Consider the following 40895-nt stretch of genomic DNA (forward strand, 5'->3'; position numbering starts at 1 on the left):
TGACGCAGACCCTCGTAGCAGCCGATCTCGACCTTGCGGCGGATGTCGGCGGCCACCTCGCGGCGGAGGTCACCCTCGACCGTGAAGTTGGCGTCGATGTACTGGCTCAGCTTGACCAGGTCTTCCTCGGCGATGTCGCGAACGCGGACATCCGGGTTGACGCCGGTCTCGGCGAGGGTCTGCTGGGCGCGGGTACGGCCGATGCCGTACACGTAGGTGAGGGCGATCTCGATCCGCTTCTCACGGGGGAGATCAACGCCGGCGAGGCGTGCCATTCAAGGCTCCTGTGGTTCTTCAGAGGTCTTGCGAGCCACCTACTCCGACACCTCACGGTGAGGGAGCCCCGGCCTCTGACCGGGGGCGGCAGTCCGTCCCTGGGACGGATCGGGTGGCCCGCTTATGACGTTTTCGCGTCGCGCGAAGTACTACGAGAAATGCTGGGGAGAGATCAGCCCTGGCGCTGCTTGTGGCGCAGGTTGTCGCAGATCACCATGACCCGGCCGTGACGGCGGATCACCTTGCACTTGTCGCAGATCTTCTTGACGCTCGGCTTGACCTTCATGTTTCAGGTTCTCCGGGTCTAGATCTGACGTTCTTACTTGTAGCGGTAGACGATCCGGCCGCGCGTGAGGTCGTAGGGGCTGAGCTCCACCACGACCCGGTCGTCCGGCAGGATGCGGATGTAGTGCATGCGCATCTTGCCACTGATGTGCGCGAGGACCTTGTGACCGTTCTGCAGCTCGACCTTGAACATCGCGTTCGGAAGAGACTCGATCACGGTGCCCTCGATCTCAATGGCGCCTTGCTTCTTAGCCATGAACTGCGAGATCCACCTTCCGGGACCGGCTACCGTATGCGGAACGCTCGTGCGAACCTGGGTCCACCCCGACCCCGCCGAGGGGGAAGAGGGCGTGCTGGAGCACGCTACGAGTGAGCCGACGGTCCATCCTACGCCAGCGCGCGGGCTGCTCCAAAACGGGGGTACCCGATCAGCGGGCGACCGGAGCGGCCAGCGGCTCGACGTGGGCGGTGCAGGCCGAGCAGCGGCGGGCGGCCTCGGGGATCTCGGTCAGGCACTCCGGGCAGGGGCGCTTCGGGGTCTTCGGCTTCTTCGGCATGTAGCGGGCGGTGGCCTTGGTCACCGGCAGCACGACGCAGAAGTACAGCACGGCCGCGGTCATCAGGAACGCGATCAGCACGTTGAGGAACTGCCCGTACGGGAAGGTCACGCCGGCGATCGTCGCCTTGTAGGAGCTGAAGTCGCCCGCGGCGCCGACCACCACGCCCACCAGCGGGGTGAGGAAGGCGGCGACGAAGCCGGTGACCACCGCGGTGAAGGCGGAGCCGATCACCACACCGACCGCCATGTCGACCACGTTGCCGCGCATCATGAAGTCGCGGAATCCCTTGAGCACTGCTCTCTCCTGCCGCTCGAAGCCACTACCGGCGCATAAAAATAGGACAAAAGCCCTGGAAGTCCAAACCCCCAGGGCCCTGATCCCTTGTCAGCAGCGGAAGTTGGCTGCTCGGAGCGGCTGCGAGGAGCCCTCGGCGCGGAACTACGCCAGCGGGTCCGGCGCGGCCGTCACACCCAGCTTGGCCAGCATCTCCTTGCCGCCGTCGAAGGCGGTCAGCACCACCGGGCCCTGCTCGGTGACGGCCACCGAGTGCTCCCAGTGCGAGGCCCAGGTGCCGTCGTTGGTGACGACGGTCCAGTCGTCCTCCAGCACGGTCGTGTGCGGGGTGCCGAGCGAGACCATCGGCTCGATCGCCAGCACGGTGCCGGGGATCAGCTTGGGGCCCTTGCCGCGGCCGCGCTCGACGTAGTTCAGCACGTGCGGCTCCATGTGCATCGCGGTGCCGATGCCGTGGCCGCCGTAGCCCTCGGTGATGCCCCACTTGCCCTTCGGCGGCAGCGGCTGGCGGCGGATGTAGCCCTCGATCGCCTTGGAGACGTCGACCAGGCGGTTGCCCTTCTTCATCTGGGCGATGCCGGCCCACATCGAGCCCTCGGTGACCCGGCTCAGCATCTCCACCTCGGGGGCGACCTCGCCGACCGCGACGGTGATCGCCGCGTCGCCGTGCCAGCCGTCCAGGATCGCGCCGCAGTCGATCGAGATGAGGTCACCCTCCTGCAGCACCCGGTCGCCCGGGATGCCGTGCACGACCTCGTTGTTCACCGAGGCGCAGATCACGCCCGGGAACCAGAGGCCGCCGTGGTGGGCCCGGAAGTTCGAAGTGGCGCCGTGGTCGGTGATGACCTTGTCGGCGATGTCGTTGAGCTCCTGGGTGGTGATTCCCGGGGCGACCGCCTCACGGCACGCCTTGAGCGCCTCGGCGACGACCAGCCCGGCCGCTCGCATCTTCGCGATCTGCTCGGGGGTCTTGATCTCCACCATCTGGTCACGCCTTCCTTGGATTCCCGCCCGGGCCTTGCCGGGCGGCCGTGCACTCGTTCCACCGTACGACGCCGTACGGCCGCGCTGCCCCGGTGCGGGCAGCGCGGCCGTACGTACGTCGCTGGAAAATCAGCTGTCCTGCTTCAGCGCCTCGATCGCGCGGGCGGTGACCTCGTCGACCTTGCCGAGGGCCGGGATCGTGGCGATCAGGCCCTGCTGGCGGTAGTAGTCGATGATCGGCTCGGTCTCCGTGTGGTAGACCTCCAGCCGGGTCCGCACCTTGTCCTCGGTGTCGTCCGAGCGCTGGTACAGCTCGCCGCCGCACTCGTCGCAGACGCCCTCGGCCTTCGGCGGGTTGTAGTCCACGTGGAAGACGTGGCCGCCGTCGTTGCGGCAGAGCCGCCGGCCGGCGATCCGGCGGACGACCTCGTCCTCGGGGACCTCCAGGTCCAGCACGCCGTCCAGCTTGATGCCCTGCTCGGCGAGGAACTCGTCCAGCGCCTTCGCCTGGCCCAGGTTGCGCGGGAAGCCGTCGAGCAGGAAGCCGTTGGCGGCGTCCTCCTGGAGCATGCGGTCCTTGGCCATCCCAATGGTGACCTCGTCGGGCACCAGGCGGCCCGCGTCCATGTAGCTCTTGGCCTCGACACCCAGCGGGGTGCCCTGGCCGATGTTGGCGCGGAACAGGTCGCCGGTGGAGATGTGGGGGATGGACAGGGTCTTGGCGAGGAGGTGCGCCTGAGTACCCTTCCCGGCCCCGGGGGGTCCGACGAGGACGATACGCATCAGCGGAGGAACCCTTCGTAATTGCGCTGCTGGAGCTGGCTCTCGATCTGCTTCACAGTTTCGAGTCCGACGCCGACGACGATGAGCACGCTGGTGCCGCCGAACGGGAAGTTGGTCTGCTGTCCGAACGCGACCAGGGCGATCATCGGGATCAACGCGATCAGGCCCAGGTAGAGCGAACCCGGCCACGTGATGCGGGTGAGCACGTAGTTCAGGTACTCGGCCGTCGGACGGCCGGCCCGGATACCCGGGATGAACCCACCATACTTCTTCATGTTGTCGGCAACTTCTTCGGGGTTGAAGGAGATGGCGACGTAGAAGAAGGCGAAGAAGACGATCAGCAGGAAGTAGGTGGCCATGTAGATCGGGTGGTCACCGCGCACGAAGTGCTGGTTGATCCACACCGCCCAGCCGGCCTGGCTGTTGGTCAGCTGAACCACGAGGGCCGGGATGTACAGCAGCGACGAGGCGAAGATGACCGGGATGACACCGGCCTGGTTCACCTTGAGCGGGATGTAGGTCGACGTCCCGCCGAAGGCCCGCCGCCCGATCATCCGCTTCGCGTACTGGACCGGGATCCGGCGCTGCGCCTGCTCGACGAAGATGACGAGCATCACAACGATGACGCCGACCGCGATGACCGAGAAGAACTCGACCCAGCCGCCGCCGATGGTGCCGGAGCCCTTGATGGCCCACATCGAGGACGGGAACTGCGCGGCGATCGAGGTGAAGATCAGCAGCGACATGCCGTTGCCGATGCCGCGGTCGGTGATGAGCTCACCGAGCCACATGATCACCGTGGTGCCGGCGGTCATGGTCAGCACCATCACGGCGATCCGGAACACGCCGGTGTCCGGCACGATCTGGTTGGCGTAGACGCAGCCCGAGAACAGCGCGCCGCTGGAGGCCGTCGCCACGATGCCGGTGCCCTGGAGCACCGCCAGCGCGATGGTCAGGTACCGGGTGTACTGGGTGATCTTCGCCTGGCCGGCCTGCCCCTCCTTCTTCAGCGCCTCGAGTCGCGGGATCACGACGGTCAGCAGCTGGAGGATGATGCTCGCCGTGATGTACGGCATGATGCCGAGGGCGAAGATCGTCAGCTGGAGCAGCGCGCCACCACTGAACAGGTTGACGAGCCCGAACAGGCCGTTGTTCTCGTTGTCCTTCAGGCAGGCGTGCACCGCCTGGAAGTCCACCCCGGGGACGGGGACATGTGAGCCCAGCCGGAACAGCACCATGATGCCCAGCGTGAACAGCAGCTTCTTGCGCAGGTCGGGCGTCTGGAACGCCCGCGCGAACGCACTGAGCACGGTGCCTCCTGCGCCTCCCGCGCGTCGTCGGCGGGAGGGTCGGTCCTGAATGGGAGTTTGCGGAACGGGCTCCGTTACAGACGGCACAGGCGAGCCTATGCGCAGCCTACAAGGGAACTCCACGGACTCTAACAGTGCACGGCCGCTCGAAAGAAGCGCGTACCGCCGCTCCCCCACTCACGGGGTACGGGATGCCCGGTTTTGCCACACAAAAGAACGAGGGCCTGATCACCCCCGCGCGGACCGCCCGCACCCGGAGGACCGCGAAAAGCAGCGAGCCCCGCGTCTCCCGGAACGGGAGACGCGGGGCTCGCGGAAAGTCAGCGGGCTCAGACGAGCTCGGTGACCGTACCGCCGGCGGCGGTGATCTTCTCGGCGGCGGAGCCGGAGACGGCGTCCACCGTCACCTGCAGCGCGACCGAGATCTCGCCGGTGCCGAGCACCTTGACGAGGGAGTTCTTGCGAACCGCGCCCTTGGCGACCAGGTCCTCGACCGTGACCTCGCCACCCTGCGGGTAGAGCTCGGCCAGCTTGTCGAGGTTGACGACCTGGAACGTGATCTTGAACGGGTTCTTGAAGCCCTTCAGCTTCGGCAGACGCATGTGGAGCGGCATCTGGCCACCCTCGAAGCGCTGCGGAACCTGGTAGCGGGCCTTGGTGCCCTTGGTACCACGACCGGCGGTCTTACCCTTGGAGCCCTCACCACGACCCACGCGGATCTTGTCGGTCTTGGCACCCGGGGCGGGACGCAGGTTGTGGATCTTGATCGGGTTGTCGCCCATGATCAGTCCACCTCCTCAACCGTCACCAGGTGACGGACCGTGTGGGCCATCCCGCGGATCTCGGGACGGTCCTCCTTCACCACGACGTCGTGCATCCGCTTGAGGCCAAGCGAGCGCAGGGTGTCACGGTGGTTCTGCTTGCTGCCGATGTACGACTTGGTCTGCGTGATCTTCAGGCGAGCCATCAGGCACTCACCCCGGCAGCAGCCCGGGCGCGCAGCAGACCGGCCGGAGCCACGTCCTCGAGCGGCAGACCGCGGCGGGCGGCCACCTCCTCGGGGCGCTGGATCTGCTTGAGCGCGGCAACGGTGGCGTGCACGATGTTGATCGCGTTGTCCGAGCCGAGCGACTTCGACAGGATGTCGTGAACGCCGGCGCACTCCAGGACGGCGCGCACCGGACCACCGGCGATAACACCGGTACCGGGGGCGGCGGGCTTCAGCAGCACGACGCCGGCGGCCTTCTCACCCTGGACGGGGTGAGCGATGGTGCCCTGGATACGGGGGACCTTGAAGAAGTTCTTCTTGGCCTCCTCAACGCCCTTGGCGATGGCGGCCGGAACCTCCTTCGCCTTCCCGTAACCAACACCCACGGTGCCCTCGCCATCGCCCACCACGACCAGCGCGGTGAAGGAGAAGCGACGACCACCCTTGACAACCTTGGCGACACGGTTGATCGCGACGACGCGCTCGACGTAAGCGGTCTTCTCGACGGCGGGGGCGTTGCCCCGGTCGTCACGCTTACGGTCGCGCCGCTCGCCACCGGTGCCGCCGCCGGCGCCGCTACCGCGGCGCTGGGGTCCAGCCATTGGAATTACCTCTCTCGATTACGTCCGCCGACAGAGTCGACGAGCGGCTTAGAAGTCGAGCCCGGCCTCACGGGCCGCGTCCGCCAGGGCGGCGATGCGGCCGGCGTACCGGTTGCCCGCGCGGTCGAAGACGACCGACTCGATGCCGGCAGCCTTGGCGCGCTCGGCGACCAGGCTCCCGACCTTCTTGGCCAGCTCGGTCTTGTCGCCCTCGGCGCCCTTGATGGACACGTCGAGGGTGGACGCCGACGCCAGGGTGTGACCCTTGGCGTCGTCGATGACCTGGGCGACCATGTGGCGGTTCGAGCGCGTCACCACGAGACGCGGACGCACCTCGGTGCCGACGATGCGCTTGCGAACGCGGATCGCGCGGCGCTTGCGAGCGGCGCTCTTGTAGGCGTTGCCCTTGCCGATCTTGACAGAGACACTCATCGCTTACTTACCACTCTTTCCGACCTTGCGGCGGATGACCTCGCCCGCGTACTTGACACCCTTGGCCTTGTACGGGTCCGGCTTGCGCAGCTTGCGGATGTTCGCGGCGATCTCGCCGACCTTCTGCTTGTCGATGCCGTCCACGTGGAACTTGGTGGGCGACTCGACGACGAAGGAGATGCCCTCCGGCGCGGTGACCAGGATCGGGTGGCTGTAGCCGAGCGAGAACTCCATGTCGGAGCCCTTCGCCGCGACACGGTAACCAACACCGCTGATCTCGAGCGACTTGCGGTAGCCCGCGGTCACGCCGGTGATCATGTTCGCCACCAGCGTGCGGGTCAGGCCGTGCAGGGCCTTCGAGCGACGCTCGTCGTTCGGGCGGGTGACGACGACAGTGCCGTCCTCGCCCTTGCCGATCTCGATCGGCTCGGCGACAACGTGGGTGAGCGAGCCCTTCGGGCCCTTCACCGAGACCGCCTGGCCATCGATGGTGACGTCCACACCAGCGGGAACCTGGATGGGCAGCCGTCCAATGCGCGACATTGCTGTACCTCCCTTTCCCGAATTACCAGACGTAGGCGAGAACTTCTCCGCCTACGCCCTTCTTGGCAGCCTGCTTGTCGGTCAGGAGGCCGGACGACGTGGAGATGATCGCCACGCCCAGGCCGCCGAGCACCTTCGGCAGGTTGGTGGACTTTGCGTAAACGCGCAGACCCGGCTTGCTGATGCGCTTGATGCCGGCGATGGAGCGCTCACGGTTGGGGCCGAACTTGAGCTCGATGGTCAGCTTCTTGCCGACCTCGCCCTCAGCGGGCTCCTCAACCTTGTAGGAGGAGATGTAACCCTCCTGCTGCAGGATCTCGGCGACGTGCGCCTTGATCTTGCTGGCCGGCATCGCCACGGAGTCGTGGTACGCCGAGTTCGCGTTACGCAGACGCGTGAGCATGTCTGCGATGGGGTCGGTCATGGTCATGATGGCCTCAGGCCTCTCTCGCCGTGGTTTCTCCGCACCAGGTCCCCCTGTCGCACTCCGGGGAGTTCGACAGGGGCACAAGCACAGGGGACCTGCGACGTAGTAAGACTGGGATGCGAGCCCCTTCCTCGCGGAAGGGTCACAGCCGTCCATGGAGACGCCGTGACAGGGGGCCCGACCCCACAACCTTACGGGATTCCGTACGGCAGCCCAAAAACGGGCGGTGTGGGATCGGGCACCTCTGCCTCGCTGATGTGCCTAGGGCTGCTGGATTACCAGGAGCTCTTGGTCACGCCCGGCAGCTCGCCGCGGTGCGCCATCTCACGGAGGCAGACACGGCACAGGCCGAACTTGCGGTACACCGAGTGCGGACGGCCGCAGCGCTGGCACCGGGTGTAGGCCCGGACGCCGAACTTCGGCTTGCGCTCGGACTTCGCGATGAGGGACTTCTTCGCCATTGGCTCACGCCTCCTTGAACGGGAAGCCCAGAGCGCGCAGGAGCGCCCGGCCCTCGTCGTCGGTCTGAGCGGTGGTCACGACGGTGATGTCCATACCGCGCTGACGGTCGACCTTGTCCTGGTCGATCTCGTGGAACATAACCTGCTCGGTCAGACCGAAGGTGTAGTTGCCACGGCCGTCGAACTGCTTCGGGGAGAGGCCACGGAAGTCACGGATACGCGGCAGGGCCAGCGACACCAGACGGTCCAGGAACTCCCACATGCGGTCACCACGGAGGGTGACGTGCGTGCCGATCGGCTGGCCCTCGCGCAGCTTGAACTGCGCGATGGACTTGCGAGCCTTGGTCACGGCCGGCTTCTGACCGGTGATCGCGGTCAGGTCGCGGATCGCGCCCTCGATCAGCTTGCTGTCACGGGCGGCCTCGCCGACACCCATGTTGACCACGACCTTGACCAGGCCGGGGATCAGCATGACGTTCTCGTACGAGAACTGCTCCTGCAGCTGGCCCTTGATCTCGGAGTTGTAACGCTCCTTGAGGCGGGGGGCCACCTTCTCAACAGTCGTCTCAGACATCAGATGTCCTCACCGGTCCGCTTGGCAACGCGGATCTTGTTGCCCTGGTCGTCGAAGCGGTAGCCGACGCGGGTGACGACCTTCTTGCCGTCCTTCTCCACGACCAGCTGGACGTTGGAGACGTGCACCGGGGCCTCGACGGTCACGATGCCACCCTGGGTACCCGGACCCGGCTTGGTGTGCTTCTTGACCCGGTTGACACCCTCGACCAGGACCTTGTTCTCGGCCGGCAGGGCCTGGATGACCTTGCCCTGCTTGCCCTTGTCCTTGCCGGTGATGACCTGGACCAGGTCACCCTTCTTGATCTTCATGCTGTTCGCCATGGGTTAGAGCACCTCCGGCGCCAGCGAGATGATCTTCATGAACTTCTTGTCGCGCAGCTCGCGGCCCACCGGGCCGAAGATGCGGGTACCGCGGGGGTCACCCTCGGTGTTCTTGAGGACGACGGCGGCGTTCTCGTCGAACCGGATGTAGGAACCGTCCGGACGACGGCGCTCCTTCACGGTGCGGACGACGACGGCCTTGACCACGTCACCCTTCTTCACCGAACCACCGGGGATCGCGTCCTTGACGGTCGCGACGATGACGTCCCCGATGCCGGCGTAGCGGCGACCGGAGCCACCGAGAACACGAATGCAAAGGATCTCCTTCGCACCAGTGTTGTCGGCAACACGCAGTCGCGACTCCTGCTGGATCACAACGTTCTCCTGATCGTCAACGAGAGTCGACGGGCCGGCCGCTGCTCACACCGGCGCCCGCGCGGGGCCCGCTGCACATACGGCCGTACCTCATCGGCTTCGTTACTTGGCCTTCTCGAGGATCTCGACGACGCGCCAGCGCTTCGTCGCGGACAGCGGCCGGGTCTCCATGAGGAGGACACGGTCGCCGACACCGCACGCGTTCTGCTCGTCGTGCGCCTTCAGCTTGTTCGTACGGCGGATGACCTTGCCGTACAGAGCGTGCTTGACGCGGTCCTCGACGGCGACGACGACGGTCTTGTCCATCTTGTCGCTGACGACGAGACCCTCACGGGTCTTGCGGAAACCGCGCGTCTCGTTGGTGTTCTCAGTCATCAGGCGTTCTCCACCGTCTCGATGCCCAGCTCGCGCTCGCGCATCAGGGTGTAGATCCGCGCGATGTCCTTGCGGACGAGCTTGAGCCGTCCGTGGTTGTCGAGCTGCCCGGTCGCCGCCTGGAAGCGGAGGTTGAACAGCTCCTCCTTGGCCTCACGCAGCTTGGCAACGAGAGCCTCGTTGTCCAGCTGGCGGAGGTCAGCAGCCTTGGTAGCGGCCGACATCAGCTCTCACCGTCCTCGCGCCGGACGATCCGGCACTTCATCGGCAGCTTGTGAGCGGCGCGGGTGAGCGCCTCACGAGCAACCTTCTCGTTCGGGTACGACAGCTCGAACATGACCCGACCCGGGTGCACGTTCGCGATCCACCACTCCGGCGAACCCTTACCGGAACCCATGCGGGTCTCGGCCGGCTTCTTGGTCAGCGGGCGGTCCGGGTAGATGTTGATCCAGACCTTGCCGCCACGACGGATGTGACGGGTGATCGCGATACGAGCGGACTCGATCTGACGGTTCGTCACGTAGGCCGGGGTCACGGCCTGGATGCCGAACTGGCCGAACGCCAGCTCGGTGCCACCCTTGGCAGCGCCACGGCGCTTCGGGTGGTGCTGCTTGCGGTGCTTGACCCGACGGGGGATCAGCATTGCGGTCAGGCCTCCGTTCCGGTGTTCTCGGCAGCCGGAGCCTCGGCGGCGACCGGGGCCTGAGCCTCGGCAGCGGCGGGACGACGGCCGCGGCCACCGCGCTCGCCACCACGGCGCTCGCCACCGCGGGCGGGACGACCACCCTCGGGACGGGCCGGGCGGTTGCCCGAGCGGGCAGCGGCGTTCTCAGCGCGGACCTCGGCGATGTTCTTGACGTCGCCCTTGTAGATCCAGACCTTCACGCCGATGCGGCCGAAGGTGGTCTTGGCCTCGAAGAAGCCGTAGTCGACGTTCGCGCGCAGGGTGTGCAGCGGCACACGGCCCTCGCGGTAGAACTCCGAACGGCTCATCTCGGCGCCGCCGAGACGACCGGAGCACTGGACCTTGATGCCCTTGGCGCCGGACTTCATGGTGCCCTGCATCGACTTGCGCATGGCACGACGGAAGGAGACGCGGGAGGACAGCTGCTCCGCGACGCCCTGAGCCACGAGCTGGGCGTCCAGCTCGGGGTTCTTGACCTCGAGGATGTTCAGCTGGACCTGCTTGCCGGTCAGCTTCTCCAGGTCGCCGCGGATGCGGTCGGCCTCGGTGCCACGGCGACCGATGACGATGCCGGGGCGAGCGGTGTGGATGTCGACGCGGACGCGGTCGCGGGTGCGCTCGATCTCGACCTTGGAGATGCCGGCGCGCTCCATGCCCTTCGTCATCATGCGACGAATGGCGACGTCTTCCTTGACGTAGTCCTTGTACAGCTTGTCGGCGTACCAGCGGGACTTGAAGTCCGTGCTGATGCCGAGGCGGAACCCGTGCGGGTTAACCTTCTGGCCCATTACCGGGTCCCTTCCTTGCTGCTGACGACCACGGTGATGTGGCTGGTCCGCTTGCGGATCCGGTAGGCGCGGCCCTGGGCACGCGGACGGAACCGCTTCAGGGTCGGGCCCTCGTCAACGTACGCCTCGGAGATGTAGAGGTCGTCCACGTTGGAGTGGTTGTAGTTGTGCGCGGCGTTGGCAATGGCGCTGTCGAGCACCTTGCCGACCGGCACGGTGGCGGCCTGCGGAGCGAAACGCAGGACGGCCTGGGCCTCCGTGGCATTCATGCCACGGATGAGGTCCACCACGCGGCGGGCCTTCATGGGCGTCACGCGGATGTACCGCGCCTGTGCCCTGGCTTCCATGGTTGTCCCCTTAATGGAGTAAGTCATTGAGTCGGTCTGGCTTTGAAGCTCAGGCGACTAGCGACGCTTCGACTTGCGGTCGTCCTTGACGTGGCCGCGGAAGGTACGGGTCGGAGCGAACTCGCCCAGCTTGTGGCCGACCATCGACTCGGTGACGAACACCGGGACGTGCTTGCGACCATCGTGAACCGCGATCGTGTGGCCGAGCATGCTCGGGGAGATCACGGAGCGACGGGACCAGGTCTTGATGACGTTCTGGGTACCCGCCTCGTTCTGAGCGTCCACCTTCTTGATGAGGTGGCCGTCGATGAAGGGGCCCTTCTTAAGACTGCGCGGCATCTGACCTGCTCCTAGCGCTTCTTGTTGGTCTTGCGGCGGCGCACGATGAGCTTGTCCGACGCCTTGTTCGGGCGACGGGTACGGCCCTCGGGCTTACCCCACGGCGAGACCGGGTGGCGACCACCGGAGGTCTTACCCTCACCACCACCGTGCGGGTGGTCGATCGGGTTCATGGCGACACCACGCACGGTCGGGCGGACGCCCTTCCAGCGCATGCGGCCGGCCTTGCCCCAGTTGATGTTCGACTGCTCGGCGTTGCCGACCTCGCCGACGGTCGCGCGGCAGCGCGCGTCCACCAGGCGGATCTCACCGGAGGGCATGCGCAGGTGCGCCATCTTGCCCTCACGCGCCAGCAGCTGGATGCCGGAACCGGCCGAGCGGGCCAGCTTGGCACCGCCACCGGGACGCAGCTCCACCGCGTGGATGGTGGTACCGACCGGGATGTTGCGCAGCGGCAGGTTGTTGCCCGGCTTGATGTCGGCGCCAGCGCCGTTCTCGATCCGGTCACCCTGCGCGATGCCGCGCGGCGCGATGATGTAGCGCTTCTCGCCGTCCGCGTAGTGCAGGAGCGCGATGCGCGCGGTGCGGTTCGGGTCGTACTCGATGTGCGCGACCTTGGCCGGCACGCCGTCCTTGTCGTGACGACGGAAGTCGATCACACGGTAGGCGCGCTTGTGACCGCCACCCTGGTGGCGAGCGGTGACACGACCGGCGTTGTTACGGCCGCCCTTGCTGTGCAGGGGGCGAACCAGCGACTTCTCCGGCGTGGACCGCGTGATTTCGACGAAGTCGGCCACGCTCGAGCCACGACGGCCCGGCGTAGTCGGCTTGTACTTGCGGATACCCATTTTCGTCCTCGTCTTGATCGACGATCACGGCCTCCGTCAGGAGGTCGGACCACCGAAGATGTCGATGCGGTTGCCCTCGGCCAGCGTCACGATGGCGCGCTTGGTGTCCTTGCGCTTGCCGAAACCCGTCTTGGAGCGCTTGCGCTTGCCCTGACGGTTGATCGTGTTGACAGCCTCGACCTTGACCGAGAAGACCGCCTCGACGGCCTGCTTGATCTGGGTCTTGTTGGCGCCCGGCGACACGATGAACGTGTACTTGTTCTCGTCGAGGAGGCTGTAGCTCTTCTCGGAGATAACCGGCTTCACCAGGACGTCACGGGGGTCCGTGAACGTCTTGCTCGTAACGTCGCTCATCAGGCGGCGCTCCCTTCGAGCTCGCCCTCAGCGGCAACGGCCTTGGCGGACGCGGCCGGACCGGCCACGAAACGCTCGAAGGCGGCCTGGGTGAAGACCACATCGTCGGAGACGAGCACGTCGTAGGTGTTCAGCTGACCGGCGTCCAGGATGTGGACGTTCGGCAGGTTGCGAGCGGACTTCAGGCCCAGCTCGTCCGCACGCTCGACGACCAGGAGGACGTTCTTGCGCTCGGTGATCTTGCCGAACAGGCTCTTGGCGGCCTTGGTCGACGGCGCCTCGGTCGCGGTCACGCCGGTGACGACGTGGATGCGGTTGTGGCGGGCCCGGTCGGTGAGCGCACCACGCAGGGCGGCGGCGATCATCTTCTTCGGGGTCCGCTGCGAGTAGTCGCGCGGCACGGGACCGTGCACGACGCCACCGCCGGCGAACTGCGGCGCACGGGTCGAGCCCTGACGGGCGCGGCCGGTGCCCTTCTGGCGGTACGGCTTCTTGCCGCCGCCGCGGACCTCGCCACGAGTCTTGGTCTTGTGGGTGCCCTGACGGGCCGCAGCGAGCTGCGCCACGACGACCTGGTGCATCAGCGGAACGCTGACCTTCGCGTCGAAGATCTCGGCCGGAAGCTCAACGCTGCCGGTCTTGTCGCCAGCCGGCGACAGGATGTCAATGGTGGTCATTTCCTCACAGCCCCTTCGCCGCGGTGCGGACGAGGACGAGGCCGCCGTTCGGGCCCGGGATCGCGCCCTTGATGAGGAGCAGACCCTTCTCCGCGTCGACCGCGTGAACGGTCAGGTTCTGGGTGGTCACACGCTCGTGGCCCATCCGACCCGCCATCCGCAGGCCCTTGAACACGCGGCCCGGGGTGGCGCAGCCACCGATGGAACCGGGCGAGCGGTGCTTGCGCTGGGTGCCGTGACCGGCGCCGAGACCACGGAAGTTGTGGCGCTTCATGACACCGGCGAAGCCCTTGCCCTTGGAGGTGCCGGTCACGTCGACCTTGACACCCGCCTCGAACACCTCGGCGGTGAGCTCCTGGCCGAGGGTGTACTCGGACGCGTCCGAGGTACGGATCTCGACCAGGTGACGGCGCGGGGTGACACCGGCCTTGGCGAAGTGGCCCGCGAGGGGCTTGTTCACCTTGCGGGGGTCGATCTCGCCGAAGCCGAGCTGGACGGCGTCGTAGCCGGCCGCGCTGTCGGCGGTGTGGACCTGGGTCACGACATTCGGCCCAGCCTTGACGACGGTCACCGGAACGATCCGGTTGTTCTCGTCCCAGACCTGGGTCATGCCGAGCTTCTCGCCCAGGATGCCCTTAATCTGCTTAGCCATCTTCGGTGCGCCTCTCAGAGCTTGATCTCGATGTCGACGCCCGCCGGCAGGTCGAGACGCATGAGCGAGTCAACCGTCTTCGGCGTGGGGTCGAGGATGTCGATCAGACGCTTGTGAGTACGCATCTCGAAGTGCTCGCGCGAGTCCTTGTACTTGTGCGGCGAGCGGATGACGCAGTACACGTTCTTCTCAGTGGGCAGCGGCACCGGGCCCGCGACCTGCGCACCAGTACGGATCACCGTCTCGACGATCTTCTTCGCCGAGGAGTCGATGACCTCGTGGTCGTAGGCCTTGAGCCGGATGCGGATCTTCTGTCCCGCCATGGCTACCTTGTAGTCCTTCTGTCCTAGTCACTGCACGACCCCCGCTCCGACCCCCGCGCTCGGGCGTGTCGCACTCGCGCTTGCAAAAAACCGGCGATCGACTCGTCGGTTTCAAACTTTCGGGGTGGGGGGAGCCGGGCCGAGGCCCCGCACACGCTTCCCGGAAGATTCCCGTACGTCCGCCCCGCAGCTGCCGTGGCGTAACACTCACGCTTGACGGCCATCACGGGAACGACGAGTACATGGGACTCGCTTCCGGTCCTCCCGGCGGGAGGCGCGCAGCATCGGCAACTCAACCGAGCAACTTGGACATACTGCCACAGTCGTGAGCCGGAAAGCCAATCGGGGCCGGTGAGGCGTACCTCACCGGCCCCGGCGGGGCGATCCGGACGGCTACTGCTTCGGGCCGTTGTCCCAGGGGGCGCGGCGGCCGCAGACCTCCTGCCACTCGTCCACCGCGACGCCCGCGCACCAGATGAACTTGTCGGTGTCGGCGACCGGCTCCCAGTCCTTGATGATGATGTCCGAACAGCTCGTCGCCGGCGCGTACTTGGGGCAGCTGCCGTCGGCCTTCTTGATGGTGTGCGCCCGCCAGGCGTCCAGGCCCATCCGGCCGTACTTCTGGTCCTCCGGCATGTAGCGGTTGACCGACCAGGAGGCGCCCATCGTGCCGAACAGGGCGAGCGCGCAGACCAGGCCCGCCGCCAGCTGCCGCAGCATCCGGCCGGACAGCACCTGGGTGCCGGCCGGGGCGTCGTCCTTGCGGAGCACCCGCTCCAGCCAGCCGCTCCCCCGGTGGTAGGCCGCCATCAGCCCGAGCACCGCGAGGATCATCAGGCAGTACAGGATGATCCAGGTGGTCCGCGGGTACAGCGCGACGGCCTGGCTCTGGGCCATCTTGGCGGCGAAGGTGAACCGCATCAGCCAGGCGCCGGCCAGCACGGCGGCCGCCGTGCGCACCGCGAGGTTGCGCAGCCCCAGGCCGATGCCCAGGCCCACCGCCGCGATCAGCAGCACCGCGAACCCGGTCTGCCCGGCCAGCTCACCGCTCGCCGGGAAGTCCTGGTAGTCCAGGTCGCCGGAGCGGTCGGAGGCCCAGCCGAGGACGTAGGTCGGGTCGGTGAAGGTCATGATGTAGCCGTAGCGGTCCGGGATGTCCGCGCCCAGCGTCATGATCTGGTACAGCAGCGGGGCACCGACCAGCCCGGCGCTCACCACCGTGGTTCCCACCAGGGCGAGGCCCCGCAGGACGGCGTCCCGGCCCTTGCGCCAGGGGAAGACGAACAGCGTCAGGACGAAGATGCCCGGCGCCGACCACAGGTACCAGCCCGAGTACCAGAGGAACAGCAGGCCGAAGACCACGCCGAAGCCCAGGCCGCGCAGCACCGCGGAGCGCATCGACAGCTCGGCGGACCGCCGGATCTCGCGCAGCACCGCGGTCAGCAGCGGCACCAGCATGATCATCACGACGTGGCTGTACGGGCGGATCGGGTCGAGGAAGACCACGGCGGCCGGCAGCGCGATCAGCAGCGCCCAGAACGGCCGCAGCAGCAGCCGCCAGGCCAGGTAGCTCATCGGGCCGACCAGCGCGCTGAAGAGGATCTGCAGGTCGTGCAGGGCGAAGCCCTCGCTGCCGACGCCGTCGTAGCGGATCTCGGCCCACTTGGCGATCAGCCAGGGGAAGCCGGGCGGGTAGACGCCGGGCAGGCCCTTGTCGTGCAGCATCCCGGTGGCCATGTGGACCAGGACGCTCGGGTCGCCCTCCTGGCCGCCGAGCGGCCAGGGCGTGCCGTTCAGGGCGACCACGACGCCGCCGGCGATCACGCCGGTCGACAGGCCGGCCAGCGCGGCGCAGACCAGCCGCTGGGTGAGCCGGTGCCGGCGCAGGGTGCCCCGGTAGGCGGTGAAGAGCAGCACCGCGAGCAGCGGCAGCCCCACGATCGCGACGTACTGCTGGATCTTGGCGAGGCCGCTGACCTGCCCGACCCGGTTCATCGGATTGACGTTGATCCGGGTGCAGAGCAGCGTGAACCCGATGGCCGCGATGACACTGACCAGGATCTCGGCCGTTATCTGGGCCCAGCGCCGGGTCATCAGGCCGGGCTTGGCCTCTCCCCCGGCCGGAGCCGCGGCCGGAGGAGCCACCGGTTGCGGCTCCTCGGTACTGCTGACCGGTCCGGCGGCCAGGTTCGTCATCTCAGTCCATTTCCGTCGGATCGGCTGTACTGGTCGTGCGTGCCGCCGGGGCGGCTACCTCTCGGAGCCCACCGAGAGGGCCGGCTCGTCCTCGGCGAAGCGCTCCTTGTTGACCCGCTGGCCGTCGTTGACGGCGACGGTGCGGGCCAGGTCGGTCAGCTTCTTCTCCAGCGAGCGGAAGCGCATGAAGGTGTTCAGCGTCATGAAGGCCATCGCCACCACGAGCAGGTAGAGCACCAGGTCGGTGCCGCGGCCGACGCCCAGCTTGTTGGCGACCCAGGTGACGTCCTGCGGGCGCAGGACGGCGTACACGTTGGCGATCACGAAGGCGAAGAACGCCATCCGCTTCCACGCGCGGGTGTGCGCGGCGTCCCAGCGGCGGATGAACGCGAACACGAGCACGCCCGTGCCGACCATGAGCAGCAGCTGGATCCAGAGGTACTTCACTTGCGGCCACGCTCCCTGAGCGAGATGTCGAAGAGGATGTTGACGCCGTTGATCAGCGACTGGCCCTTGGAGCGGGAGTACTCGGTGTACAGGATGTCCACCGGGACCTCCATGACGCGCAGGTCCGAGGCGGCCAGCGTGGCCACGATCTCGGAGGCGTGAGCCATGCCGTTCATGGTGATGCGGAGCGCGGACGCGGCCTTGCGGTTGATCACCCGCAGGCCGTTGTGCGAGTCCGTGAGGTTGAGCTTGCGCGCGGTGGGGCTGATCGTCGCAGCGGTCCGCAGGACCACCCGCTTGATCCACGGCACCTCGCCGGTCTGCTCGATGAAGCGGGAGCCGAGGACCACGTCGGCCTCGTCGGCCCGGAGCAGGGCGACCATCTTCTCGACGTCGTGCGTCTGGTGCTGGCCGTCCGCGTCGAAGGTGGCGAAGTACTTGGCGCCGGGCTGCTTGAGGGCGTAGTTGAAGCCGGTCTGCAGCGCCGCGCCCTGGCCGAGGTTGACGGGGTGCTGCACCAGGTGCGCACCGGTGGTCATGATGGTCTCGGCCGAGTTGTCGGTCGAACCGTCGTCGATGACGACGATGTTGGGGAAGGTCTTGCGGGCGTTCTCGATCACGTCGGCGATGACGGTTCCCTCGTTGTAGGCGGGGATCACCAGCCACACATCGTCATAGTCGGACATCATGGCTCCATGCCGCATCGTGCGGCCGCGGGTCGCGGCGAAATCGAGTGTGTCGTGGGGGCGTCCGTGGAACCGGTCATACCGAGTCCACCAGAGAGCGCCGGGACGCGCCGGGCACGTCCGCTGCGGCGCCGGGCGGTTCCCGCAGGAAGGTCAGCCAGAGCGCGGCGAGCATGCATCCGACCGCGGCCAGCGAACCCATAGTGTAGGCGAGGCAGACCCGGGTCGCGATCGCGCCCGGGGCGAGGGTGGTGACCAACAGGGCAACAGTTCCGGTCGCCCAGCCGAGCAGTTGGAGGCGGTGGCGGTGCAGGACCAGCAGCGCCTGACCGAGCACCATCGCCAGCATGTAGCAGAGGGTGCCCGCCGACATCAGCAGGAAGTCCAGCGAGCCGAGGACGTCGTCCGCCTTGAAGAGCACCTGGATCAGCCACGGTCCGAGGATCGTGGCGGGGATGCCGCCGGCCACGCCGAGCACGGTGACCACACCGCAGGTGCGCACCAGCAGCTTGGAGAACCCGGCGCGGTCGCCGGCCGCCGCGGTGCTCGACAGCCCGGCCAGCAGCGAGGCCTGCAGCGACCCGAAGACGAACAGCGGCACCCGGGCGAGGACGACCGCGTTCAGCAGGCCGGCCACCAGGGCGGCGTCGTCCGGCGCCAGCAGCCGGGTGGAGACCACGGCGGCGTTGACGACCACCTGCGAGAGCAGGGTGGAGGCGACCAGCGGGGCCAGGCCGCCGGTGAGCGCGCCCCAGCCGACCGCGGGGCCGGCCGAGATGCCGGAACGCAGCGGCCGGACGGTGGCCAGCACGGCCACCAGCGGGGCGACCGCCAGGATCAGGGCGAACACCAGCGGCGAGCGGACGCCGGCCACCGCGCAGCCGACGGCCAGCACGATGCGCAGGGCGCCGTCGATGGCGAGCTGGGCGCCGTACGCGCCGAAGCGGTTGAGGCCGGCCAGCACGCCGCGGCTCACATTGGAGGCCGCCATCGCGACGAAGGAGGCGGCGAGCGCCACCACCATGCTGCGGTGGCCCTCGAAGAAGGTGTCCGCCAGCGGGCGGGCGGCCACCGCCATGCCGCCGGTCAGCACCGCCAGCATCCCGGCGGTGATCAGCAGGATCCGGCGGACGACCGGCGCGGCGCCCTGTCCGCCGACCACCCGGGCGGCCACGATCCGGGTGAGTTCCTGCTCGATCGGGAAGAAGAGTCCCAGGCCGACGGACATCAGGATGGTCCAGAGCAGCGAGACCGAGGCCATCTCCGGCTTGCCGAGCGTGTAGCCGGCCGCCATGAGGTGGACGTACGAGGCGGCGCCGAGCAGCACCGTTCCCCCGATCACCAGCTGGGTGCCCGGGGGAAGAGCGCTGACGACCTTGGCCAGCGGGGAACGGCGCGGCGCCGTGCTGCCCTCGTCGCTCACGACTGCTGCGCGGCCTTCACCTTGAGCGGCTCCCACCAGGCGCGGTTCTCGCGGTACCAGGCGATGGTCGAGGCCAGGCCCTCCTCGAAGGTGACCTGCGGCTCGTAGCCGAGCTCCTCGCGGATCTTGCTGATGTCCAGCGAGTAGCGCAGGTCGTGGCCCTTGCGGTCCTCGACGCGGTCGACCATGTCCCAGCCGCGGCCGGCGGCCTCCAGCAGCAGGCCGGTGAGCTCCTTGTTGGTGAGCTCGACGCCGCCGCCGATGTTGTAGACCTGGCCGGCCCGGCCCTTGCGCAGCGCGAGGTCGATGCCGCGGCAGTGGTCCGAGACGTGCAGCCAGTCGCGGATGTTGCCGCCGTCGCCGTACAGCGGGACGCGCTTGCCGTCGATCAGGTTCGTCGTGAAGAGCGGGATGACCTTCTCGGGGAACTGGTACGGCCCGTAGTTGTTGGAGCAGCGGGTGACCACCACGTCCATGCCGTGGGTGCGGTGGTAGGCCAGGGCGAGGAGGTCGGAGCCGGCCTTCGAGGAGGAGTACGGGGAGTTCGGCGCGAGCGGCCACTCCTCGGTCCAGGAGCCCTCGGTGATCGAGCCGTACACCTCGTCGGTGGAGACGTGCACGAAACGGCCGACCTTGTGCTTGCGCGCGGCGTCCAGCAGCACCTGGGTGCCGACCACGTTGGTCATGACGAACGGGCCGGCGCCGGCGATCGAGCGGTCGACGTGGGACTCGGCGGCGAAGTGGACGACCGCGTCGTGCCCGGGCATCGCCTGGTCGACGGCGTCGACGTCGCAGATGTCGCCGCGGACGAAGGAGTAGCCGGGGTGGTCGGCGACGGGCGCGAGGTTCTCCTCGACGCCGGAGTACGTCAGCTTGTCGAAGACGGTGACGCGCGCCGCGGGGTCCGCCGACAGCAGCGCTCGGACGAACTGGGACCCGATGAATCCGGCGCCGCCGGTGACGAGGATACGCATAGTGCGGCTGAGTATAGTGCGCGCGCGCAGGCCCCCCCGCCGGGGTCCGGACGATGATGCGTGGGCGTCCGAAGGCTGGTTGCGGCCCGGGACGGCAGGCCACGTAAGGTGTGCGCCATGCGCGGCATTCTTCTTGCGGGCGGCACCGGTTCCCGCCTCTGGCCCCTCACCCGGGCAGTCTCGAAGCAGCTCCTTCCGGTCTTCGACAAGCCGATGATCTACTACCCGCTCTCGACGCTGATCATGGCCGGGATCCGCGAGATTCTGATCATCACCACGCCCCAGGACCGGGACCAGTTCGAGCGGCTGCTCGGTGACGGCTCGCAGCTCGGCCTGGAGCTCCAGTACGCCGTCCAGGAGCGCCCCGAGGGCATCGCCCAGGCCTTCGTGCTGGGCGCCGACTTCATCGGTGACGAGCCGGTCGCGCTGATCCTCGGCGACAACATCTTCCACGGCAGCGGCCTCGGCACCCGGCTCGCGCAGCGGACCGACCCCAAGGGCGGCATGGTCTTCGCCTACCCGGTGGCCGACCCGACCGCCTACGGCGTGGTCGAGTTCGACGAGTCCGGCCAGGTCATCTCGATCGAGGAGAAGCCGACCGCGCCGAAGTCCCGCTACGCCGTCCCCGGCCTCTACTTCTACGACAACCGCGTGGTGGAGATCGCCCGCTCGATCACCCCGAGCGCCCGCGGCGAGCTGGAGATCACCGCCGTCAACGACGCCTACCTGCAGCGCGGCGAGCTCCAGGTGACCGTCCTGGACCGCGGCACCGCCTGGCTGGACACCGGCACCTTCGTCTCGATGGTGCAGGCCTCGGAGTTCGTCCGGGTCATCGAGGAGCGCCAGGGCTTCAAGATCGGCTGCGTCGAGGAGGCGGCCTGGCGGGCCGGCTTCCTCACCTCCGAGCAGCTGCGCGAGCTGGCGCAGCCGCTGCTGAAGAGCGGCTACGGCCAGTACCTGGTGAACCTGCTGGACGAGGAGACCGCCCGATGAAGTTCCGCGAGCTGTCCATCGAGGGCGCCTGGGAGATCACCCCGCAGCTGCACGGCGACCCGCGCGGCCTGTTCATGGAGTGGTACCGCTTCGACAAGCTGTCCGAGGTGGTCGGCCACCCGCTGCGGATGGCCCAGGGCAACCTCTCGGTCTCCGCGAAGGACGTCGTGCGCGGCATCCACTTCGCCGACGTCGCGCCCGGCCAGGCCAAGTACGTGAGCTGCGTGCGCGGCGCCGTGCTGGACGTGGTCGTCGACCTGCGGGTCGGCTCGCCGACCTTCGGCCGCTGGGAGTTCGTCCGCCTCGACGACGTCGAGCGCCGCTCGGTGTACATCTCCGAGGGCCTCGGCCACGGCTTCTGCGCGCTGACCGACGACGCCACGCTCTCCTACGTCTGCTCCGAGACGTACAACCCGACCGGCGAGCACGCGGTGCACCCGCTCGACGCGGAGCTGGCCATCGAGTGGCCGGCCGAGGTCCCCCAGCTGTCCGCCCGGGACGCCGCCGCCCCGACGCTGGCCGAGGCCATCGAGACCGGCCTGCTGCCGGACTACGAGGAGTGCCTGCGCTACCGGCGTTCGCTCGGCGGCCAGTAGCCTTCTCGCGTCCCCTCCTACCCGGAAAACACCTGGTGCGCCGTTCATGACAACTCTTGACATCATGCTGCCCTACTACGGCAACGTCGCCCTGATGCAGGCGGCCGTCCGCAGCGTCCTGGCCCAGAGCGACCCGAACTGGCGTCTCACCGTGGTGGACGACGGCAAGGAGCCGGACGTCCCGGGCTGGTTCGCCGAGCTCGGCGACCAGCGGGTCTCGTACCAGCGCAACGAGCAGAACCTCGGTGTCACCGGCAACTACCGCAAGTGCCTGGGCCTGGTGCGCGAGCAGCACTTCGTCATGATGGGCACCGACGACATCATGCTGCCCGACTACGTCGAGACCGCCCGGGCCGTCCTCAAGGACAACCCGGACATCGGCATGGTCCAGCCGGGCGTCCAGGTCATCGACGGCGACGGCACGCCCACCGAGGGGCTGGTGGACCAGGCGAAGAAGCGGATCTACGCGCCCAAGGTCCAGGGCCGCAAGCTGATGAGCGGGGAGGAGCTGGCGATCAGCCTGCTCCGCGGCAACTGGCTGTTCTTCCCCTCCATCTGCTGGCGCACCGAGGCCGTGAAGGCGGTCGGCTTCCGGGACAACCTGGAGGTCACCCAGGACCTGGCGCTGGTCATCGACCTGCTGCAGACCGGCGAGCAGATGATGATCACCGACAAGGTCACCTTCCAGTACCGCCGGCACGCCGTCAGCATCTCCTCCGCGCAGGCCTTCACCGGCGTCCGCTTCGAGGAGGCCAACCGCTTCTTCCGGGACGTCGCCGACCGCCTGGACGCGCACGGCTGGTCCCGGGCCGCCAAGGCCTCCCGGCTGCACCTCTCCTCCCGGATCCACGCGCTCACCATGGTCCCGGGCGCGGTCAAGAACCGGCACGGCGAGGGCACCAAGACCCTGCTGCGGCACGTCGCCGGCACCGACCGCTACTGAGCAACGCCCACCGCCCCACCCGTACCCGACCTACCGGAACCAGAGGCCATGGCCGCTAGCAGCACAGCTCTCCCCCGGGTCGCCGTTCTCGGCGGCACCGGCTTCATCGGGCGCACCATCCTCGCCACCCTCGCGGAGCGGGGCCACCACCTGCTCACCATCGCCCGCAAGGAGCCCGCCGACGCCCTGCCCGGCGACTTCGCCCGGCTGGACCTGACCAACGACCCGCCGGCCGACCTGGCGGCCCTGCTGGCCGAGCACCGGATCGACGTGGTGGTCAACGCGGCCGGCGGGATGTGGGGCCTGACCGACGAGCAGATGGTCGGCGCCAACGTCGGCATGGTCGCCTCGCTGCTGGAGGCGCTGCGGTCGATGACCGCTCCCCCGCGCCTGGTCCACCTCGGCTCGGTGCACGAGTACGGCCTCTGCCCGATCGGCGTCGGCCTGGCCGAGGACTCCGAGCCCCAGCCGTCGATGGTCTACGGGCAGCTCAAGCTCCGGGCCACCGAGCTGATCGCGGACGCCGTGCGCGAGGACGGGCTGGACGCCGTCGTGCTGCGGCTCGGCAACGTCGTCGGCGCGGGCCAGCCCTCGCACAGCCTGCTCGGCGTCATGGCGGGCAAGCTGGCCGCCGCCCGGGCCGCCGGGACCGAGGCCGAGCTGGCCCTTCAGCCGCTCACCGCCCAGCGGGACTTCGTGGACCTGCAGGACACCGTCGACGCCATCGTGGCTGCCCTGCCGACCGCCCCGCAGGCCCCGGCCGTGCTCAACGTCGGCCTGGGCCGGGCCAGTTCGGCGCGCGAGCTGGTCGAGCTGCTGATCGACGTCAGCGGCGTGCCGACCCGGATCACCGAGGTCCCGGCGCCGGACGGCACCGGCCCGGAGACCGAGTGGCAGCAGCTGGACGTCACCGCGATCGGGAAGGCGCTCGGCTGGGCCCCCCGCCGCACGCTGCGCGACGCGGTCCGCACCCTCTGGGAGGACGAGGTGCGGCGCACGCCCGCGCTCGGCTGACCCCCCGGACAGCACGATCGCCCCCGGTCCGCTTCGGCGGGCCGGGGGCGATCGGCGTTCTCCGGGGGACGCAGGTGTCCGGGAGGTTATTTCTCCTTGAACACCCAGATCTTCATCAGCAGGAACCGGACGACGGTGGCCAGGCCGTTGGCGACCACCAGCCCGCCCACCTCGACCACCTTGGAGGCGTCCGGCGCCGCCAGGTCGAGCAGCGCGAGCACGCCGGCGCTCAGGGCGAGGCCGATCAGGAAGGCCACCGCGCCCTGGAGCTGGTGCCGCAGGGCCCCGTCGGAACCGGTGATCCCGAAGGTGAACCGCCGGTTGGCGGCGGTGTTCGCGACGGCGCTGACCGCCAGCGCGATCAGGTTGGCGATCTGCGCGTCGACGAACTGCCGGGCGACCACGTAGAGCCCGAGGTAGAACAGCGTGCTCAGGACCCCGATGATCAGGAAGGACGGGATCTGGCGCTTGGCGGTGGTCGTCCCCGGGCCGCCGTTCGCGGTCTCCGGCGCCACGGCTGGCTCGGCGGTCGGCGGCATCATGGCCCCTCTGGTCTCGTTCATCGGCAGGATGTCAGGTCGGTCAGGTCAGCTCGAACACGGCCACGCGGCCGTTGTCGTACACGGGCTTGGCCAGCTCGCCCAGCCGTCCGGTGTCGGCGCCGGCCTTGCGGTCGGCCACCAGGTAGCGGACGTGGTGCTGGTCCCGCAGCCGGGCGACGTTCTCGGCGCTCGGCCGCTGGAAGGTCTCGTCGTTGAGCTGGAGGAGCGCCGGGTCCCAGAACGCGCCGTCGCCCTTCGCCATGACGCGCGGCGAGTACGCCCAGCCCTCCACCAGCACCGACCGCTCGGAGTAGCCGCTGAGCCAGAAGGACAGCGAGTTGCCGCAGCCGCGGTTGGGGTCGGCGTGGTCGTCCTCGGGCCGGCAGTGGGTGTTCGTGGCCAGGACGTCGTCCGGGTCGCTGTGCTCCCGCACCCAGCGGGCCGCCTGGACCTGGCTGGCCGGCATCGGCCAGGCGCTCTCCCAGACGTGGTCGCGGGTCTGCAGGCCGTCCAGCAGCAGGGTCGGTGCCCCGGCCAGCAGCACGCCGGTGAGCAGCACCACTCCCCCGCGACGGCGCAGCCCGGGCACCGCGCCGCGTCCGAGCGCCCACCAGAGCAGGCCGGCGACCAGCGCGATCCCCGCCAGCGCGGCCGCGGCGGCCGCGGCCGGCAGCAGCGCGTTGTAGCTGTGCCACTCGCCGTAGGAGCCGGTCCGCCGGAGCACGAACTCGGTCCAGTCGCGCGAGTACCGCTGGATGCCCCAGGTGAGCAGGGCGACGAAGAGCACCGCGCCGGCGGCCAGCGCGGCCCCGGCCCGCCGCGACAGCCGGGCCCGCTCGACGCTCTCGGCGAAGCCCCAGGCCGAGAGCAGGATGCCGAACGGCAGGGCGGCCAGGGTGAAGTAGCTCGCGTTGAAGCCGTTGACCACGAAGTAGAGCGCCGGGCCGGCCAGCGCGCCGCCGAGCAGGAACCACTGCACCGGCTGCAGCGCCAGCCGGCGCCGCCAGAGCAGCGGCAGCAGGCCGGCCACCCGCAGCTGGTGGTTGAGCAGGAACGCGCCGACGGTCAGCAGCATCACCCCGGCCTGGACCGGCGCCGAGCGCAGCTGCTCCGGGTCGTCCCAGTAGCCCTTGATGTTGCCGAAGGGCACGACCTCCAGGCCGTAGCTCTCGAACCGGAAGATCACCGCGGTGGTGAACACCTGGGCCGCGCCCAGGACGGCGCCGAGGCCCACGATGTTCCACGGGATCCGCCGCTCGACCAGCAGCACCACCACGCCCGCGAAGGCCAGGCCGGCCAGCGTGACCGGCAGCGAGCTGGCCTTGGCTGCGCTGGACGCCAGGGCGAACAGGGCGGCCAGGACGAAGGCGCCGCGGCCGAACGCCGGGACGGCCTCGGCCTCCTCACGGCCGCGCAGCCGGTCCCCCACCGCGCCGATCAGCGCCAGCAGCAGCGGCAGGCTGTAGGTGAGCGAGAGGCTGGCCCAGGACATCAGCGGCACCGAGAGCGCGCCGAAGATCCAGCTGTTGACGTCCGCCGGGTAGTTGACGGTGAACTCGCCGACCGCGAAGACCAGCGCGGCGGCCACCGGGCCGGTCCACGGCCGGGCGGTGAGCCGCCAGGCGACGACGGCGGCGACCACCATGGCCAGGGCCGAGAGCGCCGGCACCATCAGCCGCATCTGCACCACGGCCAGGTCGATGTCGCCGACCAGGCTGGTCATCGCCATGTGGGCGAAGGTGAACCAGTGGTAGTTCAGCGGCTCGCCCGCCGCCTGCGGGAAGGTCAGCGGGACGTGGTGCTTGGCGTTGCCCGCCAGCGACAGCAGGTACGGCAGGTCGATGTACTGCCGGGTGGTCTCGCTGTCGGGGACGATCGGGTTGGTCCGCAGCGCGACCACGTACAGGTAGAGGCTGGTGAACGCGACCGTCGCCGCCACCGCCCAGGACCACGCGGTGGAGACGGTCCGGTAGCCGGTGGGAAGCCAGTGCCGGCGCAGCGACGGGACGGCCGCGAAGGGCACCACCACGGCGAGCGGCCAGGCCAGGGCCAGCGACTGCAGACCGAGCGAGACCAGCAGCGCCCAGGCCGCCAGCTCCAGCACCAGGCCGACGACGGCGCCGAAGGCGAGGTCCTCGACCAGGGTGTGCGGCCGGCGGCGGAGCGCCCGGAACACCAGGGTCCCCGGCAGCACGACCGCCCAGGCCGCGTAGCCGGTGTACTTCGCGACGTCGAGCGGGGCGGTGCCGGACTTCAGCAGGACCGCCACCAGCACCAGGTAGGCGGCCCCGGCGGGCAGGAAGCGCCCGGCGGCGGGCAGCCGCCGCGCGGCCGGTCCGGCGGCGCCGTCGGCGGACCGCTCCGGACTGCGGAGCGGCGTGGAGGCGGTGCTGTCAGTGGTACCCATCGCTCTTCTCTTCCAGGGGTCGCGCGCCGGCCGCCGGCCGGCTGTGCCCGGGGCCCGTCCCGTGGCGGCGCGCCGCCACGGGACGGTCGGGGGTCACGCCACGTACTCGGAGACCTTCGACGTCCGGGTACGGCCGTCCTCCGCCGAGTCGTACCCGATGAAGTAGGCCGGGCGCGACTGGGCGGCCGAGTAGATCCGGCCGACGTACTCGCCCAGCAGGCCGATGCAGACCAGCTGGACCGCGCCGAGGAAGAGCATGCCGATGAACAGGGACGACCAGCCGGGGACGGTCTCGCCGAGCGCGTACTCGACGGTCGTGTAGACGCCGAGGCCGAAGCAGAGCACGAAGCTCAGCAGGCCGAGCCAGGTGGCGAGCCGCAGCGGGCTGGCGGAGAAGTTGGTGATGCTGTCGATGGCCAGCCGCAGCATCTTGGAGAGCGGGTAGTGGGTGCTGCCCGCGACCCGCTCCTCGCGGACGTAGACGACCTCGCCGCTCGGGAAGCCGAGCCACGGGACCAGCAGGCGGTAGACCGGCTGGTGCTCGGGCAGCGACTTGAGCGCGTCCACGGCGGCCCGGCTGAGCAGGCGGTAGTCACCGGCCTGGTTCGGCATCTTCTTGCCGACCAGCTTGCGCATCAGCCAGTAGTAGGCGCCGGCGGTGCGCCGCTTGAAGAAGGTGTCGGTGCCGCGGTCGCCGCGCACGCCGTAGACGATGTCGAGGTTCTGCTCCCGCGCCAGCGACAGCATCTCCGGGATCTTCTCCGGCGGGTCCTGCAGGTCGGCGTCGATGGAGACGACATAATCGCCGAAGGCGCGGTGGATGCCCGCGGTGAGCGCCGCCTGGTGGCCCGAGTTGCGGGCGAACCGGACGATGCGGAACTCGGGCCAGTCCTGGTGGATCTTCTGCATGATCGCCGGAGTGGCGTCGGTGCTGCCGTCGTCGATGCCGACGACCTCGTAGCTGACGGACAGCCCGTCCAGGATCGGACGGAGCCGCTGCACGGTCAGCGGCAGGGCCTCCTGCTCGTTGTAGATGGGGATGACCACCGACAGCAGCGGGGGGGCCGGGTCGCCGGACCAGGCCGGCGCTACTACTGCATTGTCCATCGTTGTTCGCCTATTCCATGAAGATCTGTGCGGTCGGCCGGGGACCGGCTGGGGGGCCGGTCAGCTCCGGGTGCGCCCGGGCTCGTCGGAGACCTGGCGCAGGGTGAGCATCGAGCGGTCCAGCCCCTTCTTGAGGGCGCCGGAGAGCGGCCGCTCGACCAAGCGATGGATGAGCCACGCGACGGCCAGGATGATCACCAGCGCCACGCCGAGGGCCCCCCGGACCCCGAGGCCCTTCGTCTGCGCGAAGTGGATGATCGTCCAGCCGATTTCCTGGTGGATCAGGTAGACGGGATAGGTGAGCGCACCGGCGACGGTGAGCCACTTCCACGAGGCCCAATTGAACCAGCCCAGGGCGGCGGCGAGCACCAGTGCGAACGCCAGGGTCATCACGCCGGCGATCACGTTCCAGGACAGGTGGTAGCCGAGGACGCTCTCGTAGAGGACCTTGATCGAGTTGATCCGGGAGAGGGCCAGCATCCAGCTGAAGCCGACGATCCCCCACAGCAGCAGGTTCTGGCCGAAGCGGTACATCAGGAACATCGCGATGCCGGCGATGAAGAACGGCGACTGGTCCGGCATCGCCAGGGTGGTCAGCAGCGGTATCTGCGCCGGGACGGAGAGCGCGCCGGCCACCGCCCAGATCCCGCAGAACGCGACCACCCGACGGTAGGTCAGGCCCCTGACCACCACGATGGAGAAGAGCAGGTAGAACTTCATCTCCGCCCAGAGCGTCCAGTAGACGCCGTCGACGTGGCGGATGCCGAAGGGCTCCTGGAGCATGGTCAGGTTGGCCAGCACCCGCGAGGCGTCCAGGCCGTCCGACGCGCCGGAGCGGGCGTACTCGGTGGCGGTCAGCAGGACGACGGTGGTGAGCGCGATGCCGGTCCAGTAGGCCGGGTAGAGCCGGATCACCCGCGAGACGAAGAACTCGCCCGGCCGCTTGCCCCAGCAGCTCATGCAGATCACGAAGCCGCTGATGACGAAGAACAGCTCGACGCCGAGCCAGCCGTAGGACGCGAAGTGGTTGAGCGTGGGCAGGACCTCCCGCGGGGTCTTGCCCGGCCAGACCCCGTCGATCCCGACGTACGCCGTCCAGTGGAACGACACCACGGTGAGCGCGGCGATCAGGCGCATGCCGTCCAGCGCGTAGAGACGCGGCCGGCGCGCACGGACCGCGGACCGCCCTCCGGCGGGGGCGGAGGACGCGGCCTCACTGTGCCCGGGAGGCGACGGCTGCGTCAGGGCAGGGGCATCAGTCATGCGGGAGGCGCTTTCGCGAATGGGGGGCTCGGCCCCGGACCGGTGCTCGTTCGGAGCACGACAGGGCGTCAGTGTAGCCGGGGAGTTGGGGGCCGAACCGGCCGGGTCGCGGCTCAGTCACCGGGGAAACTTCGGTTCCAGGGCTGGACCCACTGGTTGTCCGGAAGGGCCAGGACGGTAGCCGGCAGACCGTCGCCGGAGAGGTCCTTGGTCATCCGGGCGGCCAGCGAACGGTCCGCGACGACGATGGTCAGCGGCCGGCCGAGCTTGCCGATGGCGAGCCGTACGTGCTCCATGGCCTTGCGGTACTCCGGCTCCGGCCCCGGGGCGGCGCCGATGTTGATCCAGTGGGTCTCGTAGAGCGGGAGCATGTCGCCGCCCCGCTCGCGCAGCAGGGCCGCGAGCCAGGTCGACTTGAGGTTCTTGTAGTCGTCGTTCGAGTACAGCGCCATGACCGGGCCCTGGACGTCCTTCAGGTCGTCCAGCACGGTCGCGCCGTCGCGCGGGCCGATGTCGCTCCAGGCGTCCCCTCGGCTCCAGCCCACCAGCGAGTTGGTGTGCCAGGCCACCGGCCCGCCCTTGAAGGAGCGGATGCTCCACTGCATGCCGGCGAAGAGGCTGAGCGCCGTCGCCACGGCGAGGCCGGAGACCAGGCCGTCGACCGCCAGCCGGCGGCCGCGCGAGGAGCGGACGGGGGCGGGGGCCCGCAGCAGGCTGCCGACCGCGCCCAGCGAGATGAGGGCGACCACGATCGCGCAGCCGGCCAGCTTCTCGAAGTAGTAGGAGTACTCGCCGATGGTGCGGACCTGGTACCAGCCGAAGCCGACCACCACCACGCCGGTGCCGAGCACGATGGCGAGGTGAGCGCGGCCCACCGCGGTCCGGCGGCTGACCGGGGCGAAGGTCGCGAAGAGCGCCAGCAGCATGCCGCCGACCAGCAGCGTGCGGTCCGCCTCGACGCTCGGACCGCCCAGGCTCGCGGTGCCGGCGACGTCCAGTTCGGAGAGCACGGACACCAGGCTGGGCAGGCCGGCCAGGCCGAGACCGGCCGCGGCCGCCAGGCCGAACCCGATCAGGCGGCGGGTGTTCCCGGCGAACCTCCGCCGGTGCACCAGCACGGAGAGCAGCACCGCGAGGCCGACCACGGCGCCGAAGAGGTTGTAGACGTAGGTCACGGTGATCAGGCCGGCCAGCGCGGCCAGCGCGTACTCCACCCGGCCGGCCGCCGGGCGGATCAGCACCGCGAGGGTCACCGTCAGCATCAGCAGGCCGATGATCGTCGAGTCGAAACCGTGGATCACCAGGTACGTGTAGTTGCTGGCGAGCATCAGTGCCATGACCGTGCCGCAGACCGCGGCGGTCCGCCAGCCGCGCAGCCGCGGGCCGCCGATCCAGCGTGCGGCCCAGACCAGCGCGGTGGCCAGCAGGGTGTAGGCCACCAGGACGTACAGCAGGTACCGGTTCATCACGCCGAGCACCGCGCCCGAGTCGGCCGACGAGTGGACCAGCGAGTCCACCCAGGCCAGCAGGAAGTGGGTGCCCTGCGGGTAGGTCACCTCGGCCGGGGACATCATGTACGCCCGGGCGGCCTCCTGGTGGAGGAAGTTGTAGCCGCCGACGTGCTGGATCCCGGAGAAGTACGAGAAGTGGTTCAGCCGGTCCTCGGCGGTGCTGAAGAAGGAGAGCCGCTCGGCGGCGGACTTCCCGGCCAGCGGGTGGTGCAGGTAGTACCAGAAGGTGCCGGCGGTGCCGAGCACGAGCAGGTCCGACGGGCGGCCGCGCAGCGGGAGCCCCGGCCGGCGGCGGGCGAGCCAGCCGGTCACCGCCAGCCCGGTGAGCAGGGTGCCGGAGGTCGCGACGGGCGAGAGCCCCCACGGCCAGAGCGAGAAGAGCAGTCCGGACACCAGCACCGTGCCGACCAGGATCAGGCCGGCCACCACCAGACGGTCGAGCAGCCCCCCGCCGACCCTGATGAGCGACGCGATCGCCAGCAGCAGCACCGGCAGCAGCACGATGCCGAGCCCGAGGGGGACGAGTCCGGCCGGTATCACCCAGGCGGCCGCCACGGCTCCGGCCAGCACCGTGAAACTCCGTCCGGACGGCCTGTCGGGTGGCGCCGTGCCGCGCCCCGCGGCCCGACCCGGCATGAGCCTTTCCGGCACGGAAATGGTCGTAGACAACGACTTGCCCTTCGATCGGCCCGGCACCGCAACGGCTGTCCGAGTACAGACGAATGCCGGAGCCCCCCCGGCCACACGAGAGGATCATAGAACAGTCACAATTACGAAAAAGCCGAGGGCCCGGCGGACGGAATGTCCACCGGGCCCTCCTCGACCCGAGGGTCGAGCGATCAGAGCGTCAATTACTTGACGATCTTGGTGACCTGGCCGGCGCCGACGGTGCGGCCACCCTCACGGATGGCGAACTTCAGGCCCTCCTCCATGGCGACGGGCTGGATCAGCGCGACGGTCATGGCGGTGTTGTCGCCCGGCATGACCATCTCGGTGCCCTCGGGGAGGGTCACGACGCCGGTCACGTCCGTGGTACGGAAGTAGAACTGCGGGCGGTAGTTGTTGAAGAACGGGGTGTGGCGGCCACCCTCGTCCTTCGACAGGATGTAGGCCTGGGCCTCGAAGTCGGTGTGCGGGGTGACCGAACCCGGCTTGATGATGACCTGGCCGCGCTCGACGTCCTCGCGCTTGATGCCACGGAGCAGCAGACCGACGTTCTCACCGGCCTGGCCCTCGTCGAGCAGCTTGCGGAACATCTCGATGCCGGTGACCGTGGTGGTGGTCTTCTCGGTCTTGATGCCGATGATGTCGACGGTCTCGTTGACCTTGAGGATGCCACGCTCGATACGACCGGTGACGACGGTGCCACGACCGGTGATCGTGAAGACGTCCTCGATCGGCATCAGGAACGGCTGGTCCACGGCGCGGGCCGGGGTCGGGATGTTCTCGTCGACCGCGTGCATCAGGCCGAGGAGCTTCTCGCCCCACTCCTTGTCGCCCTCCAGCGCCTTCAGCGCGGAGACGCGGACGACCGGCAGGTCGTCGCCCGGGAACTCGTACTCGGAGAGCAGCTCGCGGACCTCGAGCTCGACGAGCTCCAGGATCTCCTCGTCGTCCACCATGTCGGCCTTGTTCAGGGCGACGACGATGTACGGAACGCCGACCTGGCGGGCCAGGAGGACGTGCTCCTTGGTCTGCGGCATCGGGCCGTCGGTGGCGGCGACCACCAGGATGGCGCCGTCCATCTGGGCGGCACCGGTGATCATGTTCTTGATGTAGTCGGCGTGACCCGGGCAGTCGACGTGGGCGTAGTGGCGCGCCTCGGTCTGGTACTCGACGTGCGCGATGGAGATGGTGATACCGCGCTGCCGCTCCTCCGGCGCCTTGTCGATCTGGTCGAACGGCGTGAAGGGGTTGATCTCCGGGTACGCGTCGTGCAGCACCTTGGTGATGGCCGCGGTCAGCGTGGTCTTACCGTGGTCGATGTGACCGATGGTGCCGATGTTGACGTGGGGCTTCGTCCGCTCGAACTTCGCCTTCGCCACTGAGTCCTCCTGAGGACAGTTCCTGTACGCCGTGCTGACGCCAGTTGGTCTTTGATCGGTTTTGGTGCGGGTTGTCCGGAGGACACCCCGTGCCGTCCCGCTGGTGGGGGGGCCGGAGGCCCCGGGAGGATCCGACCGGATCCTCCCGGGTTGCCTCCTAATAGCCTAAGGGTTGGTTATCGTCCCGAAAGTCGGGACGTCACTCGCCCTTGGCCTTCGCGATGATGTCGTCCGCGACGTTCCTCGGAACCTCGGCGTACGAGTCGAACTGCATCGAGTAGCTCGCGCGACCGGAGGTCTTGCTGCGCAGGTCACCGACGTAGCCGAACATCTCGGAGAGGGGCACCAGCGCCGTGACGACGCGGGCACCGTGACGCTCGTCCATGGACCGGATCTGGCCACGGCGAGAGTTGATGTCGCCGATCACGTCGCCCATGTAGTCCTCGGGCGTGGTGACCTCGACGGCCATCATCGGCTCGAGGAGGACCGGCTTGGCCTTCTTCGCGCCTTCCTTGAACGCCATCGAGCCGGCGATCTTGAACGCGAGCTCGGACGAGTCGACGTCGTGCGCCGCACCGTCGAGCAGCTTCACGCGGACACCCTGCAGCGGGTAGCCGGCGAGGATGCCGAACTCCATGGCCTCCTGGCAGCCGGCGTCGACCGACGGGATGTACTCGCGCGGAACGCGGCCACCGGTGACCAGGTTGACGAACTCGTAGCCCTCGGCCTGCTCGAGCGGCTCGATCGCGATCTGCACCTTGGCGAACTGACCGGAACCACCGGTCTGCTTCTTGTGGGTGTAGTCGATGCGCTCGACCGCCTGGCGGATGGTCTCGCGGTACGCGACCTGCGGCTTGCCGACGTTGGCCTCGACCTTGAACTCACGGCGCATACGGTCGACCAGCACCTCGAGGTGCAGCTCGCCCATACCCGCGATGATGGTCTGGCCGGTCTCCTCGTCCGTGTTGACCTGGAAGGACGGGTCCTCCTCGGCGAGACGCTGGATGGCGACACCCAGCTTCTCCTGGTCACCCTTGGACTTGGGCTCGATCGCGACGCGGATGACCGGGGCCGGGAAGTCCATGGACTCCAGGATGACCGGGTTCTTCTCGTCGGACAGCGTCTCACCGGTGGTGGTCTGCTTCAGGCCCATGACGGCGATGATGTCGCCGGCGCCCACCGAGTCGATCTCCTCACGCTTGTTCGCGTGCATGCGGTAGATCTTGCCGATGCGCTCCTTCTTGCCCTTGACGGCGTTCAGCACCGAGGTGCCGGACTCCAGGCGGCCCGAGTAAACCCGGACGAAGGTGAGCTTGCCGAGGTGCGGGTCCGACATGATCTTGAACGCGAGCGCGGCGAGCGGCTCGTCGTCCGAGGCCTTGCGGGAGATCTTGACGGTGTCGTCGCCCGGCTTGGTGCCCTCGATGGACTCGATGTCCAGCGGGGACGGCAGGTACTTGACGACGGCGTCGAGCAGGGGCTGGACGCCCTTGTTCTTGAACGCGGTGCCGCAGAAGATCGGGGTGAACTCCGAGTTCAGCGTGCCCTTGCGGATCGCGGTCTGCAGCAGCTCGACCGGGATGTCCTCGCCCTCGAGGGCGAGCTCCATGATCTCGTCGCTGACGTTCGACACGGTGTCGATCAGGGCCTCGCGGTACTCGTCCGCCTGCTCCTGCAGCTCGGCCGGGATGTCGACGATGTCGTACATCTCGCCCTTGGCGGCCTCGGCCGACCAGACCAGCGCCTTCATGCGGACCAGGTCGACAACACCCTGGAAGTCCGACTCGGCACCGATCGGGAGCTGCATGACCAGCGGGGTCGCGCCGAGGCGGTCCACGATGGTCTGGACGCAGAAGAAGAAGTTGGCGCCCGTGCGGTCCAGCTTGTTGATGAAGCAGATGCGCGGGACACCGTAGCGGTCAGCCTGCCGCCACACGGTCTCGGACTGGGGCTCGACACCGGCGACACCGTCGAACACGGTCACGGCACCGTCGAGGACGCGCAGCGAGCGCTCCACCTCGACGGTGAAGTCGACGTGACCCGGGGTGTCGATGATGTTGATGGTGTGGTCGGCATCGTCGACGGTCCAGTGACAGGTCGTCGCGGCCGACGTGATCGTGATGCCGCGCTCCTGCTCCTGCTCCATCCAGTCCATGGTGGCAGCGCCATCGTGGACCTCACCGATCTTGTACGACACACCGGTGTAGAACAGGATCCGCTCGGTGGTGGTGGTCTTGCCCGCGTCGATGTGCGCCATGATCCCGATGTTGCGGACCTTGGCGAGGTCAAGGGAGGTTGCAGCCATGGTGGCTCGTTCTCTCTCTGTCTAGTGACGGGGTACGGACTACCAGCGGTAGTGCGCGAAGGCCTTGTTGGACTCGGCCATCTTGTGGGTGTCCTCGCGACGCTTCACGGAAGCGCCCAGGCCGTTGCTGGCGTCGAGGATCTCGTTCATCAGGCGCTCGGTCATGGTCTTCTCACGACGGGCGCGCGAGTAACCGACCATCCAGCGCAGCGCCAGGGTGCTGGCGCGGCCCGGACGGACCTCGACCGGAACCTGGTAGGTCGCGCCACCGACACGGCGGGACTTGACCTCGAGGGCCGGCTTGACGTTCTCCAGCGCGCGCTTCAGCGTGACGACCGGGTCCGAGCCGGTCTTCTCACGGACGCCCTCGAGGGCGCCGTAGACGATCCGCTCGGCGGTGGAGCGCTTGCCGTGCAGCAGGATCTTGTTGACCAGCTGGGTGACGACCGGGGAGCCGTAGACCGGGTCGATGATGACCGGGCGCTTCGGGGCGGGGCCCTTACGAGGCATTCTTACTTCTCCTTCTTGGCGCCGTAGCGGCTGCGGGCCTGCTTGCGGTTCTTGACACCCTGGGTGTCGAGCGAACCGCGGATGATCTTGTAGCGGACACCAGGAAGGTCCTTCACACGACCACCGCGAACCAGCACGATGGAGTGCTCCTGCAGGTTGTGGCCCTCGCCCGGGATGTAAGCGGTGACCTCGATCCCGCTGGTGAGGCGCACACGGGCGACCTTACGAAGCGCCGAGTTCGGCTTCTTCGGGGTGGTCGTGTACACACGCGTGCAGACCCCACGGCGCTGCGGGGAGCCCTTCAGCGCGGGAGTCTTGTTCTTCTCGACCTTGTCCTGCCGGCCCTTTCGGACCAGCTGCTGGATCGTAGGCACCGTTTCTCCGTTTTCTGTGTGCCAAGGCTTGGTGGAACTAACCTGCGGTGATTCCCTCGCACACGGCCCCGTGGTCGACCCACGCGGTCGGGTGTGTTGGGTTTTTTCCGGCACGGAATCCCGTGGGCTGATGTACAGCGACGGCGCTCTACGCGCGGTGCGCTGGGAGGCGCTCCGGCTCGGCGCGGCGACCGGTGTGCATGCACGCACAAGGACCCGGGGACACCCCAGGCACAAGGTCAGAGCGTACCTAGCGCATCGGGCGCGGTCAAAACAAATGCAACGCCGCAGGTGGCGGCCGTCGGCCGGGTGTCGCGCGGGTGTCCCGCGCGCGGCTGCCCGGTGTCGGGTCGCCCACCTACCGCCCTACCACATCGGGGTGACGGCTGCCACTCGGACGGGCCGCGCGACGGGGCGCCCGGGGACCCGGCACGGGCCGGCACGGGCCCGGGGCGGTCAGCCGCCGGCCGCCAGGACGACGAGCATCAGCAGGCTCCAGAACGCGCACTCCACGTAGCCGAGGACCAGGCCGACGGTGGCCATCCCGTCGCCGTCCTCGTTGCGCCGGCGGATCTGGTCCTTGGCGACGTGGCCGGCGATCACCGCCGGCAGGCCCAGGCCCAGCAGGCTCAGCACCAGGGAGGCCACGGCCGCGCCGTTGGTCGGCCGCGGCGGCGGCACCAGGACCGGCGGCGGCAGGAAGGTCGGCGGCACGTGGACCGCCATCTGCGGCGCCACCATCTGGGGCGCCACCATCGGCCCGGCCGGCAGGTCGGCGACCAGCCGGGCCAGCTGGCCGTAGGTCTGCGCGGTGCTCGCCGCCTCGAACCGCTCGCCGTACTCCGCGGCGCTCAGCCGGCCCTCGGCGAACGCGGCCTTCAGCACGTCCACCGTCCGCTCGCGGTCCGTGGTCGCCGCGCGCATCGCCGACTGCGGCATCGCGGCATGGGGCATCGCGGCGTGCGACGGCGCGTGGTGCGCCACGGCGGGCGGAGTCCCCGGTACGGGCGGCACGGACGCGGGCGGCTTGGCCGTCCCGTAGCCCTGCTCACCCCACGGCTGATGGGCCATCCGCCACCTCCCGGTACCCCCGCGCGACCACGGACCCTCCCCGTTCACTCGACTCTCATAGTGCAGGACGATCGGAGGTCCTGAGTAGTTGCCAATTCGGCGGATCCGCCGACTTTTCGGCGCCGTCCGGCCACCGCCGCCGCCGTCACCGCCGTCACCGCCACCCGTTTGGCCCAGACACACCCGGGGCATCGGCCCTGCAGACAGGCCCGGCGGGGCGGTGGCAGGCTGTCGTCCAAGCCGTGTGGATCATGAAACGATCACCGGCCCGACCGGTCCGCCCCCAGTGGAAAGAGCCGCCATCATGCAGGCGTCAGCGCCGTCGCCGTCCCCCGTCCCCGCCCCCGCGCCCTCGGCCGTGTCCATCCAGGGCCTGTGGAAGCACTTCGGCACCCAGGCCGCCGTCGCCGGGCTCAGCCTGGAGCTGCCGGCCGGGGCGTTCGTCGGACTGGTCGGCCCCAACGGCGCCGGCAAGACCACCACCCTGTCGATGGTCACCGGTCTGCTCCGGCCCGACCAGGGCACCGTGCTCATCCACGGCGCCGACGTCTGGGCCGACCCGGTCGCCGCCAAGGGCCGGATCGGCATCCTCCCCGAGGGCCTGCGCATGTTCGAACGGCTCAGCGGCCGCGAACTGCTGCAGTACAACGGCCGGCTGCGCGGCCTGCCCGGCGCCGAGGTGGACCGCCGCGCCGAGGAACTGCTCGCCGTCCTCGACCTCGCCGGCCACGCCGACAAGCTGGTCGCCGACTACTCCACCGGTATGCGCAAGAAGATCGGCCTCGCCGCCGCCCTGCTGCACAACCCGGACGTGCTCTTCCTCGACGAGCCCTTCGAGGGCGTCGACCCGGTCTCCGCCCAGACCATCCGCGGCGTGCTCAAGCGGTACGCGGCGGCCGGCTCCACCGTCGTGTTCTCCAGCCACGTCATGGAACTCGTCGAACAGCTCTGCGACTGGGTCGCCGTCATCAGCACCGGCCGGGTCATCGCCCAGGGCCCGCTCGACGCCGTCCGCGGCGGAACCAGCCTGCACGAGGCGTTCCTGGAACTCATCGGCGTCCGCGAGGACGACGGCCAGGCGCTCGGCTGGCTCGGCGGGGGCGACCGGTGAGCACCTCCGCCCCGCTGGACACCGCCACCGCGGACACCGGCCTGCCCGACGACCGCACGGTCGTGCGCACCCTCGTCTCGCTCAAGCTCCGGCTGCTCCGCAACGGCCTGCGCCGCAGCCGCGGCCGCGCCGTCCTCTATCTGCTCGGCGCCGTCGCCGGCCTGCTGTTCGCCGCCGGGATCGCGCTCGCGACGGCGATGCTGGGGCACGCCGTCGACACCGGATCCGCCGGTGACGCGGGCGTCGTCCTCACCGGCGCGCTCACCCTCGGCTGGGCCGCGCTCCCGCTCTTCCTGTTCTCCAGCGACGAGAGCGCCGACCCGACCCGGCTCACCATGCTGCCGCTGCGGCCCGCGCCGCTGCTGCGCGGCTCGGTGCTCGCCGCCCTGCTCGGGCCCGGGCCGCTGATCAGCCTGGTGCTGCTCACCGGCGCCGCGCTCTCCGGCGCGGCCGGCGGCGCCTCGGCGGTGGCCGGGGTGCTCGGCGTGCCGCTCGCCGTGCTGACCGTGGTCGTCCTCTCCCGCGCGGTCGCCGCCGGCAACGCCCGGCTGCTCTCCAGCCGGCGCGGCAAGGACTTCGCCATCTTCGGCGGCCTGCTGTTCGCGCTGCTGGTGCAGATCGCCAACGTCGGCTCGCAGAGCGTCTTCGGCAAGCCCGGCACCGACGGCCTCGACCTCGAACCGCTCGCCCCGATCGCCTCCGTACTGCGCTGGATACCGCCGGTCTCCGCCGTCGACGCCGCCCGCACCGCCGGCGAGGGCCGGTACGCGCTCGCGCTGCTCCAGCTCGCCGCGACCGCCGCGCTGCTCGCCCTGCTGCTGCGCTGGTGGCGGGCCGCCCTGCAGCAGCTGATGGTCACCGCCGACGCCTCGACGGTGGAGGTGGTGCGCGGCGTCCAGGACTCGGGGCGCGGCTGGCGCTTCCTGCCGGACGGCCGGGTCGGCGCCGTGATGCAGCGCCACCTGCGGTACGCCTGGCGCGAGCCGCGGGCCAAGGCCGCCGTCTTCACCAGCATCGGCATGACGCTGGTGGTCTGCGTGCTGTCGATCGTCCAGGGCTGGTCCACGGTCTACCTGGTGGCGATGACCGGGATGTTCCTCGGCCTGCAGATGCTCAACCTGTTCGGCATGGACGGCTCCGCGTTCTGGATGGTCGCCACCACCCTGCTCACCCCCGCCGACGCCCGCGACGAACTGCGGGGCCGCGCGTTCGCTCTGCTCTCCTACGCCGTCCCGGTCACCCTGGTGCTCGCCGTCGTCCTCGCCGCCGCCACCGGCGAGTGGTCCGGCCTGCCCTCGGCCGTCGGCGTCGCGTTCGCCCTGCTCGGCAGCGGCATCGCCATCGGCGCCGTGCTCAGCGTGCTCGCGCCGTACACCATGCCCGCCGACAACAACCCGATGCGCAACGCCGCCCCCGGCCAGGGCGGCCTGGTGATGCTCAACAGCTTCGGCTCGATGTTCGGCAGCGTCATCGTGGCGTCCCCCGCCATCGGCTACCTCGCCTGGGCCATCGCCGCCGACGCCCCCACCTGGCCCCTCCTCCTCGCCGGCCCCCTCTACGGCGCCCTCATCGCCACCCTCGGCCTACGCCTCGCCGCCGGCCGCCTGCTGGAACGCCTCCCCGAGATCCTCGCCAAGGCCGTCGAACGCTGAGGCCGCCACGCAATGTCCGGGGAAGGTGGCCGATGTGAGGAGACATCGCCCCGCTCCCCCCGATGCCGAGGAGCGGAAGGCCGGCCCCACCGACTTCCCGCACCCGGACAGCAGCCGCCCCACGCCCGGGAGACAGCCCAGGCCAGGCGGGGTGGCCGTGGAGTGGAAAGTCAGCCTCGCCGACTTTCCACTCCACGTACTCGCCCGAGGAAGACTGCACTCACGGATGGCGGCCACCCCGCACCCGCAGTCAGCGAGCGGCAGCCCACGCCGGCCACGGTGATCGCGGAGTGGCACTCCCCGCCCTCGCCCGGGCAAGAGCGGCGCCCGCAGATGGCGGCTGCCCCTCGCTCGAAGGGAGCGAGGGGCAGCCAGGTCAGATGAGGTGGGCCGTGGAGTGGGAAGTCGGCCCCATCGACTTTCCACTCCCCCCGGACGGCGGATCTCGGGTAGCTGCCCCCTCTCGGCGCGAGGGGGCGCGGCCGGGTCAGGTCGTGCAGCCGGGGGGCGGAAGTCGGTCCCCTCGACTTCTCACCCCACGCGCTCACCAGCACACGCGAACGACAGCCAGCCGACGCCCGAAGCCACCGCGGGCAACCCAGGCCAGGCGAGGCGGCCGCAGAGTGCGAAGTCGGCCCCGTCGATTCCCCCCTGCACTCACCAGCACACGCGAGCAACAGCCAGCCCACGCCCGAAGCCACCCGAGGGCAACCCGAGGTGACCGTGGAGTGCGAAGTCAGCCCCATCGACTTCCCACTCCCCCTGGACGGCGGATCTCGGGGTGGCTGCCCCCTCTCGGCGCGAGGGGGCAACCAGGTCAGACCGTGCAGCCGCACGGTGGGAAGTCGGCCCCATCGACTCCCACCCCCGCGCCCACCCGAACAAGATCGGCACGCCCAGATGGCGGCTGCCCCTCGCTCGAAGTGAGCGAGGGGCAGCCGGGCCAGATGAGGCAGCCGTGGAGTGCGAAGTCGGCCCCATCGACTTCCCACTCCGCATCGGGCGTTGCGAAACAGCAGCAGAGACCGCCCCCGGTTCGCCTGAGCAACCGCAGTTAGCAGTCGCGATGGCGGCGAGGCGCAGCCGAAGCCGCACGGGGCGAAGCCCACGGCAGAGCGGC

Annotated in this window: 49 protein-coding genes (1 of these 49 only partly in view); 6 read left to right on the plus strand and 43 right to left on the minus strand. The window is 69.3% G+C overall.

Going from position 1 to position 40895, the window contains the following annotated elements:
• From rpsM to rfbB, 33 genes are all read right to left on the minus strand, one after another.
• Positions 1-275 carry the 5' portion of a 30S ribosomal protein S13 gene (gene rpsM, locus ABTX81_RS07455; protein ID WP_344338008.1) on the minus strand. The gene continues 106 nt to the left of window position 1, outside the view, so 275 of the gene's 381 nt are visible here — the first part of the coding sequence; it begins with the start codon at positions 273-275; its stop codon lies beyond the left edge, outside the window.
• A gap of 173 nt (positions 276-448) precedes the next feature.
• Positions 449-562 (minus strand): 50S ribosomal protein L36, encoded by a 114-nt coding sequence (rpmJ, locus tag ABTX81_RS07460; RefSeq protein ID WP_003956441.1) that lies wholly within the window; start codon positions 560-562, stop codon positions 449-451.
• A gap of 33 nt (positions 563-595) precedes the next feature.
• On the minus strand, positions 596-817 hold the full coding sequence (infA, locus tag ABTX81_RS07465; protein ID WP_003956442.1) for a translation initiation factor IF-1: 222 nt from the start codon (positions 815-817) through the stop codon (positions 596-598).
• A 172-nt stretch (positions 818-989) separates the two neighbouring features.
• Positions 990-1415: a large conductance mechanosensitive channel protein MscL gene (gene mscL, locus ABTX81_RS07470; RefSeq protein ID WP_350542291.1), complete on the minus strand. Its 426-nt coding sequence runs from the start codon at positions 1413-1415 to the stop codon at positions 990-992.
• A gap of 144 nt (positions 1416-1559) precedes the next feature.
• A complete protein-coding gene (gene map / locus ABTX81_RS07475; protein ID WP_350542292.1) occupies positions 1560-2399 on the minus strand; it encodes a type I methionyl aminopeptidase in 840 nt (279 codons plus the stop codon).
• A gap of 129 nt (positions 2400-2528) precedes the next feature.
• Positions 2529-3182 (minus strand): adenylate kinase, encoded by a 654-nt coding sequence (locus ABTX81_RS07480; protein ID WP_350542293.1) that lies wholly within the window; start codon positions 3180-3182, stop codon positions 2529-2531.
• Positions 3182-4492, minus strand: coding sequence for a preprotein translocase subunit SecY (gene secY / locus ABTX81_RS07485; protein ID WP_344338016.1), 1311 nt, complete (start codon positions 4490-4492; stop codon positions 3182-3184). Before secY ends, ABTX81_RS07480 begins: the two co-directional genes overlap by 1 nt.
• 329 nt (positions 4493-4821) lie before the next feature.
• A complete protein-coding gene (rplO, locus tag ABTX81_RS07490; protein WP_255752515.1) occupies positions 4822-5274 on the minus strand; it encodes a 50S ribosomal protein L15 in 453 nt (150 codons plus the stop codon).
• Positions 5275-5276: 2 nt separating this feature from the next.
• Complete coding sequence (rpmD, locus tag ABTX81_RS07495) at positions 5277-5459, minus strand: 50S ribosomal protein L30 (protein WP_030055835.1); 183 nt, start codon at positions 5457-5459, stop codon at positions 5277-5279.
• The gene (rpsE, locus tag ABTX81_RS07500; RefSeq protein WP_350542294.1) at positions 5459-6082 is read right to left on the minus strand and encodes a 30S ribosomal protein S5; all 624 of its coding nucleotides are present in this window, start codon (positions 6080-6082) and stop codon (positions 5459-5461) included. The genes rpmD and rpsE overlap by 1 nt, the downstream gene beginning before the upstream one ends.
• Before the next feature lie 48 nt (positions 6083-6130).
• Positions 6131-6514, minus strand: coding sequence for a 50S ribosomal protein L18 (rplR, locus tag ABTX81_RS07505; protein WP_350542295.1), 384 nt, complete (start codon positions 6512-6514; stop codon positions 6131-6133).
• 3 nt (positions 6515-6517) lie between these two features.
• Positions 6518-7057 (minus strand): 50S ribosomal protein L6, encoded by a 540-nt coding sequence (gene rplF, locus ABTX81_RS07510; protein ID WP_350542296.1) that lies wholly within the window; start codon positions 7055-7057, stop codon positions 6518-6520.
• A 22-nt stretch (positions 7058-7079) separates the two neighbouring features.
• The gene (rpsH, locus tag ABTX81_RS07515) at positions 7080-7487 is read right to left on the minus strand and encodes a 30S ribosomal protein S8 (RefSeq protein WP_238862988.1); all 408 of its coding nucleotides are present in this window, start codon (positions 7485-7487) and stop codon (positions 7080-7082) included.
• 272 nt (positions 7488-7759) lie between these two features.
• Positions 7760-7945 carry a type Z 30S ribosomal protein S14 gene (locus tag ABTX81_RS07520; RefSeq protein WP_030055830.1) on the minus strand — a complete coding sequence of 62 codons (186 nt, stop codon included), beginning with the start codon at positions 7943-7945 and terminating at the stop codon, positions 7760-7762.
• A 4-nt stretch (positions 7946-7949) separates the two neighbouring features.
• A complete protein-coding gene (rplE, locus tag ABTX81_RS07525; RefSeq protein ID WP_030280779.1) occupies positions 7950-8519 on the minus strand; it encodes a 50S ribosomal protein L5 in 570 nt (189 codons plus the stop codon).
• Positions 8519-8830: a 50S ribosomal protein L24 gene (gene rplX / locus ABTX81_RS07530; RefSeq protein ID WP_270151185.1), complete on the minus strand. Its 312-nt coding sequence runs from the start codon at positions 8828-8830 to the stop codon at positions 8519-8521. The genes rplE and rplX overlap by 1 nt, the downstream gene beginning before the upstream one ends.
• Before the next feature lie 15 nt (positions 8831-8845).
• Complete coding sequence (gene rplN / locus ABTX81_RS07535; RefSeq protein WP_196949334.1) at positions 8846-9217, minus strand: 50S ribosomal protein L14; 372 nt, start codon at positions 9215-9217, stop codon at positions 8846-8848.
• 102 nt (positions 9218-9319) lie between these two features.
• A complete protein-coding gene (gene rpsQ / locus ABTX81_RS07540; RefSeq protein WP_014136278.1) occupies positions 9320-9592 on the minus strand; it encodes a 30S ribosomal protein S17 in 273 nt (90 codons plus the stop codon).
• Positions 9592-9816, minus strand: coding sequence for a 50S ribosomal protein L29 (gene rpmC, locus ABTX81_RS07545; RefSeq protein ID WP_209414070.1), 225 nt, complete (start codon positions 9814-9816; stop codon positions 9592-9594). The genes rpsQ and rpmC overlap by 1 nt, the downstream gene beginning before the upstream one ends.
• The gene (gene rplP, locus ABTX81_RS07550) at positions 9816-10235 is read right to left on the minus strand and encodes a 50S ribosomal protein L16 (RefSeq protein ID WP_030232476.1); all 420 of its coding nucleotides are present in this window, start codon (positions 10233-10235) and stop codon (positions 9816-9818) included. The genes rpmC and rplP overlap by 1 nt, the downstream gene beginning before the upstream one ends.
• A 5-nt stretch (positions 10236-10240) precedes the next feature.
• Positions 10241-11065, minus strand: coding sequence for a 30S ribosomal protein S3 (gene rpsC / locus ABTX81_RS07555; protein ID WP_030232473.1), 825 nt, complete (start codon positions 11063-11065; stop codon positions 10241-10243).
• Positions 11065-11412: a 50S ribosomal protein L22 gene (gene rplV / locus ABTX81_RS07560; RefSeq protein ID WP_030280773.1), complete on the minus strand. Its 348-nt coding sequence runs from the start codon at positions 11410-11412 to the stop codon at positions 11065-11067. Before rplV ends, rpsC begins: the two co-directional genes overlap by 1 nt.
• Before the next feature lie 57 nt (positions 11413-11469).
• Positions 11470-11751 carry a 30S ribosomal protein S19 gene (rpsS, locus tag ABTX81_RS07565; protein WP_035848164.1) on the minus strand — a complete coding sequence of 94 codons (282 nt, stop codon included), beginning with the start codon at positions 11749-11751 and terminating at the stop codon, positions 11470-11472.
• A gap of 11 nt (positions 11752-11762) precedes the next feature.
• Complete coding sequence (rplB, locus tag ABTX81_RS07570; protein WP_030232466.1) at positions 11763-12599, minus strand: 50S ribosomal protein L2; 837 nt, start codon at positions 12597-12599, stop codon at positions 11763-11765.
• 36 nt (positions 12600-12635) lie between these two features.
• Entirely contained in the window at positions 12636-12953 is a 318-nt protein-coding gene (gene rplW, locus ABTX81_RS07575) for a 50S ribosomal protein L23 (protein WP_030300381.1), read from the minus strand.
• Positions 12953-13630, minus strand: coding sequence for a 50S ribosomal protein L4 (gene rplD, locus ABTX81_RS07580; protein WP_350542297.1), 678 nt, complete (start codon positions 13628-13630; stop codon positions 12953-12955). Before rplD ends, rplW begins: the two co-directional genes overlap by 1 nt.
• A 4-nt stretch (positions 13631-13634) precedes the next feature.
• Positions 13635-14282: a 50S ribosomal protein L3 gene (rplC, locus tag ABTX81_RS07585; RefSeq protein WP_350542298.1), complete on the minus strand. Its 648-nt coding sequence runs from the start codon at positions 14280-14282 to the stop codon at positions 13635-13637.
• A gap of 14 nt (positions 14283-14296) precedes the next feature.
• The gene (gene rpsJ, locus ABTX81_RS07590) at positions 14297-14605 is read right to left on the minus strand and encodes a 30S ribosomal protein S10 (protein ID WP_012785157.1); all 309 of its coding nucleotides are present in this window, start codon (positions 14603-14605) and stop codon (positions 14297-14299) included.
• Positions 14606-14998: 393 nt separating this feature from the next.
• On the minus strand, positions 14999-16801 hold the full coding sequence (locus ABTX81_RS07595; protein WP_350542299.1) for a hypothetical protein: 1803 nt from the start codon (positions 16799-16801) through the stop codon (positions 14999-15001).
• 54 nt (positions 16802-16855) lie between these two features.
• Positions 16856-17248 (minus strand): DUF2304 domain-containing protein, encoded by a 393-nt coding sequence (locus ABTX81_RS07600; protein WP_350542300.1) that lies wholly within the window; start codon positions 17246-17248, stop codon positions 16856-16858.
• On the minus strand, positions 17245-17934 hold the full coding sequence (locus ABTX81_RS07605) for a glycosyltransferase family 2 protein (protein WP_350542301.1): 690 nt from the start codon (positions 17932-17934) through the stop codon (positions 17245-17247). Before ABTX81_RS07605 ends, ABTX81_RS07600 begins: the two co-directional genes overlap by 4 nt.
• A 76-nt stretch (positions 17935-18010) precedes the next feature.
• Positions 18011-19357 (minus strand): lipopolysaccharide biosynthesis protein, encoded by a 1347-nt coding sequence (locus tag ABTX81_RS07610; protein ID WP_350542302.1) that lies wholly within the window; start codon positions 19355-19357, stop codon positions 18011-18013.
• On the minus strand, positions 19354-20331 hold the full coding sequence (gene rfbB / locus ABTX81_RS07615; RefSeq protein ID WP_350542303.1) for a dTDP-glucose 4,6-dehydratase: 978 nt from the start codon (positions 20329-20331) through the stop codon (positions 19354-19356). The genes ABTX81_RS07610 and rfbB overlap by 4 nt, the downstream gene beginning before the upstream one ends.
• 117 nt (positions 20332-20448) lie before the next feature.
• On the opposite strand from rfbB, the gene rfbA reads away from it, so the two are divergent.
• Genes rfbA through ABTX81_RS07635 form a run of 4 tightly spaced genes read left to right on the plus strand, consistent with a single transcriptional unit; the run spans position 20449 to position 23877 of the window.
• Positions 20449-21324, plus strand: a complete 876-nt coding sequence (gene rfbA, locus ABTX81_RS07620) for a glucose-1-phosphate thymidylyltransferase RfbA (RefSeq protein ID WP_350542304.1) — start codon at positions 20449-20451, stop codon at positions 21322-21324.
• A complete protein-coding gene (locus tag ABTX81_RS07625; RefSeq protein ID WP_350542305.1) occupies positions 21321-21920 on the plus strand; it encodes a dTDP-4-dehydrorhamnose 3,5-epimerase family protein in 600 nt (199 codons plus the stop codon). The genes rfbA and ABTX81_RS07625 overlap by 4 nt, the downstream gene beginning before the upstream one ends.
• A gap of 46 nt (positions 21921-21966) precedes the next feature.
• Positions 21967-22863: a glycosyltransferase family 2 protein gene (locus ABTX81_RS07630; RefSeq protein ID WP_350542306.1), complete on the plus strand. Its 897-nt coding sequence runs from the start codon at positions 21967-21969 to the stop codon at positions 22861-22863.
• A 48-nt stretch (positions 22864-22911) separates the two neighbouring features.
• Positions 22912-23877 (plus strand): NAD-dependent epimerase/dehydratase family protein, encoded by a 966-nt coding sequence (locus ABTX81_RS07635; protein WP_350542307.1) that lies wholly within the window; start codon positions 22912-22914, stop codon positions 23875-23877.
• Positions 23878-23963: 86 nt separating this feature from the next.
• Here ABTX81_RS07635 and ABTX81_RS07640 read toward each other — a convergent pair whose 3' ends face one another.
• The 10 genes from ABTX81_RS07640 to ABTX81_RS07685 form a co-directional block, all read right to left on the minus strand.
• Positions 23964-24440 (minus strand): GtrA family protein, encoded by a 477-nt coding sequence (locus ABTX81_RS07640; RefSeq protein WP_350542308.1) that lies wholly within the window; start codon positions 24438-24440, stop codon positions 23964-23966.
• 19 nt (positions 24441-24459) lie between these two features.
• The gene (locus ABTX81_RS07645) at positions 24460-26826 is read right to left on the minus strand and encodes a hypothetical protein (protein ID WP_350542309.1); all 2367 of its coding nucleotides are present in this window, start codon (positions 26824-26826) and stop codon (positions 24460-24462) included.
• 93 nt (positions 26827-26919) lie between these two features.
• Positions 26920-27933 carry a glycosyltransferase family 2 protein gene (locus ABTX81_RS07650; protein ID WP_350542310.1) on the minus strand — a complete coding sequence of 338 codons (1014 nt, stop codon included), beginning with the start codon at positions 27931-27933 and terminating at the stop codon, positions 26920-26922.
• Positions 27934-27993: 60 nt separating this feature from the next.
• On the minus strand, positions 27994-29196 hold the full coding sequence (locus ABTX81_RS07655) for an acyltransferase family protein (protein WP_350542311.1): 1203 nt from the start codon (positions 29194-29196) through the stop codon (positions 27994-27996).
• 113 nt (positions 29197-29309) lie between these two features.
• Entirely contained in the window at positions 29310-31277 is a 1968-nt protein-coding gene (locus tag ABTX81_RS07660; protein ID WP_350542312.1) for a hypothetical protein, read from the minus strand.
• Between the two features lie 281 nt (positions 31278-31558).
• The gene (gene tuf, locus ABTX81_RS07665) at positions 31559-32752 is read right to left on the minus strand and encodes an elongation factor Tu (protein WP_030280743.1); all 1194 of its coding nucleotides are present in this window, start codon (positions 32750-32752) and stop codon (positions 31559-31561) included.
• A gap of 199 nt (positions 32753-32951) precedes the next feature.
• On the minus strand, positions 32952-35057 hold the full coding sequence (gene fusA, locus ABTX81_RS07670) for an elongation factor G (RefSeq protein ID WP_350542313.1): 2106 nt from the start codon (positions 35055-35057) through the stop codon (positions 32952-32954).
• A gap of 39 nt (positions 35058-35096) precedes the next feature.
• Positions 35097-35567, minus strand: coding sequence for a 30S ribosomal protein S7 (gene rpsG, locus ABTX81_RS07675; protein WP_030055803.1), 471 nt, complete (start codon positions 35565-35567; stop codon positions 35097-35099).
• A 2-nt stretch (positions 35568-35569) separates the two neighbouring features.
• The gene (gene rpsL, locus ABTX81_RS07680) at positions 35570-35941 is read right to left on the minus strand and encodes a 30S ribosomal protein S12 (RefSeq protein ID WP_014144289.1); all 372 of its coding nucleotides are present in this window, start codon (positions 35939-35941) and stop codon (positions 35570-35572) included.
• 456 nt (positions 35942-36397) lie between these two features.
• On the minus strand, positions 36398-37012 hold the full coding sequence (locus ABTX81_RS07685; protein WP_350542314.1) for a DUF1707 and DUF4190 domain-containing protein: 615 nt from the start codon (positions 37010-37012) through the stop codon (positions 36398-36400).
• A 304-nt stretch (positions 37013-37316) separates the two neighbouring features.
• On the opposite strand from ABTX81_RS07685, the gene ABTX81_RS07690 reads away from it, so the two are divergent.
• Positions 37317-38123 carry an ABC transporter ATP-binding protein gene (locus tag ABTX81_RS07690; RefSeq protein WP_350542315.1) on the plus strand — a complete coding sequence of 269 codons (807 nt, stop codon included), beginning with the start codon at positions 37317-37319 and terminating at the stop codon, positions 38121-38123.
• On the plus strand, positions 38120-39775 hold the full coding sequence (locus ABTX81_RS07695; RefSeq protein ID WP_350542316.1) for a GumC domain-containing protein: 1656 nt from the start codon (positions 38120-38122) through the stop codon (positions 39773-39775). Before ABTX81_RS07690 ends, ABTX81_RS07695 begins: the two co-directional genes overlap by 4 nt.
• Positions 39776-40895 lie beyond the last annotated feature (1120 nt).

The sequence above is a fragment of the Kitasatospora sp. NPDC097605 genome (assembly GCF_040302725.1).
Taxonomy (GTDB): Bacteria; Actinomycetota; Actinomycetes; order Streptomycetales; family Streptomycetaceae; genus Kitasatospora.

Excerpts from the sequence above, each read along its gene's own strand:
- rpmD (WP_030055835.1), bottom strand. The coding sequence starts at position 5,459 with ATGGCTCGCCTGAAGATCACGCAGACCAAGTCGTACATCGGCAGCAAG.
- rplF (WP_350542296.1), bottom strand. The coding sequence starts at position 7,057 with ATGTCGCGCATTGGACGGCTGCCCATCCAGGTTCCCGCTGGTGTGGAC.
- rplR (WP_350542295.1), bottom strand. The coding sequence starts at position 6,514 with ATGAGTGTCTCTGTCAAGATCGGCAAGGGCAACGCCTACAAGAGCGCC.
- rpsS (WP_035848164.1), bottom strand. The coding sequence starts at position 11,751 with ATGCCGCGCAGTCTTAAGAAGGGCCCCTTCATCGACGGCCACCTCATC.
- ABTX81_RS07650 (WP_350542310.1), bottom strand. The coding sequence starts at position 27,933 with ATGGACAATGCAGTAGTAGCGCCGGCCTGGTCCGGCGACCCGGCCCCC.
- rpsJ (WP_012785157.1), bottom strand. The coding sequence starts at position 14,605 with ATGGCGGGACAGAAGATCCGCATCCGGCTCAAGGCCTACGACCACGAG.
- rplB (WP_030232466.1), bottom strand. The coding sequence starts at position 12,599 with ATGGGTATCCGCAAGTACAAGCCGACTACGCCGGGCCGTCGTGGCTCG.
- ABTX81_RS07520 (WP_030055830.1), bottom strand. The coding sequence starts at position 7,945 with ATGGCGAAGAAGTCCCTCATCGCGAAGTCCGAGCGCAAGCCGAAGTTC.
- ABTX81_RS07625 (WP_350542305.1), top strand. The coding sequence starts at position 21,321 with ATGAAGTTCCGCGAGCTGTCCATCGAGGGCGCCTGGGAGATCACCCCG.
- map (WP_350542292.1), bottom strand. The coding sequence starts at position 2,399 with ATGGTGGAGATCAAGACCCCCGAGCAGATCGCGAAGATGCGAGCGGCC.
- ABTX81_RS07645 (WP_350542309.1), bottom strand. The coding sequence starts at position 26,826 with ATGGGTACCACTGACAGCACCGCCTCCACGCCGCTCCGCAGTCCGGAG.
- rplW (WP_030300381.1), bottom strand. The coding sequence starts at position 12,953 with ATGAGCGACGTTACGAGCAAGACGTTCACGGACCCCCGTGACGTCCTG.
- rpsG (WP_030055803.1), bottom strand. The coding sequence starts at position 35,567 with ATGCCTCGTAAGGGCCCCGCCCCGAAGCGCCCGGTCATCATCGACCCG.
- ABTX81_RS07480 (WP_350542293.1), bottom strand. The coding sequence starts at position 3,182 with ATGCGTATCGTCCTCGTCGGACCCCCCGGGGCCGGGAAGGGTACTCAG.
- ABTX81_RS07690 (WP_350542315.1), top strand. The coding sequence starts at position 37,317 with ATGCAGGCGTCAGCGCCGTCGCCGTCCCCCGTCCCCGCCCCCGCGCCC.
- rpmC (WP_209414070.1), bottom strand. The coding sequence starts at position 9,816 with ATGTCGGCCGCTACCAAGGCTGCTGACCTCCGCCAGCTGGACAACGAG.
- ABTX81_RS07605 (WP_350542301.1), bottom strand. The coding sequence starts at position 17,934 with ATGTCCGACTATGACGATGTGTGGCTGGTGATCCCCGCCTACAACGAG.
- rpsE (WP_350542294.1), bottom strand. The coding sequence starts at position 6,082 with ATGGCTGGACCCCAGCGCCGCGGTAGCGGCGCCGGCGGCGGCACCGGT.
- rplP (WP_030232476.1), bottom strand. The coding sequence starts at position 10,235 with ATGCTGATCCCCCGTCGGGTCAAGCACCGCAAGCAGCACCACCCGAAG.
- ABTX81_RS07630 (WP_350542306.1), top strand. The coding sequence starts at position 21,967 with ATGACAACTCTTGACATCATGCTGCCCTACTACGGCAACGTCGCCCTG.
- fusA (WP_350542313.1), bottom strand. The coding sequence starts at position 35,057 with ATGGCTGCAACCTCCCTTGACCTCGCCAAGGTCCGCAACATCGGGATC.
- rplV (WP_030280773.1), bottom strand. The coding sequence starts at position 11,412 with ATGGAAGCCAGGGCACAGGCGCGGTACATCCGCGTGACGCCCATGAAG.
- infA (WP_003956442.1), bottom strand. The coding sequence starts at position 817 with ATGGCTAAGAAGCAAGGCGCCATTGAGATCGAGGGCACCGTGATCGAG.
- ABTX81_RS07655 (WP_350542311.1), bottom strand. The coding sequence starts at position 29,196 with ATGACTGATGCCCCTGCCCTGACGCAGCCGTCGCCTCCCGGGCACAGT.
- rpsH (WP_238862988.1), bottom strand. The coding sequence starts at position 7,487 with ATGACCATGACCGACCCCATCGCAGACATGCTCACGCGTCTGCGTAAC.
- rfbB (WP_350542303.1), bottom strand. The coding sequence starts at position 20,331 with ATGCGTATCCTCGTCACCGGCGGCGCCGGATTCATCGGGTCCCAGTTC.
- rplE (WP_030280779.1), bottom strand. The coding sequence starts at position 8,519 with ATGTCTGAGACGACTGTTGAGAAGGTGGCCCCCCGCCTCAAGGAGCGT.
- rplC (WP_350542298.1), bottom strand. The coding sequence starts at position 14,282 with ATGGCTAAGCAGATTAAGGGCATCCTGGGCGAGAAGCTCGGCATGACC.
- ABTX81_RS07640 (WP_350542308.1), bottom strand. The coding sequence starts at position 24,440 with ATGAACGAGACCAGAGGGGCCATGATGCCGCCGACCGCCGAGCCAGCC.
- rplO (WP_255752515.1), bottom strand. The coding sequence starts at position 5,274 with ATGGGCGACAACCCGATCAAGATCCACAACCTGCGTCCCGCCCCGGGT.
- ABTX81_RS07635 (WP_350542307.1), top strand. The coding sequence starts at position 22,912 with ATGGCCGCTAGCAGCACAGCTCTCCCCCGGGTCGCCGTTCTCGGCGGC.
- rpsQ (WP_014136278.1), bottom strand. The coding sequence starts at position 9,592 with ATGACTGAGAACACCAACGAGACGCGCGGTTTCCGCAAGACCCGTGAG.
- rfbA (WP_350542304.1), top strand. The coding sequence starts at position 20,449 with ATGCGCGGCATTCTTCTTGCGGGCGGCACCGGTTCCCGCCTCTGGCCC.
- rplD (WP_350542297.1), bottom strand. The coding sequence starts at position 13,630 with ATGACCACCATTGACATCCTGTCGCCGGCTGGCGACAAGACCGGCAGC.
- rplX (WP_270151185.1), bottom strand. The coding sequence starts at position 8,830 with ATGAAGATCAAGAAGGGTGACCTGGTCCAGGTCATCACCGGCAAGGAC.
- ABTX81_RS07595 (WP_350542299.1), bottom strand. The coding sequence starts at position 16,801 with ATGACGAACCTGGCCGCCGGACCGGTCAGCAGTACCGAGGAGCCGCAA.
- ABTX81_RS07685 (WP_350542314.1), bottom strand. The coding sequence starts at position 37,012 with ATGGCCCATCAGCCGTGGGGTGAGCAGGGCTACGGGACGGCCAAGCCG.
- rpsC (WP_030232473.1), bottom strand. The coding sequence starts at position 11,065 with ATGGGCCAGAAGGTTAACCCGCACGGGTTCCGCCTCGGCATCAGCACG.
- rpmJ (WP_003956441.1), bottom strand. The coding sequence starts at position 562 with ATGAAGGTCAAGCCGAGCGTCAAGAAGATCTGCGACAAGTGCAAGGTG.